57 protein-coding genes (2 of these 57 cut by a window edge) are annotated in these 57,671 nt (G+C 29.1%); 20 read left to right on the top strand and 37 right to left on the bottom strand.

The window, feature by feature from the left end; all coding sequences use genetic code 11:
- On the top strand, positions 1–1,057 hold the 3' portion of the coding sequence (locus BTO07_RS07195) for a vWA domain-containing protein (RefSeq protein WP_087520588.1). Its footprint begins 68 nt before the window's first position; the window shows 1,057 of its 1,125 coding nt (coding positions 69–1,125); its start codon lies off the left edge, out of view; its stop codon occupies positions 1,055–1,057.
- Positions 1,058–1,188: 131 nt separating this feature from the next.
- Positions 1,189–2,646 carry a magnesium chelatase gene (locus BTO07_RS07190; protein ID WP_087520587.1) on the top strand — a complete coding sequence of 486 codons (1,458 nt, stop codon included), beginning with the start codon at positions 1,189–1,191 and terminating at the stop codon, positions 2,644–2,646.
- A 10-nt stretch (positions 2,647–2,656) separates the two neighbouring features.
- On the opposite strand, the gene BTO07_RS07185 is transcribed toward BTO07_RS07190, so the two are convergent.
- The 5 genes from BTO07_RS07185 to BTO07_RS07165 form a co-directional block, all read right to left on the bottom strand.
- The gene (locus tag BTO07_RS07185; RefSeq protein WP_087520586.1) at positions 2,657–3,232 is read right to left on the bottom strand and encodes a YdeI/OmpD-associated family protein; all 576 of its coding nucleotides are present in this window, start codon (positions 3,230–3,232) and stop codon (positions 2,657–2,659) included.
- On the bottom strand, positions 3,232–4,557 hold the full coding sequence (locus BTO07_RS07180) for a M28 family peptidase (RefSeq protein ID WP_087520585.1): 1,326 nt from the start codon (positions 4,555–4,557) through the stop codon (positions 3,232–3,234). The genes BTO07_RS07185 and BTO07_RS07180 overlap by 1 nt, the downstream gene beginning before the upstream one ends.
- Before the next feature lie 82 nt (positions 4,558–4,639).
- Positions 4,640–6,451, bottom strand: a complete 1,812-nt coding sequence (locus BTO07_RS07175) for a DUF885 domain-containing protein (RefSeq protein ID WP_087520584.1) — start codon at positions 6,449–6,451, stop codon at positions 4,640–4,642.
- 40 nt (positions 6,452–6,491) lie between these two features.
- A complete protein-coding gene (locus tag BTO07_RS07170) occupies positions 6,492–7,805 on the bottom strand; it encodes a hypothetical protein (RefSeq protein ID WP_087520583.1) in 1,314 nt (437 codons plus the stop codon).
- A 127-nt stretch (positions 7,806–7,932) separates the two neighbouring features.
- A complete protein-coding gene (locus BTO07_RS07165; RefSeq protein ID WP_087520582.1) occupies positions 7,933–8,316 on the bottom strand; it encodes a DUF6249 domain-containing protein in 384 nt (127 codons plus the stop codon).
- A gap of 147 nt (positions 8,317–8,463) precedes the next feature.
- On the opposite strand from BTO07_RS07165, the gene BTO07_RS07160 reads away from it, so the two are divergent.
- Positions 8,464–9,048, top strand: a complete 585-nt coding sequence (locus BTO07_RS07160) for an RNA polymerase sigma factor (protein WP_087520581.1) — start codon at positions 8,464–8,466, stop codon at positions 9,046–9,048.
- Positions 9,035–9,445 carry a hypothetical protein gene (locus BTO07_RS07155; RefSeq protein WP_087520580.1) on the top strand — a complete coding sequence of 137 codons (411 nt, stop codon included), beginning with the start codon at positions 9,035–9,037 and terminating at the stop codon, positions 9,443–9,445. The genes BTO07_RS07160 and BTO07_RS07155 overlap by 14 nt, the downstream gene beginning before the upstream one ends.
- Before the next feature lie 221 nt (positions 9,446–9,666).
- Here the strand turns inward: BTO07_RS07155 and BTO07_RS07150 are convergent, their stop codons facing one another.
- The 4 genes from BTO07_RS07150 to BTO07_RS07135 all read right to left on the bottom strand — a co-directional run bounded on the left by BTO07_RS07150 (position 9,667) and on the right by BTO07_RS07135 (position 12,203).
- Entirely contained in the window at positions 9,667–10,215 is a 549-nt protein-coding gene (locus tag BTO07_RS07150) for a hypothetical protein (RefSeq protein WP_198342522.1), read from the bottom strand.
- 120 nt (positions 10,216–10,335) lie between these two features.
- Positions 10,336–11,238 carry a DUF5777 family beta-barrel protein gene (locus BTO07_RS07145; RefSeq protein ID WP_087520579.1) on the bottom strand — a complete coding sequence of 301 codons (903 nt, stop codon included), beginning with the start codon at positions 11,236–11,238 and terminating at the stop codon, positions 10,336–10,338.
- The gene (locus tag BTO07_RS07140) at positions 11,228–11,773 is read right to left on the bottom strand and encodes a YceI family protein (RefSeq protein WP_087520578.1); all 546 of its coding nucleotides are present in this window, start codon (positions 11,771–11,773) and stop codon (positions 11,228–11,230) included. Before BTO07_RS07140 ends, BTO07_RS07145 begins: the two co-directional genes overlap by 11 nt.
- The gene (locus BTO07_RS07135) at positions 11,766–12,203 is read right to left on the bottom strand and encodes an OB-fold protein (protein ID WP_087520577.1); all 438 of its coding nucleotides are present in this window, start codon (positions 12,201–12,203) and stop codon (positions 11,766–11,768) included. The genes BTO07_RS07140 and BTO07_RS07135 overlap by 8 nt, the downstream gene beginning before the upstream one ends.
- 151 nt (positions 12,204–12,354) lie before the next feature.
- Here BTO07_RS07135 and BTO07_RS07130 point away from each other — a divergent pair, with 151 nt between their 5' ends.
- The 6 genes from BTO07_RS07130 to BTO07_RS07105 all read left to right on the top strand — a co-directional run bounded on the left by BTO07_RS07130 (position 12,355) and on the right by BTO07_RS07105 (position 16,414).
- Positions 12,355–13,455: a LytR/AlgR family response regulator transcription factor gene (locus tag BTO07_RS07130; RefSeq protein ID WP_087520576.1), complete on the top strand. Its 1,101-nt coding sequence runs from the start codon at positions 12,355–12,357 to the stop codon at positions 13,453–13,455.
- A gap of 141 nt (positions 13,456–13,596) precedes the next feature.
- On the top strand, positions 13,597–13,959 hold the full coding sequence (locus BTO07_RS07125; RefSeq protein ID WP_087520575.1) for a c-type cytochrome: 363 nt from the start codon (positions 13,597–13,599) through the stop codon (positions 13,957–13,959).
- Between the two features lie 10 nt (positions 13,960–13,969).
- Positions 13,970–14,386 carry an OB-fold protein gene (locus BTO07_RS07120; protein WP_087520574.1) on the top strand — a complete coding sequence of 139 codons (417 nt, stop codon included), beginning with the start codon at positions 13,970–13,972 and terminating at the stop codon, positions 14,384–14,386.
- A gap of 12 nt (positions 14,387–14,398) precedes the next feature.
- Positions 14,399–14,944 (top strand): YceI family protein, encoded by a 546-nt coding sequence (locus BTO07_RS07115; protein ID WP_087520573.1) that lies wholly within the window; start codon positions 14,399–14,401, stop codon positions 14,942–14,944.
- Positions 14,945–14,947: 3 nt separating this feature from the next.
- A complete protein-coding gene (locus BTO07_RS07110) occupies positions 14,948–15,808 on the top strand; it encodes a DUF5777 family beta-barrel protein (RefSeq protein ID WP_087520572.1) in 861 nt (286 codons plus the stop codon).
- A 159-nt stretch (positions 15,809–15,967) separates the two neighbouring features.
- Positions 15,968–16,414, top strand: coding sequence for a thioesterase family protein (locus tag BTO07_RS07105; RefSeq protein ID WP_087520571.1), 447 nt, complete (start codon positions 15,968–15,970; stop codon positions 16,412–16,414).
- Between the two features lie 335 nt (positions 16,415–16,749).
- Here the strand turns inward: BTO07_RS07105 and BTO07_RS07100 are convergent, their stop codons facing one another.
- From BTO07_RS07100 to BTO07_RS07065, 8 genes are all read right to left on the bottom strand, one after another.
- Positions 16,750–17,019 (bottom strand): hypothetical protein, encoded by a 270-nt coding sequence (locus tag BTO07_RS07100; RefSeq protein WP_087520570.1) that lies wholly within the window; start codon positions 17,017–17,019, stop codon positions 16,750–16,752.
- Positions 17,016–17,288 carry a hypothetical protein gene (locus tag BTO07_RS07095; protein ID WP_157663303.1) on the bottom strand — a complete coding sequence of 91 codons (273 nt, stop codon included), beginning with the start codon at positions 17,286–17,288 and terminating at the stop codon, positions 17,016–17,018. Before BTO07_RS07095 ends, BTO07_RS07100 begins: the two co-directional genes overlap by 4 nt.
- Positions 17,289–17,526: 238 nt before the next feature.
- Complete coding sequence (locus tag BTO07_RS07090; RefSeq protein ID WP_087520568.1) at positions 17,527–17,970, bottom strand: hypothetical protein; 444 nt, start codon at positions 17,968–17,970, stop codon at positions 17,527–17,529.
- Positions 17,971–17,996: 26 nt separating this feature from the next.
- A complete protein-coding gene (locus tag BTO07_RS07085; protein WP_087520567.1) occupies positions 17,997–19,451 on the bottom strand; it encodes an energy transducer TonB in 1,455 nt (484 codons plus the stop codon).
- A 17-nt stretch (positions 19,452–19,468) separates the two neighbouring features.
- Entirely contained in the window at positions 19,469–20,419 is a 951-nt protein-coding gene (locus BTO07_RS07080) for a succinylglutamate desuccinylase/aspartoacylase family protein (protein ID WP_087520566.1), read from the bottom strand.
- Positions 20,409–21,284, bottom strand: coding sequence for a 30S ribosomal protein S6--L-glutamate ligase (gene rimK, locus BTO07_RS07075; protein ID WP_087520565.1), 876 nt, complete (start codon positions 21,282–21,284; stop codon positions 20,409–20,411). The genes BTO07_RS07080 and rimK overlap by 11 nt, the downstream gene beginning before the upstream one ends.
- Complete coding sequence (locus tag BTO07_RS07070) at positions 21,284–21,721, bottom strand: ATP-dependent zinc protease family protein (protein WP_087520564.1); 438 nt, start codon at positions 21,719–21,721, stop codon at positions 21,284–21,286. The genes rimK and BTO07_RS07070 overlap by 1 nt, the downstream gene beginning before the upstream one ends.
- A gap of 58 nt (positions 21,722–21,779) precedes the next feature.
- Positions 21,780–23,336 (bottom strand): NAD(P)/FAD-dependent oxidoreductase, encoded by a 1,557-nt coding sequence (locus BTO07_RS07065; protein WP_087520563.1) that lies wholly within the window; start codon positions 23,334–23,336, stop codon positions 21,780–21,782.
- 187 nt (positions 23,337–23,523) lie between these two features.
- Between BTO07_RS07065 and BTO07_RS07060 the strand changes: the two genes are divergently transcribed.
- The 4 genes from BTO07_RS07060 (at position 23,524) to BTO07_RS07045 (ending at position 29,000) form a co-directional block, all read left to right on the top strand.
- Positions 23,524–24,378: a PPK2 family polyphosphate kinase gene (locus BTO07_RS07060; RefSeq protein WP_087520562.1), complete on the top strand. Its 855-nt coding sequence runs from the start codon at positions 23,524–23,526 to the stop codon at positions 24,376–24,378.
- Positions 24,379–24,476: 98 nt separating this feature from the next.
- Entirely contained in the window at positions 24,477–25,304 is an 828-nt protein-coding gene (locus tag BTO07_RS07055) for a 3'-5' exonuclease (RefSeq protein WP_087520561.1), read from the top strand.
- A 103-nt stretch (positions 25,305–25,407) separates the two neighbouring features.
- The gene (locus tag BTO07_RS07050; RefSeq protein ID WP_087520560.1) at positions 25,408–25,893 is read left to right on the top strand and encodes an ABC transporter ATPase; all 486 of its coding nucleotides are present in this window, start codon (positions 25,408–25,410) and stop codon (positions 25,891–25,893) included.
- Positions 25,894–26,081: 188 nt separating this feature from the next.
- Positions 26,082–29,000 carry a glycoside hydrolase family 3 N-terminal domain-containing protein gene (locus BTO07_RS07045; protein WP_087520559.1) on the top strand — a complete coding sequence of 973 codons (2,919 nt, stop codon included), beginning with the start codon at positions 26,082–26,084 and terminating at the stop codon, positions 28,998–29,000.
- Positions 29,001–29,162: 162 nt separating this feature from the next.
- Here BTO07_RS07045 and BTO07_RS07040 read toward each other — a convergent pair whose 3' ends face one another.
- From BTO07_RS07040 to BTO07_RS07005, 8 genes are all read right to left on the bottom strand, one after another.
- Entirely contained in the window at positions 29,163–30,230 is a 1,068-nt protein-coding gene (locus BTO07_RS07040) for a lysophospholipid acyltransferase family protein (protein ID WP_087520558.1), read from the bottom strand.
- 9 nt (positions 30,231–30,239) lie between these two features.
- Entirely contained in the window at positions 30,240–31,193 is a 954-nt protein-coding gene (locus BTO07_RS07035) for a bile acid:sodium symporter family protein (protein WP_087520557.1), read from the bottom strand.
- The gene (locus tag BTO07_RS07030; RefSeq protein WP_087520556.1) at positions 31,177–31,818 is read right to left on the bottom strand and encodes a DUF4159 domain-containing protein; all 642 of its coding nucleotides are present in this window, start codon (positions 31,816–31,818) and stop codon (positions 31,177–31,179) included. Before BTO07_RS07030 ends, BTO07_RS07035 begins: the two co-directional genes overlap by 17 nt.
- A 122-nt stretch (positions 31,819–31,940) precedes the next feature.
- Positions 31,941–32,555: a hypothetical protein gene (locus BTO07_RS07025; protein ID WP_087520555.1), complete on the bottom strand. Its 615-nt coding sequence runs from the start codon at positions 32,553–32,555 to the stop codon at positions 31,941–31,943.
- 182 nt (positions 32,556–32,737) lie between these two features.
- Positions 32,738–33,874 carry a helix-turn-helix domain-containing protein gene (locus BTO07_RS07020; protein WP_087520554.1) on the bottom strand — a complete coding sequence of 379 codons (1,137 nt, stop codon included), beginning with the start codon at positions 33,872–33,874 and terminating at the stop codon, positions 32,738–32,740.
- Positions 33,875–34,086: 212 nt separating this feature from the next.
- Positions 34,087–34,794 carry a 16S rRNA (uracil(1498)-N(3))-methyltransferase gene (locus tag BTO07_RS07015; protein ID WP_087520553.1) on the bottom strand — a complete coding sequence of 236 codons (708 nt, stop codon included), beginning with the start codon at positions 34,792–34,794 and terminating at the stop codon, positions 34,087–34,089.
- A gap of 129 nt (positions 34,795–34,923) precedes the next feature.
- Positions 34,924–36,045, bottom strand: coding sequence for a GTP cyclohydrolase (locus tag BTO07_RS07010; protein ID WP_087520552.1), 1,122 nt, complete (start codon positions 36,043–36,045; stop codon positions 34,924–34,926).
- Positions 36,046–36,063: 18 nt separating this feature from the next.
- Positions 36,064–37,215 carry a transporter gene (locus BTO07_RS07005; protein WP_087520551.1) on the bottom strand — a complete coding sequence of 384 codons (1,152 nt, stop codon included), beginning with the start codon at positions 37,213–37,215 and terminating at the stop codon, positions 36,064–36,066.
- A 179-nt stretch (positions 37,216–37,394) separates the two neighbouring features.
- Between BTO07_RS07005 and BTO07_RS07000 the strand changes: the two genes are divergently transcribed.
- From BTO07_RS07000 to BTO07_RS06980, 5 genes are read left to right on the top strand one after another with little or no spacing between them, the layout of a single operon-like run.
- Positions 37,395–37,658 (top strand): DUF4834 family protein, encoded by a 264-nt coding sequence (locus BTO07_RS07000; protein WP_087520550.1) that lies wholly within the window; start codon positions 37,395–37,397, stop codon positions 37,656–37,658.
- Between the two features lie 55 nt (positions 37,659–37,713).
- Complete coding sequence (locus BTO07_RS06995; protein WP_442956807.1) at positions 37,714–40,131, top strand: YfhO family protein; 2,418 nt, start codon at positions 37,714–37,716, stop codon at positions 40,129–40,131.
- Positions 40,128–41,318 carry a glycosyltransferase family 4 protein gene (locus BTO07_RS06990; protein WP_087520548.1) on the top strand — a complete coding sequence of 397 codons (1,191 nt, stop codon included), beginning with the start codon at positions 40,128–40,130 and terminating at the stop codon, positions 41,316–41,318. Before BTO07_RS06995 ends, BTO07_RS06990 begins: the two co-directional genes overlap by 4 nt.
- Positions 41,315–42,580 carry a glycosyltransferase family 4 protein gene (locus tag BTO07_RS06985; protein ID WP_087520547.1) on the top strand — a complete coding sequence of 422 codons (1,266 nt, stop codon included), beginning with the start codon at positions 41,315–41,317 and terminating at the stop codon, positions 42,578–42,580. Before BTO07_RS06990 ends, BTO07_RS06985 begins: the two co-directional genes overlap by 4 nt.
- 1 nt (position 42,581) lies before the next feature.
- Positions 42,582–44,078 (top strand): lipopolysaccharide biosynthesis protein, encoded by a 1,497-nt coding sequence (locus BTO07_RS06980; protein ID WP_087520546.1) that lies wholly within the window; start codon positions 42,582–42,584, stop codon positions 44,076–44,078.
- Here BTO07_RS06980 and BTO07_RS17515 read toward each other — a convergent pair.
- The 10 genes from BTO07_RS17515 to BTO07_RS06930 form a co-directional block, all read right to left on the bottom strand.
- On the bottom strand, positions 44,069–44,377 hold the full coding sequence (locus BTO07_RS17515; RefSeq protein WP_087520545.1) for a DUF6122 family protein: 309 nt from the start codon (positions 44,375–44,377) through the stop codon (positions 44,069–44,071). The two genes, BTO07_RS06980 and BTO07_RS17515, sit on opposite strands and share 10 nt — an antisense overlap.
- Before the next feature lie 134 nt (positions 44,378–44,511).
- Positions 44,512–45,087, bottom strand: a complete 576-nt coding sequence (locus BTO07_RS06970; protein ID WP_087520544.1) for a Crp/Fnr family transcriptional regulator — start codon at positions 45,085–45,087, stop codon at positions 44,512–44,514.
- Positions 45,088–45,159: 72 nt separating this feature from the next.
- Complete coding sequence (locus BTO07_RS06965) at positions 45,160–45,762, bottom strand: WbqC family protein (RefSeq protein WP_087520543.1); 603 nt, start codon at positions 45,760–45,762, stop codon at positions 45,160–45,162.
- A gap of 84 nt (positions 45,763–45,846) precedes the next feature.
- Positions 45,847–47,544 carry a signal peptidase I gene (gene lepB / locus BTO07_RS06960; protein ID WP_087522574.1) on the bottom strand — a complete coding sequence of 566 codons (1,698 nt, stop codon included), beginning with the start codon at positions 47,542–47,544 and terminating at the stop codon, positions 45,847–45,849.
- A gap of 125 nt (positions 47,545–47,669) precedes the next feature.
- On the bottom strand, positions 47,670–48,371 hold the full coding sequence (gene dapB / locus BTO07_RS06955) for a 4-hydroxy-tetrahydrodipicolinate reductase (protein WP_087520542.1): 702 nt from the start codon (positions 48,369–48,371) through the stop codon (positions 47,670–47,672).
- Between the two features lies 1 nt (position 48,372).
- On the bottom strand, positions 48,373–48,963 hold the full coding sequence (locus BTO07_RS06950) for a DUF5683 domain-containing protein (RefSeq protein ID WP_157663302.1): 591 nt from the start codon (positions 48,961–48,963) through the stop codon (positions 48,373–48,375).
- A complete protein-coding gene (locus BTO07_RS06945; RefSeq protein WP_087520541.1) occupies positions 48,964–49,848 on the bottom strand; it encodes a ParB/RepB/Spo0J family partition protein in 885 nt (294 codons plus the stop codon).
- Position 49,849: 1 nt separating this feature from the next.
- Positions 49,850–50,614, bottom strand: coding sequence for a ParA family protein (locus tag BTO07_RS06940; RefSeq protein ID WP_087520540.1), 765 nt, complete (start codon positions 50,612–50,614; stop codon positions 49,850–49,852).
- Positions 50,615–50,808: 194 nt separating this feature from the next.
- Complete coding sequence (locus BTO07_RS06935) at positions 50,809–52,269, bottom strand: aminoacyl-histidine dipeptidase (RefSeq protein ID WP_087520539.1); 1,461 nt, start codon at positions 52,267–52,269, stop codon at positions 50,809–50,811.
- A 27-nt stretch (positions 52,270–52,296) separates the two neighbouring features.
- On the bottom strand, positions 52,297–52,929 hold the full coding sequence (locus BTO07_RS06930) for an NAD(P)H-dependent oxidoreductase (RefSeq protein ID WP_087520538.1): 633 nt from the start codon (positions 52,927–52,929) through the stop codon (positions 52,297–52,299).
- A 112-nt stretch (positions 52,930–53,041) separates the two neighbouring features.
- Here BTO07_RS06930 and BTO07_RS06925 point away from each other — a divergent pair, with 112 nt between their 5' ends.
- Complete coding sequence (locus BTO07_RS06925) at positions 53,042–54,316, top strand: DUF2851 family protein (RefSeq protein WP_087520537.1); 1,275 nt, start codon at positions 53,042–53,044, stop codon at positions 54,314–54,316.
- An 85-nt stretch (positions 54,317–54,401) separates the two neighbouring features.
- On the opposite strand, the gene BTO07_RS06920 is transcribed toward BTO07_RS06925, so the two are convergent.
- Both BTO07_RS06920 and BTO07_RS06915 read right to left on the bottom strand, forming a co-directional pair.
- Positions 54,402–56,855, bottom strand: a complete 2,454-nt coding sequence (locus BTO07_RS06920) for an alpha-ketoacid dehydrogenase subunit alpha/beta (RefSeq protein ID WP_087520536.1) — start codon at positions 56,853–56,855, stop codon at positions 54,402–54,404.
- A gap of 157 nt (positions 56,856–57,012) precedes the next feature.
- A protein-coding gene (locus BTO07_RS06915) for an aminopeptidase (protein ID WP_232457101.1) crosses the window boundary here: on the bottom strand, positions 57,013–57,671 show its final stretch. It continues 2,101 nt past the right edge of the window; 659 of the gene's 2,760 nt are visible here — the last part of the coding sequence; its start codon lies off the right edge, out of view; it ends in the stop codon at positions 57,013–57,015.

Raw genomic sequence — 57,671 nt, 5'->3', positions numbered from 1 at the left:
TGAGATGCTTTTCGATATTTTTAAAGAACTGATTACACATACTTCTGGCGATTTTGATGAAGCCATAGATTGGTTACGCTCTTTAGATAAAGAATATAAGTTAACAAAAGAGGATTATACCATTGATGATTTTATAGAAGATCTAAAGAAGAAAGGCTACATAAAAGAAGAAATAAAAGGTGATGGAACTGGAGGTACAAAAATTACTCCCAAAACAGAACGTGCTATTCGTCAGCAAGCTTTAAATAATATCTTCGGAAAAATAAAAAGAAGTGGTGCTGGTAATCATAAAAGTAAATCTCCAGGAATTGGAGATGAACATACTGGGGATTTTAGAGCTTATCAATTTGGAGATGCATTAGACAAAGTTTCTATGACAGAAAGCATAAGAAATGCTCAAGTTAATAACGGAATTGATAACTTTCATCTTACAGAAAATGATTTGGTTGTTGAAGAAACGCTGCATAAAAGCCAAATGAGTACTGTGTTAATGATTGATATTAGTCATTCTATGATTTTATATGGAGAGGATAGAATTACTCCTGCCAAAAAAGTGGCGATGGCTTTGGTGGAATTAATTACGACTCGTTATCCAAAAGATACTTTAGATATTATTGTTTTTGGAAACGATGCTTGGTCTATCAAAATTAAAGATTTACCTTATTTACAAGTAGGACCTTATCATACAAATACGGTTGCTGGTTTACAGTTAGCAATGGATTTATTGAGAAGAAAAAGAAATACTAATAAACAGATTTTTATGATTACTGATGGAAAACCAAGTTGTTTGCGTTTGCCAGATGGTCAATATTATAAAAATAGTAATGGATTAGATAAGTACATTGTAGATAAATGTTACGGAATGGCTCAGCAAGCAAGAAAATTGCACATTCCTATCACAACCTTTATGATTGCTCAAGATCCTTATTTAATGCAATTTGTAAGAGCATTTACAAAAGCAAACCAAGGAAAAGCATTTTATACAGGATTAAAAGGTTTGGGTGAGATGATTTTTGAAGATTACGAAACCAATAGAAAAAAACGAATTAAGGGGTAAAGCCCATCTAAATCTTCCCAAAGGGAAGACTTTTAGCAAGTTTGAGGGAAATAGAAAAAAGAAAATATTAGTAACACACAGATAAACACAACAGTGTTTCCTTTCCTTTGGAAAGGATTAAGGATAGGCTTATGAATATAAAAACAATAGGAGAATTAAAAAAATCAGGATATCAATCGAAATCTATTAAAGACGAGTTACGAGAAAATTTAATCAGTAAAATGATGAGTAAAGAAACTGTTTTTAAAGGAATTCATGGTTATGAAAACACAGTAATACCTGAGTTAGAAAGAGCCATTTTAAGTAAACATAATATCAATTTATTAGGATTAAGAGGGCAAGCAAAAACACGTTTAGCAAGATTAATGGTGAATTTGTTAGACGAATATATACCAGTTGTAGAAGGTTCTGAAATTAATGATGATCCATTAAATCCGATTTCAAGATTTGCAATTGAAATGATTAAAGAAAAAGGTGATGAGACTCCGATTTTCTGGTTGCATAGAAGTGAACGTTTTGCAGAGAAATTAGCAACACCAGATGTTACTGTTGCAGATATTATAGGAGATGTAGATCCCATAAAAGCGGCAAACTTAAAATTATCTTATGCTGATGATAGAGTAATTCATTATGGAATGATTCCAAGAGCAAACAGATGTATTTTTGTAATCAATGAATTGCCAGATTTACAAGCAAGAATTCAGGTGGCTTTATTTAATATTCTACAAGAAGGTGATATTCAAATTAGAGGTTTTAAATTAAGACTTCCTTTAGATATGCAATTTGTATTTACGGCAAACCCTGAAGATTATACAAATAGAGGAAGTATTGTTACGCCTTTAAAAGACAGAATTGGTTCTCAGATTTTAACACATTATCCAGAAGATATAGAAACGGCAAAAACCATAACGCAACAAGAAGCAAATAAAGCAAGCTCTCAAAAAGACTTTATCCAAATTCCAGAATTGGCAAAAGACTTGTTAGAACAAATTGTTTTTGAAGCGAGAGAAAGCGAATATATTGATGCTAAAAGTGGAGTTAGTGCACGTTTAAGTATCACAGCTTTCGAAAACTTATTAAGTACAGCAGAAAGAAGAGCTTTGCTTTCTGGAGAAGGAAAAACAATGATTCGTTTGAGTGATTTCGACGGAATTATTCCTGCAATTACAGGTAAAGTAGAATTGGTGTATGAAGGTGAGCAAGAAGGAGCACAAGTAGTTGCAGAAAACTTAATTAAAAATGCAATTAAAACATTGTTTCCAACCTATTTTCCTGAAATTAAAAAGTTAGAAAGGCAAGAAGCAGAAACTCCTTATGATGCTATTATTTCTTGGTTTTTTAATACGGATGAAGATTTTGAATTGTTAGATGATTATACAGAAGAAAAATACAAAGCCGAATTAGATAAGGTAAAACCTTTGACTGATTTTGTAAAACAATACCAACCAAACATCAATGAATCTGATGTTTATTTTATGAAAGAATTTGTATTGTGGGCACTTGTAGAGTTTAAAAAATTAAGCAAATATCGCTTTGCAGAAGGAACTCAATTTAAAGATCCTTATGGTAACTTTATAAGTGGATTGTAATATTTTATAATTACCAGTTTCCACGAGTTTTAATATTTTCATTACAAAGCCGAATTATTTCTATAATTCGGTTTTGTCTTGTAGTTTCTCTTTTTGCTTGTTGTAACCAATACAAATAACTCTTTTTATAACTAGGAGCAAAGTTTTTAAAGTTTGTAAATGCTGCTGTATTAGCATTAAATTCTATTTGTAAATCTTCTGGAATTATTCCTTTTTCAACAGCATCTAGAGCAGACCAAGAACCGTTTTTCTTTCCAATTTCAATAATTTCTAAACCTTTTTGATGCATTAAGTTTTGAGAAATTAATTCTTGAATATATTTTTTATTTAAAGCACTCCAAATACTTTTAGTATTTCGTTTACAGAAGTATTGCCTTCGTTTACCGTTTCCTAAACTTTTAACGGTAGAATCTATCCAACCAAAACATAAGGCAACCTTTACAGCTTCTTCCCAACGCATTGATTCCTCTTCATTTGCTACCTTATAAAAGATAAGATAAATTCCAATGGAAATATTATGATTTTCAGACAACCAAGTTCGCCATTCAACATCATTTTTAAAATACAATTCTGGTTTTTTAGACATTATCTCCAAATTTTATTTGGAAAAACAACAACACTTTCATGACCATTTTTTCCAACGGCAGCAACTCCAAAAAAGAAATTATCAATTACAATTCCTTCTAAAGTAAATTCGGTAGTTTCTACATATCTAGAATGATCCCAAGTTGGGGAAGTAGTATCTCTCCAATAAATTTTATACCCTTTTGCACCTTCAACTTTATTCCATTTTAATTTTACAGAAGCTTCCACAATTCCTCCAATAGAAACTTCAGTAGGACTTGGTGGCGCAAAAGCTAAACCTGCCATTGATATTGCATTTACAGCAGTTAATTTCTTAGCATATTCAAAATTTACATTCTCAAAAGTATCACCATATTTTATACCATTTTCTATTCTAATATCTTGATGCTGTTGTGTGTAATTTTCATGCGCTTCCATAATTCTAATTCCAGGAAAACCTAAATCGTTAAACGGTCTGTGATGTCCTCCACGTCCAAATCTATCTAGTCGATAAATCATCATTGGGTTCATTTCTGGCATATACGTTTTGGTTGTTTTGTGAATATATCTTGCCAATTGACGCGAAATTCCATCTACTTCACCACCATAAAAACGACGCATTTTTCTTTGTTTCTCGGTTTCATTTGCAGGAACCGGTTCAGAGAAAATTCTAAAAGTTCTGTTATCTATAACACCATCAACTCCTTTAATATTACCTATCATATCATTATTTAAAACACCGATAATTTCCCAACCTTTTTCTTTTGCATATTTAGCCAAACCTGCGCCACCAAATAAACCTTGTTCTTCTCCAGAAAGCCCAACGTAAATAATACTGCTTTCAAATTTATATTTGCTTAAAACTCTAGCAGCTTCTATAGTTCCTGCCATTCCTGAAGCATTATCATTTGCACCTGGAGCATCTGTGGTAAAATCCATTGTATCACTTGCACGAGAATCAATATCTCCGCTCATAATAACATATTTATTTGGGTATTTTGTTCCTTTTTGAACTGCAACAACATTTACAACCCATGCATCATGAGGTACTCTTCTGTTACCTTTTTTGGAAACAAAATCCTTTTGATAAAACGTGTTTATACAATTATTGCAATTTTTAGAAATGTTATCAAATTCAGATTTTATCCAACGTCTTGCAGCACCAATTCCGCGAGTGTTAGAAATGGTATCAGAAAATGTATTTCTTGTGCCAAATTCAGTCAACGTTTTTACATCAGCCTTAATTCTATCCGCAGAAACAGCATTTATAATGTCGTATATTTTTGAATCTGTTTGTGCAGAAATTGATATTGAAATAAATAAGAATAGGAGTGTGAATTTTTTCATTTGTAAAAATTAGAATTTAAAAGTACAAAAAACCTCTTTATAAATTTATAAAGAGGTTTTAAAAAATGGTAAATAAAATAAATTACTTTATTGAAGCAATCCAATTATCAATTTTGTTTTCTAATAAGGCTAAAGGAATGCAACCTGTTTCTAAAACTTGATTATGAAATTCTCTAATATCAAATTTTTTACCTAGTTGTTTTTTAGCCTTTGCACGTAGTTCTCTAATTTTTAACTGACCAATTTTATAAGATAATGCTTGTCCTGGATTTGCCATATAACGTTCAATTTCAGAAATAATACTTGCCTCTCCTTCAGCTTCATTCTCTAAAGAATACTGAATCGCTTTTTCTCTGCTCCAACCTTTTGCATGTAAACCTGTGTCTACAACTAATCTAATTGCTCGGTGCATTTCCATTCCTAACATTCCAAAATATTGATAAGGATCTGTATACAAACCTAACTCTTTACCCAAGTTTTCTGTGTATAAAGCCCAACCTTCACCATAAGCACTATACCATAATGTTTTTCTAAAATCTGGTAAATCTTTATTTTCTTGTGTTAATGAAATTTGATAATGGTGTCCTGGAATCGCTTCATGTAAAAACAAAGCTTCATCAGAAAATACATTGTATTTTGTAGCATCAGGAATTGGCGTATAAAAAACTCCAGGTCTTGTACCATCTAAAGAACCAGGGTTGTATTCTGCACTTGCAGAAGCTTCTCTAAATTTTTCTGTTTGTTTAACTACAAAAGCTGTTTTGGGTTTATTACCAAATAATTTTTCTAATTGCGGTTTCATTTTTTCATGAATAGCATTAAAATTAGCTAAAATTTCTTCCGGAGTTTTATAAGGCATTAAGGCTTTGTTTTCTCTAACAAAATTGAAGAAATCTTTTAAACTCCCTTTAAAACCAACTGTTGTTTTTACTTTTTCCATTTCAGATAAAATTCTTGCAACTTCGCTTAAGCCAAGTGTATAAATTTCATCTGCTGTCATATTGGTAGTTGTGTAGTTTTTAATGGCGTGTTGGTAATATGCTCTTCCTTGAGGAATTGCAGAAATTCCGCTTTCTAATAAACCAGCATTTAAATAATCAGAAGCTAAAAATAAATGTAAAGCTTTAAAAGACGGAACTAACTTATCATTTAAAATGGCTGTATAATTAGCTGTTAATTTATTTTTTTCTTCGGATGAAAAACTGTCTGGAAAATTATTAATTGGTGAATAAAATAAATGCGTAGAAAAATCTAAGATTCCTTCAGTAGATTTAGAAACTGTTGCCAATGTTTTAAATTGCGGAATTATTTTTTTAGTTAACGATTTTGGTAATACATAACCTTCCTTAATACCTTGTTGCATTCGTTTTTTTGCAAATTGTAACCAAACATTGTATTTGTCTAATCGACTTAACCAATTTTCGTAATCTTTCACCGTTTTAAAAGGTTGTGCACTACTACCACTTGCCAATTGTCCTATTGTTAAATTGATAGTCCACATTTGATTTATAGGTAATAATACATCATTTTTAAAACTATTTTGAGCCAATGCCATTTCGCAATCCCAATCTAAAACAGCTTTACTCATTTGCTGACTTTCGGTTAAATCATCATCTTTAAAACTTGTTAATTTGGCTTTATAATCTGTGTAAAATTCTTTTGTTTTAAGTTGATATTCATCAGACAGTGTATTTGGAAATTGATCGTTAAATCGATTATCTCCTGCATACGTTGCGTTAACCGGGTTTAACTTAAACTTACCTTCATTGTAATCTTTTAACAACTGATTAAACGCTGAGTTTTCTGAAGTTATTTTTGTTTCTTTTGGTGTTTCTTGTTTACAAGAAGTAAGTAGTAACAAAAATGCAAAAATAGATAGGATTCCTTTTTTCATTGTGAGTTGTAGTTCTAATGTGTCAAATTTATTTATTTTTTTACTGTTTATAATACCAAAACGGAATTTCAATAACTTCTTCGTTTTCTAATTCTTTTGATTTTTTAGTAAGTACAAATCGGCTAATTTTTAGAGTATGTTTTCCTTCAACAATAGTATGTATGGGAAAAATAGCTTCAAAACCCAATTGATTATTTATTTCTGTAACGATATAATCAGACTGAATTTGTAAACTATCAATTTTTAAGAGATACATTTTTTTAAATGCATTCAGATACACTGCTTGAAGGCTATCCTTTGTTTTATCTCTTTTTTGCGACCTAAAAAAGCTGCTAACATAACCTCTTTCGTCTTTTATTGGTTTTAAATTTAGGTTTTGATCTATAAGAATATCTTCTGTTTTTGTTCTAAAAGGAATAAAAACTTTTAAAAACGAGTTTGTAATAATTTTAGATTGTATTGCTCCATATCTAATATTTTTACTATTCTCTATAGCATTTAAATAATTACTGTTGCTTGCGTAGTTTACAGAAGAATAAGATTGCTTTTCTACAAAATTAGATCTTACATGATTTACTGTAGAAATGTAAAAAGTAAATAAATAAACAGGGAATAATACAAACAATAATCGTCTCCCAAATTTATTGTCTAAAAAATTATAAACCAAAGGCCTGTATAAAAAAGACAAGGTAAGTACACTAAAAATTTTATACAACGGAAGGTATAAAAAAGAAGTCCATTCTTTTTTCTTTAAATAACCTTGTGTAACAAAATCTATAAAAACAATGAAAGATAAAGACATAAAAAAGAGTGCAAAAATGCCTAGTAAAAACATTCCCAAATATTCTGGAAAGATTCCGGATTCTATAAAAAAAGAACCTGCTAAAAAAAGGACCACGAATATGATAAAGAAAGAAATAATATAAAAGAGATATAGAAAAGTAACTGCAAATAGAATACTACAATAGTTTTCTAGTGTACCAATATATTTATCAAAAGAACCAACCTTGTTTTTAAGATGATTTGTAAAACGTTTTCTATAGTTAAGAGCATCATAATCAATTTCACCAGAAACGTAGCGTAACCCAATTGCTCCAATCCATAAACCTCTTAAAATAACATGTATTACTAAGTTTACAATTAAAACCATACAAGCAATACTTGCAATGAAAAAAAATGCTTTTGTGTAGCTTTCTACAGCCGCTGCTTCTTGCCCCATTTTTTTTAATGGAGCTAAAGAAGAAATCAATCCAAAAATAGCAAAACCAGAAATTAGTAATTCTAGTTGCCAACTTTCTTGCTGTAATTTGTTTAATAATTTTTGAAACTTAGTGTCTTTATAGTCATTCTTCATTTACTAAAAATTTTGCTCTAATATACAGACTTTTTAAAAACAAGAAACCACTTCAATAAAATTGAAATGGTTTTTAGAACAGTAAAGTAATAAAGATTTATTCTTTGTCTAATTACTCTTTGTCTAATTACTCTTTGTCTAATTTTTTTGTTTGATTAAAACCAATCAATAAAGCGCCACCAGCACATAGAAAAATTGAAGCAGCATAAAATACTCCAGAATCTATTGCATTTTGAGGTCTGTTTTGCCAAGAACCTTCATAACCAAAATGGTAACTTAATAAAGTTCCTAATAAGATTCCAACTCCAACTCCCATTGCTAATAAACCAAGGTTTAAAATTAATACTTTCCAAAACGGAGCTGCTTTTTTATTTTGTTGTCCTTTCATAAAAATAGTGGCATCAACACCTTTTTCTATTAAAGCTAAACGTTCTTTGTTTCTTGTAGAAAAATATAAATAGAATACGCCAAAGATGCTTCCAAATATTACTGCTAAAACTGCTACTTCCATAATTTATTATTTTAAAAATTTAAATGATTAATTTTATTGTGTTGTAGCTTTGACGATCACATCAGAATAAAGGTTACAATAAAATCAAAAAAAAATATTTTTAACAAAATCTGTAACCTATTTATATAATGTATCGTCAAAGATAAAATGACCAACAACAACGACCAACTATATATTACTAAAGTCATCAATGGAGATGCAAATGCTTTTACGTATCTTGTTGATACGTATAAGAACATGGTTTTTAGTTTGGCGTTTAAAATGACTAAGAATAGGGAAGAAGCAGAAGAAATTAGTCAGGATAGTTTTATAAAAGCATATAAAAATTTAAAGAATTTTAAAGGAGATTCAAAATTTTCTACTTGGATGTATCGCATTGTGTATCATGCAAGTTTAGATGCTATCAAAAAGAATAAAAATAATAATAACACGTTAGAGATTAACGAAATTACATTCAATCAGATAAAATCTGTTGATAATATTCTGGAGGGAATAGAAAGAAAGGAACGTTCTAAAATTATGAACGATTGTTTGTTAAAGTTGCCAGAAGATGAACGTTCTATTATTTGGATGTTTTATTATGATGAATTAAGTTTGAAAGAAATTATAGAAGTAACTCAATTTTCTGAAGCCAATATAAAAGTGAAGTTACACAGAGCTAGAAAGAAATTATTAGCAATTGTTGAAGAAAATGTAGAACCAGAAATAATAAGTCATTATGGAAGAAAATAAACACATCGAAGAATTAGATGCTTTTGCAAAAAAGTATGTAAAAGAAATTCCGCAAGAAAAACCATCTATAGATTTTACAGCATCTATAATGCAAAATATTTTGGCAGAAAATAAATCTAGTTTTTTTACTCCAAAAGCTTTAATTACTAAAAAAGGGTGGATCTTAATTATAGGATTATTATTAGTGGCAATATTTGTGCCTTTTAAACAGATGAAAGAAACTACGATAAAACTTCCTGAGCTCAATTTTTCTTTTTTTGATAAAATTCAAATACCTAATTTGTTTGAATCATTTGCGGTTTCAAACACTGTTTTATATTCAATATTTTTTTTCGGATTGATGATTATGGCGCAAGTAGTTTTCTTAAAAGGATATTTTGATAAAAGGATTCATTAATTCTAAATTTTTAAGAAATATTTTTTTTTGAGGATTCGCTAACGTGTTTGTACATGATTTGTTTGCGTGAATTTAGCTAATAAATAGTTAATAATTACAAGCCTTTGAAGTCCACGAGGTTTTTCCGAAGGAAAAACTTATTAAGCAATTAATTTTGAACGGTGTTGTATGCCGTTATTTTATTTCTATTTAATTTAAAATAAAAAACAAAAGGTTCTATTTTAGTCAGAAAGGTCTCTTCCATATTTTGCTCCAAATTCATCTTCTAATGCTGTTAAAACATCTAATAACTCTTCTCTATTTCCTCGTCCTAATGCAACCCATTTTTCTATCCAATCAAGTATTGTTTCTTTTTCTCCATCGACAATTTGATATGCATTAAAGTCTACTTCTCCGTTTTCGAAATTAAAAAAATACTCTTCATAAGTTTCATTCATACCTGCTGCCAATATTCTTTTGAAGAGGTGTTGAGGAGGAAAAATATTTGTAGTAACTTGATATTTTGGGCAAATAATTTTATTTTTATATGTATTAAGAAAATTGTTAAAATACTCTGGAAACTCACTTTTTGTTCCTATGTAACCCATTAGATTTCTCATTGTCTCTTCCCATTTAGGAATATCATAAGCTTCTCGACTTGCAGCCATGACATTTGAGCATAATTCGTGAGAAATTTCTTGAATTTTTTTGTCAGATAATTTTTGTACAGTTCCTTGACTGTATGTGTAAATAGAAAAACAAATAAATATCAATGTTAAATTAATTCTCATTTTCGTTCATTTTAATGGCTTACAACTTAAGACGATTATGATTCGTTTTAATGACTTATAATCGGCGTTATCGAAGTTAGGCTTTTTGAGTAGAAATATCAAGAGTGAAAACACCTGTTTTTACTTCAATTTTTTCTTTTTTGTGTGTAGTAGAAAAGTCGCATTAAAACCAAAATGTAAGTTAGGGTCTTTAAAATTAAAATTATGTGTAGTTTGAGTTATAAAAGTATCTTCAGCAAAGTTACGTGCATTTGTAACATGGAATTGTAATAATAAATGACTTAATTCCCAATTTACACCTAACATAAAAGCATTATAAGTGTCCATCGATTTTAAAGGGTTTGCAACATAATAATACTCAGAAACAATAGATGCATGACCACCAATTTTGTGTCTACCACCAAAACCAATTGCAAACTGACTACTTGGGTCATCATTTGTAATAGTTGCTGTTTTATGAATAAAAGTTGGTGTAATTTGAATAGAAAGATCTGGGTTAAATTTTCTCGCAATTAAAACCTGACTTGTAAAAGCATAATTTCTATCAGAAGATTCTTTACCATAAAGATCTGTACTTGTTGTTTTTCTATTTGATATTGCTTGTAACAGCGTAATTGTAATAGGTGTTTTTTTAGCACCTCTTTGTTGTTTTAATAATCTGTATTTTAAATAACCATCAGAAATTTCATCAAAATTTGTATACCCAAAACCTACTGTAAAATTATCTGAAAAGGCATATTCTAAACCATAACGTGTACTTACTTTATCAGCTAAAAAACGTTCTCCTCCAAAATCAGGAATGTTCCAATATCTGTTGTAAAGAGAAATTTGTAAAGCGCCTTTTTTACGCGTTTCAATAGAATGACCTAAACCAATTCTTGTGGTTTTAAAAGTAGCTATTTCATAAACAGGTTTATCAGGAAACTCATTGTCTAACTTATCTAATAAACTTTGTGCGTTTAATGAAGAACTTACAACAAAAAACAACAGTGTACATAGTTGATATATTTTTTTATTCATCATAAGATTGGTATTGAAAGCTGAATTTTATAGTAATCATTTTTGCAATATTGCTAGACAAAATAGGTGGAATTTTAATATCAAAATCTTTAACAAACACATTGTATTCACCAGAAAGAGCATAAGTGCCATTCACCTTTTCTATAGTTGTTTTAATATCTATTTCTTTTGCAATTCCATGAATGGTTAAATTACCTCTTATAATTTTAGTTTGCTTATCTAAAGAAGGCTCAAAATTGATGATATCTCCTTCAAAAGTTGCTTTCGGATAAATATCTGATTCAATATAACTCTCATTAAAATGTTCGTACATTAAATCCTTTTTAAAGACAAAAGCACGCATTAACATACTTACTGCAATTTTTTCGTTTTTAAGATCTAAAATACTTAATACTTGGTTGTTTTGTGCTTCAATGTTTTCCATAGAAGCATAAGAAAAGAAAGAGATGTGTCCTTGTCTTGCTATAAACTGATTGTCATCAGAATTAAAACCAGAAAATAAGGTAATTAATAAAAATAAAGGGAATATTTTATTCATTCAGTTTTAAATCTATATAACAGTTTAACAGTATTACATCTTTTAAAAAACCTTTGCAAATGCCTTTTACAACTATTTTTTGATGCTCTTTTAAATTTTTTACTTTTTCAATTTGACTTGGATGTATGTCACAAATAACTCCAGATGTTTTATGCTGACTGTACAATATTACTGTATTTCTGTTATTTAAAAAAGTAACTTCCTTTACAAAACCAGATACTTCTATTATTTTTCCAGAATACAGCTCATTGGTTTTTGCTTCACTTATTAAAAAAGAATCTATTAAATCGTTAGAATTAATAGAAGCTTCATGTGCTACTAATTCTAAGTTTTTGTTAGAATTTGTAAAATAAGGAACTACATAATAATAGCCATTTACTAAAAGTAAAAGGGCAATAAAAATGTAAAGAATGTTATTTTTTTTCTTCATAACGATTGTTAAAAACTGTACTCAAAGTAACTAAAAGTAATCATTATAGTGCTTTAAAATGTGTACAAAGCCGAAAAATAAGACTTAAAGAGGAAAAATCAACCGGAAAAAGAAAAAGATTAATAGTATATTTCGACTTTTAAATTCAGGCATGAAAAAAGACAAACTATACTTTTTAACTTTCTTATCTATTGCAGTTATTTTTTTATTGATAGCATCAATTGCATCTCAATATTTTATAAGAGTAAGTGCAAATCAGTTAATAGAAGTTCAGGTAGAATCTAGTAAAAGAGAAGCAAATGAAGTTGCTCGTTTTATAGATTTTCAACTTTCATCAGGAATTAAAAAAGAAGATGTTGTCAAAAATATTCAAAAAATAATTTCAGATTCAAACAGAGATACTTGGTTTATTAGTGTTTTTAATTGGGGAGGAAAAGAAGTTTGTCATCCAGATATTACCAAGGTTGGCCAAAAAGTAACTTCTAATCAAACGTTATTAGAATCTTTAAAAGAGAAGAACAATTCAGAAGATTTGTACGATTTATTAGTAAAAAGAAAATCGACTTCAAAAGAAAAAAACGCCTTCGAAATAATTCATATTTCACCTATAAATAATTCAGATTTAATAGTTGCAGCCAATGTAAACATCAATAGTATTCATGCCCAAATGGGTACTTTAAAAAGAAATTTCTATCTCATCTTTTTAATAATGGGCGTTTTGGTTATTATTTTATCTTTTGTAGCAGTAAGAATTATTGGTAGTGCTTATGAAAAACAATTAGAATTAAAGAATTCTAATTTAGCAACGGAAGTTATTAATTTATCAAAACTGAATACAGACTTAGTTTCTTATAGGGAAAAAGTAGTTGAGGTTGCAGAAGAAACTACAGTAGAAGAATCATCAACAGAAATAGCAAGAAAAAGAATTCTTACCTATGTTAGAAACGAGTTAGTACCAATTCCAATAAAAGATATTGCCTACGTTTATACAGAAAACACCATTACGTATGTTGTTTGTTTTGATGGTAAAAGATCTACCACAAATACAAGTTTAGATGATATGCATAATAACTTAGATGCAACCTTGTTTTTTAGAGCAAACAGACAATTTATAATTAGCATTGCTGCCATAGATAAAATTATTAAATATGGTAAAAGTCAACTTAAAATCTTGTTGCAATCTAAAACTTCCGAAGAAATTATTATCAGTAAAAACAAAGCAGCAGAATTTAAACAGTGGTTAAATATTTAATTGATTTTTGTAGAAATTATGTTTTAATTCAAGTCTTTTTTTTCCCTTTTAACCATTTTTATTTCCTCCTCGTGCAAGTTAATAGAAGTTAAAGTCCTTTTTATTAGTTACTTTACGGTATAGAAACTAAAACTAACTATTATGAAAAACCACTTTAAAATTAGAAAAGAATTTCTCATTATTCTATTATCTGTCTTTTTTGCATCTTGTTTAACTAATGTAGAAGAGGAAGATTTAGTAGACGATGAAGTTGTTGTTGTAGATCCTTGTGAAGACATCACTTTTGCTAAAAACGTAAAACCAGTTATTGATGCAAACTGTATTCAATGTCATGGAAGTGGAGGTACTTCGCCAAATTTAACTTCTTACAGTTTAATTAGTGCAAGTGCAAATAGTGTAAAATCTGAAGTTGCAAGCAGAAGAATGCCACAAGGAGGTTCTTTAACGCAAGCAGAAATTGATGCAATTGTTTGTTGGGTAGAAAGTGGCGCTTTAGATAATTAAAATATAAACGATGGATAAAAAGAAAATTATTATCGCAATTTTAATTATCGGAATTATAGGCGTTTTTGTTGCCTATAAAATGTACAACAAACCTCATATAAACGTAGCCGATTCAAAATCTGATATTACACTAACTGCAGACAAAATTATAAATGATTTTTCTTCGGATGAAAGTAAAGCCAATACTATTTATTTAGATAAAATTGTTAGTGTATCTGGCGAAGTTTCTGAATTGAATCTAGAAAAAGGGAAAGGAATTATTACCTTAAAAACAAATGATGATTTTGGAAGTGTATTATGCCATTTATCTGAAGAAAGCACAAAAAAAATGAGTTCATTAAGAAAAGGACAAACCATTTCTGTAAAAGGAATTTGTACAGGTTATTTACTAGATGTTATTCTTGTAAAGTGTGAAGTAATTAACTAAAACTAAAAAAACATGAAAACTATTTATACAATTATTATTTGCTTTCTATTGGTAAATGTAACCAGTGCCCAAGAAAGATATTTAACAAAAAATGGTTCAGTAACTTTTTTCTCTTCTGCAATAGTAGAAGATATAAAGGCAGACAATAACCAAGTATTAAGTATTATTGATGCGACTTCTGGTAAAATGGCAATTTCTATTTTAATGAAATCATTTATGTTCGAAAAAGCATTAATGCAAGAACATTTTAATGAGAATTATGTAGAATCAGATAAGTTTCCGAAAGCAACTTTTAAAGGAGTTATTGTCGGTTTTGAAAACATAAAAGATGCAGAAACAAAAGTAGAAGTGAAGGGAATAATTACAATTCATGGTAAAAGTAAAGAAATTGTAATACCTGCAAATATTAAAAGAACCGAAGGTAGTATTCTTGTAAATGGCGAATTTAATTTATTAGTAGCAGATTATGATATTGAAATACCTGGTGTAGTTGCTAAAAATATTGCCAAAAAAATTAAAGTTACTTTCGAGTTTAACCACAAACCTTACAAGAAATAAAAGATGAAAAAAATTATAGCCACCATTTTTGTACTTCTAATAAGTGTACAACTTCCTGCACAAGATTTATTAGATATTTTAGATAATGAAACTCCAAAAACAGATAATATTGTTACAGCAACTTTTAAAGGAACAAGAATCTTAAACGGACATTCTATAGAAAATAGAAAAGACAAAGAGTTGGAGTTTATCATATCTCATAGATTTGGACGCGTAAATTTAGGTTTTGATGAACTTTTTGGCTTAGATCAGTCTAATATTCGTTTTGCACTAGAATATGGTTTAAATGATGATTTAACGGTTGGTCTTGGTAGAAGTAGTTTCGAAAAAACCTACGATGGATTTCTAAAGTACAGTGTCGTAAAACAAAAAACAGGTGCAAATTCTTTTCCATTTGCAATTTCACTTTTTGGAAGTGTCGCTGTAAAAACATTAAAAGATTACGATCCTGCAGATAAAAGAACTTTTGCAGAAAGCTTGTTTTATGTTGGTCAGGTTTTAATAGCTAAAAAAGTAAGTCCATCTTTTTCATTTCAAGTAACACCAACGTATGTGCATAGAAATACGGTACAAATAACAGCAGATCCTCATGATATTTTTGCAGTAGGTTTAGGAACAAGAATAAAATTAAGTAAAAGAGTTTCTTTTAATAGCGAGTATTATTTGGCTTTTGACGAATCTAAATCAATAAATGCAAGAAACTCATTAGCATTTGGTGTAGATATAGAAACTGGGGGACATGTATTTCAACTTATTTTATCGAACGCAATTACGATGATAGAAAAAAGTTTTATCACAGAAACAACTGGAAACTTTTTCGGTGGAGATATTCATTTTGGTTTTAATATCTCAAGAACTTTTTAGAGTACTATCATTCCGAATAAAAAAGGATTGCACGATACTTAAAATGGAATACCAAAAGTAGATTGTTTTGAACTACACTTATTCTTAATAAAAAAGACAAAACAATCTACTTTTAACTATTACCGTCATTCTATTAAAGAATGTAGCGGAATCGTATTTATGAATCATTCAAATTCTAAACCAATGTTTAAAAGAAAATATACTGTTAAAGGTGAAGATGTAAACGATTTTATGGTGATGCAAAATGCAGCGTATCTAAAATATGCTTCTAAAATAGTAGAAACTTTTTTGTTTGTAAATGGATTTACAAGTTTAAAAATGAACAAATCAAAAGTAGGTTTGCAAAAAAGTAATGATCAAATTAAACACCTTAAAAACTTAATGTTTACAAAACCTTTTTCTGTTGAATTAGTTTGCAAAGAAATTGGTTTATGTCAACAAAAAATGAGCGTTGAAGTCTATTTTTATAACGAAAAAGAAGAATTAAGTACTAAAGTAATAAGAGAATTATTTTGGTTTGACTATACTACTTGGCAAGCACTAACACCTCCAAAAGTGATTGCTAAACATTTTTTACAGCAAGAAAGGTTCAAAAGAGTTGGTTGATTTTTTTTAGATTTGAGAACTGGTTTTTATATGATTTGTGCGACTGGAAAAATTGGAGATTTTTCTGTCGTAGCAAATCGTTTGTTTAATGTTTGTCGTTTGTGTTAGTTCCGATGTAAGCATAAATTATATGAGGTGTAGTGTGCAGTGTTATTTGAATTTTTGATTTTTAGTCTTTACCATATCGTAAACTTTAATTCCATTAGCCGTTGCATAATCTGAAAGAGCTGAATCTGATGTAATTAAGAATTTACATTCTTTTGCGTGTTCTAAAATCAGAGTATCTGTTAATCCTAAATTATAAAAACATTGATTTTCAGTTGCATTTAAAGATTTTATATATTTCTCGGAACTCTTTTAATCGCCTCAGTTATTTTGTTTACATATTGAGATTTATAAGTTCCTGTGAAATTATTCAGAAGATTATCCACCTCAGTCCATACATTCTGAAGTATAACAAGATTCTCAAGGTTTTCTATAACTCCAATAAGATTATAAAAATCTTCTTCTTCGTAAATAGAAGTCCTCTTATGATTTGAAATCAGATTAGGATTAATAAGTCCAAGAATTAATACAATTAAAGAATTTGCGCCAATAAGTATCATTCATTGTCGTAAATATAAAAACCTAAAACTTCTCCAGAGTCTTTGATTTTCATAGTTTTATACATTCGTTTGTGTTTAAATTGTACAGCAAAAGATGCTAACGAATTTATCGGCTCATTTGTGTTTTCAATAAGGTATGAAACTACAATTTCCCAATATTTCCCCTTTTTATTATACTCTGCTTGCTCTAATCTAAAATCAGAATTTTCAAGTTGAACTAAATCAGACAACTCATTTCTTGCTGTAATGTATAAATCTTTAAATTTCATTTTCATTTTTTTTAGTGCATTGCCCACAGCTTAAGACGATTATGATGTCGTTTTAATACTGAATCAAGTTCAGCACAAGTGACTTATAATCGACGTTAGCGAAGTTAGGCTTTTGGGCCAAGAAAATCAACAAGTAGTAACACCTGTTTTGTTAACTAAAGAAGTAAGTGATTTAGAATAAAATTAAGGAAGAAAAAGAGTTTTTTAAACTCAGTTTTTTGTTTGTAACTGACTTTTTTTATTCAGTCGAAGTATCACCTTCGCCTGTTTTTACAATAACAAATCCATATTGAATATCATCTGGAACATTATATTTTTTCCAGTATTCACCTCCAATTCCGGCTAATTTAGCTTTTTTATCTTCCACTTCAAGTCCTGTATCTCCGAAATAAATTTTAGGTTCAATGTCAAATAAAATTGAGTCTGTATCTACAAAATTGAATGTTTTATTTTCGTTCGGTTTCAAGGTGAATTTGTTTTTAATGTTCACCGGTTTGTCAGTTTCATTCCTTAAGAAGATTTTATATGATGCTCCAGTTTTTTTATATTTAGCTGGGATTATATATGATTTATCTCCTTTTTCAATTATTTCGTTTCCAAATTTGTCTTTATATCGATTCTCTTTTTTACAGGAGAAAATTGAGATTAACAGAATACTTAATATTGAAATTGTTTTTCTCATATTAAATTTGAATCTAAAAAGACTTTTTATTTTACATTAAGAGTAAAAGGTATGGAATACTTAATGTTAACAGGTTTTCCATTATTAACAGGCGCAAATGTCATTTTTGGTATCAAATTCATCACTCTTTTTACTTCATTAGAAAGAGCAGTACTTGATCTACTTAATTTGGTGTAGACATTACTAACTTTACCTTCTAAATTTACTTTAAAACTGATAAATACTTTTATTTTTCCAGAAGCTAAACCAAGTCTATTTGGTAATTCTGTATCAAAACTTTGAGAAAATGTTTTTTGCACTCCTTTACTAAAACATTTTTTTGCGTTTTTTATATCTTTAGATCTTTCGCAACCAGGATATATTGGTATTCTTATATAACTTATTAAAGAGCTTGCATTTACAATGGTTTCATTATTTGTAAAAGATAAAACCTGTATAGAATATCGATTAAAAGGAGTAGTATCTGCAAAATTTAATTTCTCAAAAGGAAAGTTTTTAAAAATAGCAATCATTTTTCTGTCAATTTCTTCAGACCTTGCATTTGTATTGATATTAAAAAGCTTTTTATTTTTATCTAATTCAAAAGAAATAACAAAACGGTTATAGATTCTGTTTAGATCGATTTTTTTTAAATCATTTTCTGATAACTTTTCAGTAAAAAAAAGTGAGAGATCATTGTCTAATGTAGGTTTAGAGAAATTTGCATTTTCTTGATGCCTGTTTTTATAAACGGGTGTTTCTCCTTTTTTAAATTCGATGTAAGAACTGTAAAGTGGTTGTTGTATTATATCGTTTAGAATTCCTCCTTTTTGTATTTTAGGAAAAGTACTTAATGCTCGTAAAACTTCATCTTTAAAAAATAATGGTACTGTAGTTTTCTTATTAATTATTAATCCATTTGAGGTAACAGCATATTTGATGTAAAGATTTATTGAGTCTTCATTAACATAATTTAATAAAGAAAAATCGATTGTTTTGTATAAGTGATTTCTTACTTCACTAGCTAAACAGTTTTTTATATCTTCAAAGTATTCTAAATCTTCACAATTATTACAAATAGGAGGCTGTTCTACAATTATTTTAGAACTACAATTAAAAATATTTTTATTACCGCTTTTAGATATTACCTGAAGGTGATACCTGTTTTTTTTGTTTAAATTTTCAAGATTTAATTTTTCTAAAGGATAACTTTCAAACGCTTTTAAGACTTCTTCTTTTAACAACTTATTTCCAAAAGCATTTATATGTATTGCATAGGGTTTATTCTGACTGTTTATTAAAAAGGAAAGTGCAATATTGTTTTTTCTAGGTGCAAAAGCTGCTTTTCTTAAGAGCTTCTTAGAAACCTGTTTTTTAAAGTAAAGCGACAACTCGTTTTTAGGATTTGGGTTGTGACCTTCTGCGTTTTTTGTCCAATTAATGTCTTGCGCATTTATAGCATTGTAAATGAAGAATATTGCAAGTAAAATAATTTTTTTCATAGCTTTTTATTACTCAATTACTCTTCTATACTTATGTGAAATAAAGCTTCACCTTTATTTACAATAGGTGTTTTATTAATACAAAAAATATGTCCATCAAAAGGAGCGTAAATTTTCTTTTTAAAATCGCCAAAAGGATCTTGAATAATTCCTAAAACTTCTTTCTTTTTAACAAAAGACCCATTTGTAGTTGTCACTTTAAACATACCAGAATGAGAAGCTCTTAACCATTTTGCTTTGTGTACAAAAATGGGTGTTTCTTTAACGGTTAATTCGCCCTCTATTAAACCTAAACGTATTAAAACATTTTTAGTTCCGTTTACACCTTCGTTTATAATTGTAGGATTTAGTTCAATTGATTTTCCACCTTCGAATAATAAAATAGTTTTACCCATTTTATGTAAAGTTTCTCTTAAAGATTTTGTAATATTTTCTGAGAAAACAATCATTGGTGGGTTAAATACTTTCGCTAATTCTAGCGCTTTTTCATCATCCTTATTACATCTAATTTGAGCAATATTATCACGTTTTCCTCCACCAGTATGAAAATCAATTACATAATCTACATGTGGCGCAATTTCTTTTGTAAATTGATTTGCAAACTGACTCGCTAACGACCCATTTGCAGAACCAGGAAACATTCTATTTAAATCTCTCCCGTCAGGAAACTCTCTAGTTTGTATTAAATATCCGAAAATATTAAAAACAGGAATACAAATGATTGTTCCAGTAATTGGTATATTTATTTTCTGACTTATAATTTCTCTTATAATTCCAACTCCGTTTGTTTCATCTCCATGAATACCTGCTAATAACAAAACAACGGGCCCAGGTTTTTTAGAACGCTCTATAATAACAGGAACTTTTACGGTTGTTCTTGTGTGTAATTTTGCAACTTCTAAATCTAAAACGGTACGTTTTCCTTCAGGAATTTCTTTTCCTAAAATGATAAAAGGTTTACTCGACATGAATTTCTAAATAACGAATGATTTCTTTGGCAATATCTTTTCCTGTAGCAGTTTCAATTCCTTCTAAACCTGGAGAAGAATTTACTTCTAACACCAAAGGTCCTTTAGAGGATTGTAACATATCTACACCAGCAACTCCTAAACCTAAAGCTTTAGTGGCTTTTAATGCAGTTTTTTCTTCTTCGTCTGTTAATTCTATAATAGTTGCATTACCGCCTCTGTGTAAATTAGAACGAAATTCTCCTTCTTTACCTTGACGTTTCATTGCTCCAATTACTTTTCCATCAACAACAAAAGCTCTAATATCTGCTCCACCAGCTTCTTTAATAAATTCTTGTGCAATTACTCTTGCTCCTAAACCATTAAAAGCTTCTAAAACAGAAGTAGCCGCGTTTTTAGTTTCTGCTAAAACAACACCTAAACCTTGTGTTCCTTCTAATAACTTTAAAATTAAAGGTGCGCCACCAACAGATTCTACAACATGTTCTACGTCTTTTGTGTAGTTTGTAAAAACCGTTTTAGGTAAACCAACTCCAGCTCTTGCTAAAATTTGTAGACTGCTTAATTTATCTCTAGATTTTACCAATGCTTGAGAAGAAACCGCAGAAAATACTTTCATCATTTCAAATTGACGAATTACAGCTGTACCATAAAAAGTTACAGAAGCACCAATTCTTGGAATGATAGCATCAATATTTGTTAAGTATTCTCCTTTATAAAATATTTTTGGAGATCTTTTTTCTATTTCGATGTTGCATTTTAAATGGTCTACAACCATAACTTCATGCCCTCTTTTTTCAGCAGCTTCTACTAATCTACTTGTAGAGTAAAGTTTTGGGTTTCTAGATAGAATTACAATTTTCATTATATTTTATTTTTTAATTTGTGGGATATATTTTTCTTAGCAGTATCAATAATAAATTTTTTATTCAAAAATTTTCTTCCTAATAAAATAGGGAACTTCATATCTTTTCTTTCTGTTAAAGTTAAATGAATTGGAAAAATTTGATTGAATATAAAAATCTCTGTTTCTATTAAAAATCGTTCTTCGCTAATTCCATTCGAACTTTTTACAGCTTTTGATGTATATTTTTTTGTTAAAAATTCTTTATTATTATATAAAGGATGTTCTGGGTCTAACAATGTAAACTTAATTGATTTTTCTCCATTTACACTAATTTCTTCAATATTAGCACAGTGAATAGAGGATGTGTAAGCTCCAGAGTCAATTTTAAGATCGATGTCTAAAAGAGATAATTCTGGAAAATCAGCTTTATCAACACGACCAATAGTTATTTTCATTTATAGTGTTTTATACAAGTAAAATTAGTTATACTAATTGAATTATTTCAAAAAAGTTTTAAAATTTTGCAATTGCAGCTTCAGCACAACGCTCTCCATCCATTGCTGCAGAAACAATTCCTCCTGCATAACCACCACCTTCACCACAAGGAAATAAGCCTTCTATTTCTGTGTGTTCTAAACTTTCTTTTCTTGGTATGTTTACAGGTGATGAAGTTCTAGATTCTACACCAATAATATTTGCTTCATTGGTATAATAACCATGCATTTTCTTACCAAAAGCAGCAAAACCCTTGCGTAATCTTCCACCAATAATTTTTGGTAAGAGAGAATGCAATGGCGCAGAATTTAATCCTGGTTGATAAGAACAATCATTTAATTCTGGAGATAATTTTCCATCAACAAAATCTACCAATCTTTGTGCAGGTGCAGCTTGTGTTCTTCCACCAGCAAAAAAGGCAATTTTCTCTAAATCTTTCTGAAACTCTAAACCTTTTAAAGGTCCGAATTCTTCGTATTTTTTAAAATCTTTATCAATGTCTAATTCAACAACAATTCCTGAATTTGCAAAACGATTATTTCTTCTACTTGGCGACATTCCGTTTACAACAACTTCACCATTTGCAGTAGCAGCAGGTACAATAAAACCTCCAGGGCACATACAAAAAGAATACACACCTCTGTTATTTACTTGATGCACCAAACTGTATGCTGCTGCAGGTAAAAGTTCGTCTCTTTCGCCTTTACAATGATATTGAATTTGATCTATTATTTCTTGCGGATGTTCTACACGAACTCCCATTGCAAAAGATTTTGCTTTTAAAGCAATTTCTTTTTTATGCAACAAGTCATAAATATCTCTTGCAGAATGACCCGTTGCTAAAATCACTGAATTAACAGCCATTTCTGTTCCGTTCTGCAACTGAATTACTTGTAATTTATTGTTCTTTATTTTAAAATCGGTAACTCTAGTTTCAAAATGAATTTCACCACCATATTTTAAAATATTCTCACGAATATTTTCGATGATTTTAGGTAATTTATTTGTTCCTATATGTGGATGCGCGTCTACTAAAATTTGTTCTGTAGCGCCATGAAAAACAAGGTTTTCAAAAATACGTCTCACATCTCCACGTTTTAAACTTCTGGTATATAGTTTTCCGTCAGAATAGGTACCTGCACCACCTTCACCAAAACAATAATTAGAATCTTCGTTTACAAAATGATCTTGATTTATGGCTTTTAAATCACGTCTTCTATCTTGTACGTTTTTTCCGCGTTCTAAAACAATAGGCTTGTAACCTAACTCTATGCAACGCAAAGCAGCATACATTCCTGCAGGACCAAAACCAATAATATGAACTTCTTTGGCATTAGAAACATCTTTATATTCAAAAATATAATCAGATTTCTCGGGTACTTCTTCATTAATATAAACAGCCACTTTATAATTAAAGATGATGTCTTTTTTACGAGCATCAATCGATTTACGCAATACTTTAACTGCAGAAATTTCACTTTTATCAATTCCTAATTGCTTAGAAGCCTTGTACAAAAGCGTATTTTCTTTACGTTCTTCAATTAAGTTTACTCGAAGTTGAATTTCTTTTACCATAGGGCAAAAATAATGAAATTAAAAGGTTAAAAAATAAATAAGTTTATACTAAAATTAAGATTTAGATAAAATAATTCCGCTATTTTTAGAAGATAAGCATATTGTGAATATAATTATTAGAAAATGCGATGAAAATCAAATAGAAAATCACTATTTTTTCTATCTTTAAAAAATATTTAAAATGAAGATGAATAAAGATAAATATAAAGTTAAAAGCAGTATTCAGCTTGCTGATTTTAACACCAAAGAAGTTTTTGATGATGCTGAAAAGAAGCTCAAGAAAATAAGAAAAAAGTTAAGTAAAATTCAAGATACTATGTATGCAGAAGGCAAATATAGCATGTTAATTTGCTTACAAGGAATGGATACTTCTGGTAAGGACAGCTTAATTAGAGAGGTTTTTAAAGATGTAAATGCTCGTGGAGTTGAGGTGCATAGTTTTAAAGTACCCACAGAATTAGAGTTAAAACACGATTTTTTATGGCGCCATTATATTGCACTTCCTGCAAAAGGAAAGATTGGTGTTTTTAATAGAACGCATTATGAAAACGTGTTGGTAACAAGAGTGCATCCTGGTTATGTATTTGGAGAAAATTTACCAACAATAAATAGTTTAGAAGATATAAATGACGAATTCTACCATAACAGAATGGAGAGAATTAACAATTTTGAAGAGCATATTGTTGATAGTGGAACAATTGTTTTAAAATTCTTTTTAAATTTATCTAAAGACGAACAAAAAAATAGATTATTACGTAGATTGAATTTACCTGCTAAGAATTGGAAATTTTCTGCAGGCGATTTAAAAGAACGTAAATTATGGGATAAATACCAGTTTTGTTACGAAGACTTATTAAACAGAACGTCAAAAGAAAATGCACCTTGGTATATTATTCCTGCGGATGATAAACCATCAGCAAGATTACTTTTAGCAGATATCGTATTAGAAGAATTAGAAAAATATAATTTTAAAGAACCTAGTTTGTCGTCTAAAAATTTAGCACAATTAGACCATTTTAAAACAGAATTAAATAACGAATAAATAAGAGTTGTAAAGTTGAAAGTTTTTAAAACAGAACTTCAACTTTAAAAATAACTAAAAATAGATTCCTGCCTTCGCAGGAATGACAAAAAAATAAAATGGAATTAAACCTAACAAAACCAATCGTATTTTTCGATTTAGAAACAACAGGAATTAATATTGCAACGGATAAAATTGTAGAAATAGCAATTTTAAAAGTGTTTCCAAACGGAAATAAAGAAAGTAAAACGTGGTTGGTAAATCCAGAAATGGAAATTCCACAAGGATCTATAGATGTACATGGAATTACCAACGAAAAAGTAGCTGCAGAACCTACTTTTAAAGAATTAGCAGCACAAGTAAATGAAATGATTGCAGATTCTGATTTAGCTGGTTTTAACTCAAATCGTTTTGATATTCCGTTATTAGCAGAAGAATTAATGCGTGCTGGTATTGACTTTGATATGAAAAATAGAAAAGCAATTGATGTACAAGTTATTTTTCACAAGAAAGAGCAAAGAACGTTAAGTGCTGGTTATCAGTTTTATTGTGGTAGAGAATTAGAAGGAGCTCACGGAGCAGCAGCAGATACAAATGCGACTTACGAAATTTTATTAGCGCAATTAGATAAATATGAAGATATAGAAAACTCTGTAGACGCTTTAAGTGAATTTTCTACACACGGAGAAAGAGCAGATTTTGCTGGTTTTATTCTAATGAATGATGAAAAACAAGAAATATTTTCTTTCGGAAAATACAAAGGAAGAACAGTAGAAGAGGTTTTTAAAGAAAACCCAGGTTATAATAATTGGATGCAAAATGCAGATTTTCCTTTATACACTAAAAAGGTGTTAAACGAGATTAAACAAAGAATGACTGCTCCAAAAAAGAAAATGTCAGATAAAGAAAAGTTACAAGCTTTACAACAGAAGTTTAATTTAAGGTAGGTTTTTGTTTTTTTTTTGTCATTTCGAAATGAGTCTTTTTAGACGATTGAGAAATCTAAGATTCTAACAATCTAAAAATCTAGTGATCAAATAATATAAAAATATGTTTACAGAATATAAAAATTTACCCAACAATTCTCGCGTTTGGATTTACCAATCTGATAGAGAGTTTACAGCAAATGAAGTTGAATTAATTTCAGCAAAAGCAAAAGAGTTTATCAATCAATGGACGCGTCATGGAGATGATTTAAAAGGTTCTTTTACTATAAAATACAATCAGTTTTTGGTATTGGCAGTAGATGAAAGTTTTAATGATGTTTCTGGTTGTTCTATTGATAGTTCAGTTCGTTTTATTCAAGGTTTAGAGAATGAATTGAAATTAGACTTAATGGATAAAATGAACATTACTTTTAAAGATAACGATACTATTAATTTAGTAAAATTATCTGATTTTCAAAAGTTTGCGAAAGAACAAAAAGTAACTTCAGAAACAATTGTGTTTAATAATATGGTTAGCACAAAAGAAGATTTTGAAAATAATTGGGAAATTCCTGCAAAAGAAAGCTGGCACAAACGCTTTTTGGTATAACTATTGATTTATTATTGTAGTAAGTTATTAGATAAGTTGCGTTAAGGATTGAGCGGTTTGTTTGAGCTCTTTTTTAGGTGTCAGTTCGAGTAATTCTGCTATTTTGCAGAATTGTATCGAGAACAAACCTAAAAAAAGCGAGTAGCGAAAGCCTGTTAAAACGCCCAAAAAAATTGTTGAAGAAAAATATGAAGAAAGAGTTACTTATTATCCTTTTTATAGGTTTTGTTTTTAATTTATCTGCTCAAAGTGTAGATCCTTTAAGAACGAAAGATGCAGAGGCGCAAACTATTTGGGTAGATAGTATTATGAAAAATATGACCTTAGATGAAAAAATCGGTCAGTTATTTATGATACAAGCCTATTCTAATAAAGATGAAAAACATGCGTATTTTATTACGAAGATGATTAAAGAATATCATGTTGGTAGTTTGATTTTTATGCAAGGAACTCCAGAAAAACAGGCAGAATTAAATAATAGATATCAAGATTCTGCAAAAGTGCCTTTAATGATTGGTTTTGATGGGGAATGGGGTTTAGATATGCGTTTAAAAAACACGTATCGTTTTCCTTGGAATATGACTTTAGGAGCTATTAGAAATGATTCTTTAATTAAAGAATTTGGTGCCCATTTAGGGAAACATTGCAAGCGTTTAGGAATTCATATAAATTTTGCACCTGTTGTTGATATCAATACAAATCCTGAAAATCCTATTATTGGAAACCGTTCTTTTGGTGAAAATAAAGAAAACGTAACTCAGAAAGCAATTGCATTTACAGAAGGAATGCAAAGTATTGGAGTTTTGGCAAATGCTAAACATTTTCCTGGTCATGGAGATACAGCATCCGATTCTCATCATACATTGCCAGTTTTAAATTTTGATATGGCACGTTTAGATTCTGTAGAATTGTATCCGTATAAAAAAGTTTTTGATGCAGGTATTGCTAGTGTAATGACAGCGCATTTAAGTATACCAAGTTTAGAGTCTGATAGCAGATTGCCAACTTCTTTGTCTAAAAATGTGGTGACTAATTTATTGCAACAAAAATTAGGCTTTTTAGGTTTGGTAATTACAGATGGTTTAAATATGAAAGGTGCTGCAAATTATGCAACATCATCAGAAATTGATTTGGCAGCAATTCAGGCAGGAAACGATTTATTATTAATTCCGCAAGATGTACCAGCAACTGTAAACTTAATTAAAAAAGCAATTGAGTTAAAAACACTAACAGAAGAACGTGTAGATATTTCTGTTAGAAAAATATTGAAAGCAAAATATTGGGCAGGTTTACATACTTATAAACCTATTGTATTAGAAGATATTGAAAAGGATTTAAATACGATTGAAGACGAATTATTACACAGAGAATTGGTAAAAAACTCATTGACAGTTGTTAAAGATATTAATGGAGATTTGCCTATTCGAAATTTAGAAAAAAGAAAAATTGCTTACGTAAAATTAGGTGATGCTTCTGGTGACGATTTTGTAAAAATGTTACAAAATTATGGAAAGGTCGATGTTGTTTCTGATAAAAACTTAGACGGAATTATAAAAAAGTTAAAACCTTATAATTTGGTGATTGTTGGTTTTCATAGATCAAATTTAAATCCTTGGAAAAGTTATAAGTTTATAGACAAAGAGCTTGTTTGGTTGCAAGAAATTTCAAGAGAAAAAAATGTGATTTTAGATGTTTTTACAAGTCCATATAGTTTATTACAGGTAAAAACATTTACAAATATAGAAGGCATTGTTGTTTCTTATCAGAACAGTAAATTGGCGCAAGAACTTTCTGCTCAATTAATATTTGGTGCTTTTGGTGCAAAAGGAAAGTTACCCGTTTCTATTAAAAATGAGTTTTTAGAAGGTCATGGTTTTATTACGTCAAATCTTAATCGGTTTGAGTACACAATTCCTGAAGCTGTAAAAATGTCTTCCCTAAAATTAGAAAAGATAGATTCTTTAGCCAAGATTATTTTAGATAAAAAAATGACTCCAGGTTTTCAGGTTTTTGTAGCAAGAAAAGGGAAAGTTATTTTAAATAAAAGTTATGGTTATCACACAGACAAAAAGGCGCTAAAAGTAAAAAATTCTGATGTTTATGATTTAGCATCACTTACAAAAATATTAGCTTCTTTGCCATTAATAATGAAAGCAGAAGAAGAGCATAAAATTTCTTTAAACGAAAAGTTACAAGAACTTTTACCAAGTTTTAAAGGATCTAATAAAGCAAGTGTTTCAGTGAGAGAGATACTGTCTCATTATGGTAAATTAAAAGCGTGGATTCCTTTTTATGTAGCAACTCAAGATAGTGTAACACATAAAAATTCACCTGTTTTTTATCGCGAAAAAAAATCAAAAAAGTTTAATATTAAAGTTGCTAATAATTTGTATTTAAACAAGAATTATAAAGACAGTATTTATAAATATATTAGAGATGCAGATCAAAGAGAAAAAGCTGGTTATAAATACAGCGATTTAGGTTATTATATCTTTAAAGAAGCTATTGAGAGAGAATATGATAAACCTTTAAATAACTTGGTAGACGAAGAGTTTTATCAATCTTTAGGAGCCAATAGGACAAGTTATTTGCCGCTTTTAAAGTTTTCAAAAAATGAAATTATTCCAACTGAAAAAGACGATTACTATCGCAACCAATTAATACAAGGTTATGTGCATGATATGGGTGCAGCAATGTTAGGCGGAGTAGGAGGTCATGCGGGTTTATTTGCCAATGCAAACGATGTTGCCAAGATTATGCAAATGTATTTGCAAAAAGGAACTTATGGAGGTAAACGTTATTTAAAAACGGCTACTTTAGATAAATTTAATCACCGATATTTTTCTGATAAAAAAGTACGTAGAGGTTTAGGTTTCGATAAGCCACAATTAAACCCAAAAGTAAAAGCGACTTGTGGTTGTGTTTCCGATGAAAGTTTTGGGCATTCTGGTTTTACAGGTACTTACACTTGGGCAGATCCAAAAAGCGGATTGGTGTATGTGTTTCTATCTAATAGAGTGTATCCTACAGCGAGAAATAGAAGTTTGGTAAGCAGTAATATTCGTACAGAAATTCAGCAAATTATTCAAGATGCTATTTTAGATTAGAAGCTATTTCCTGCTTTCACTACTCGCTTTTTTTTTATGCTGAATTTATTTTTCGGCATCTCTCACTTTTAAAAAGTAATTTCATTATTGTAACAGATACTGAATCGAGTTCAGCATAAAAAAAAGAGCTCAAACAAACCGTTCAATCAGGGCTAAACTTGTTTAAGAAAGTTCGTGATGTATTTTAGTTTCTGTATTTGTTACAGAAAATTTACTGTAAATCAGAATCAAAAAGATTGATATTAGAAAATAGATTCCTGCAATATTCCAACCAAAGAATAAACTAATAACCCAGGTTTGAAGTCCATAAAACAAGGGGAAAGTAACTTTATTAAAAGCAAATCTAAAAGTATCTATAAATTCAATTTCATCCACTTTTTTAGAAACAGTTTTCCAAATTAAAACAGGAATAATACTGTTTAAAACGATGAGGTAAAACAATGGTTTTAATAAATTTAATTTGGCAGATTTCTTCTCAGGTATATTTCCAGATTCAATCATCTTATTTACCAAATCTACATTCGTAAAATCTACTTGAGCATCATTTAACTTCGTTAAGGTGTTTTCGTAATTTTCATCATCGTCAATATGAACACTCAGTTTTTTTAATTGATTGCTTACTTCATCCTTAAGTTGAACTACAGAAATATTTGGTTTTTCGGGGTTATAAAACTCATTTACAGAAATAGGTGTTCCAAAATTCACAGATACTTTTGTTGGGTAATAAGAAGCGTTCTGATAGGTTAATCCAACAGGAACTACACTTATTTCTAAATCAGGATATTTGTCTAAAGCGCCAAATACAATCCTTGTAAAACCTTTACTTAAAGGCCTTATTGTTCGTTTTCTATTATGACTTCCTTCGGGGAAAATCATTAAAGTTTCTCCTTTCTTAAAAATATCGAAACAACTTTCAAAAATTTCTTGGTTTTTTCCTAACTGACTAGCGCCATCTCTAATTCTGTAAATAGGCATTAAGTTTAAAGAAGCTAAAATTTTCTTTATAAGAGGTTTTTTAAAAGATGCAGCTCTCACTAAATAATGACTGTCTCTTCTAATATTTGTTGTTGCAATTAAAGGATCGATCAATCCATTCGGGTGATTTATCGCAAATAAAACTGCTCCTTTTTTAGGGATATTTTTTTCACCAACAACTTTTATCCTATTGGAATAAAAGAATAAACCAGTTTTAACAATTAGCCTAATAAGATTGTACCAAAGTGCTTTCAATAGTAATAATTATTTAATTGTGTTGTTAAGTACAGTAGCCAGTTTTTGTTTGGTTTTTCTTCCCCAATAAGTTGCTAAAGCCATACCAGAAAACACATCCCAAATACCCCAAAAAGCAGCCAATAAAGCCATTCCGCCTAAACCTTCAAAGAAACCAAAAATGAGTAATAAACCTAAACCACCATTCTGTATACCTGTTTCCATAGCTATTGTTTTACAATCTCTATGATTTAATTTAAAACTTTTTGCAGTATAGAAACCTAAAAAGTAAGCAAAAATATTATGAAAAACAACCAAGAATAATACATGGTGAATGTGATTTACAAAAACATCTAAATTTTGAGAAAATGCAATAAAAATTAATGCAATAAAAACCAACATTGATAAAGGTTTTAAAACTTTTTCAATCTTACCTGCCATTTCAGCATGGTAATGTTTTATGAGCATTCCAAGAATTAAAGGGACTCCTAAAATTAAGGAAACTAATTTAAACAAATCAAAAGGATTTAAATAAACTGTTTTTAAAATTTCATTAGTTGGTTCATATAAACTTCCCCAGAACTGTAAGTTAAGAGGCGTCATTACAATACATATTAATGTTGCAAAAGCAGTTAAACTAACAGATAAAGCGGCGTTTCCACCAGCCATTTTACTAAAAAAGTTAGAAACATTTCCACCAGGGCAAGCAGCAATCATCATCATTCCTAAAGCAAAACTAGGATGAGGTTCTATAATTAGAATTGCTAAAAAAGTGAATGCAGGTAATAAAATGAATTGTGATAAAACTCCAACAAAAACTATTTTAGGATTCTTAAAGAGTCGTTTAAAATCGTCTATAGTAATTCCTAAAGCAACACCAAACATAATAATAGCAATGGCAATATTTAATACCCATAAACCACTTTCGTCAAAGTTGATTCTAATATCGTCTATGTCTAAATAAGGACTAATTTTTAAAAGCATATTCTATAATGTTTGCACCCATTTTTAATGCTTTTTCTCTCACACTTTTAGGATTATTATGTATAATTTCATCTTCCCAACCATCACTTAAATCAGTTTCATGATCGTAAAAAATAACCAATCTTCCTTCATAAAATAAGCCAAAACCTTGTGCAGCTTTTTTATCATGTTCATGGATTTTCGGAATTCCGTTTGGAAATTTAAAAGTCTGATTATAAATAGGATGATTTGTAGGTATCTCTTTAAACTCTAATTTTGGAAATACCTTTTTTAACTCTCTTCTTATAAATTTATCCAAACCATAATTGTCTGAAACATGTAAAAATCCGCCAGAAATTAAATAATTTCTAAGGTTATTAGCATCATCGTCAGAAAAATGGATGTTTCCATGACCTGTCATAAATAACATTGGGTAGTTAAAAAGATCTTCGCTACCAATTGTTACAGCTTGTGGGTTTTTAGAAATGTTGGTTTTAATGTTTTTATTAGCAAATGCTACTAAATTCGGAATTGCAGTTGGGTTTGCATACCAATCTCCACCACCATTATATTTTAAAATAGCAACATCTTGCGCATAACTAATTAACGATAAGTATGTTAAAAAAATAAAGAATATTTGTTTCATTAATTGTTTTGAACAAGAATTGAAAGCAATATAGTAAATTCAATTTTGAAGAATTAAAAAACGTCATTAAAATTTTTTTTAATGACGTTTTCTAAAGTTAAATTCTCTTTTTAAAATATTGTTTAATTTTCTATTCTCCAGATTTTTCCATCTAAACTATCAAAACCTAATATTCCAAATTTTAAATCGTAATAAACAATGTTAGATTTATTATTTGGAGAAAATGTTACTAGAGAATCGTTATTGAATTCAAAAATCTTTACATTTTCATATTTTATACTATTAATAGTGTATTCTTGGTAACTTTCTTCATAATTTAAACTTAAAGATATACTTCTACATTCGTTTTGCTCTGTAGAAAACTGAATGTAACTATCTAATCCACCATTCTCATTTTTAAAAAAATGAAACCTTGGCTCATAACAATTTTGAGGAGAATAACTTCCATCATCTTTAATTATGTCTAATATTATAGACAATTTATCTAATTCTACTGAATCATTTAAATAATCAAAAGAGCATTTCTCTAAATGATAAAAACCTACTTTATATTTAATTGTTTCATTAAACTGATTTTTAAAAATAAGGGTGTCTTTATTTTTATATTCTGTAGGTAGAAAATTGTAGTCTTTTTTAGAAAATTTGACACAATCCCTATTATCTGGCTTTTCCCAAGGGATATCTAATTCACAAGAATAAAAAGATACTAAAACTAAAATTAGAATTATTTTTTTCATAATCGTATTATATTATAAATTTTAAACTAAACTAGTAATTAATTAAAAAAGAAGAGTCCAGGATTTCTCTATTTTAAAGAATTCTGGACACATTCGTAGAATTCTGGACATATTTTTAGTTGTAAATGAGATTTCTCAATCGTGAAAAACTCATTTAGAAATGACAGAAAGTTCTTAGTTTATTATATCAAAGACTTTTGATATTCTGTAGGCGTTAAACCTGTATGTTTTTTAAAAGTAGCATAAAAGCTAGATTTAGAATTAAAACCAGATTCTAAACCAATAGAAGTAATGGTATAGTTTATGTAATCTTTATGAATTAATAACTCTTTTGCAAGTTCAATTCTAAACTCATTAATGTAATCGTTAAAGTTTTTATCAGAAAATAATTTAATAATGCTAGATAATTTAGAGGAACTAATATCAAGTTCATTTGCCAAATAATCTGCATTTAACTTTGGTTCTATAAAGAGTTTTTTTTCTTCAATTAGAGAATGTATTTTATCGAATAATAGTTTTTTATCAGCATCCTTTTCTTCTTCATTTTTAGAAGTAGTTTCTTTAATTACATGTTGAAAGTTTAACTGTTTCCTTAAATCTTTTCTTTCTTTTAATAAACGTAATTGTAAGATTGCTTGGTAACCAATCCAATAAATTAATACAGTAGTTAAAACACGAAGCGGGTAATAAGAGTATATAAATTCTTTAAAGTCTAAAGCGACTGTTATTGCGAGGGCAATTATCCAAAAGATATAGGTTAATAAACCTAATTTAAAGAAAGTATAAATCCATTTTAAATTATCAAAAGACAATATTTTTGTAAATAGCTGTTCCTTTTTTGATAGTATTTGAAAAGAATATACAAAGATAATTAAGGAAACTATTAAGCTGAAAATTTCTTCAATAGAAGTATATTTTTCAAATAGATAGGCAATGTCAGAAGTGTTTTTGTCACTGAGAAATGAAACAAAACCAATTCTTATAGAAATGATTATTATAAAAACTGGAAGTATTATTTTTAATAAGTTTTTACTTCGTTTTTCAATCTCTAAATAGTAGATGAGAAACATATAAAAGAATGGAGCAATTAAAAAATGCCAAGGAATGTGAACATAATCTAAAAAGAAATATTCTATAAAAAAGTCTTTGGCAAGAATCCAAGATTGAATGTTGTTTAATGAAATTGTTAACACCAATAAATTGATGAACAACATACTTTTTTCTTTTCTGTTTTTTGAAAATAAAATAACAGCACAAAATAAAAAACCATGCAATGCACTAATTAATAAGAATAAGTTGAAAATTTCTTTAACTGACAATTTTTCTTTTTTGTTAAAGATACATTATTTGTCGTTTCTAACGAAAGGAAGATTTTTACAGCTTGCATTCCTATGAAAAAATGAGCCCAAAATACATATATAACCTTTCTTTTATTATAAAGTGAATAATAGTTTTAAAAAGTTACTTTTTAACTTTTCTGAAAAACAAGTTTAGATTCCTGCCTTCGCAGGAAAGACAAATAGTTTAGTAACTACTGATTGATAAATGAAACTGTATTAACTGCAACTAAAGCAGCAGTTTCTGTTCTTAATCTACTTTCTCCTAAAGAAATTGGAGTCATATTTTTTGCTAAACAGTTTTTTATTTCTTCTGATGAAAAATCTCCTTCAGGACCAATTAAAATCGTTGTTTTTTCTGATGGCTTTACAACAGATTGCAATAATGTCTTTTCTTGCTCCTCACAATGTGCAATACAAACTTGTCCATCAATATCTTGTTTTAAAAAGTCATTCAGTTTTATAGGTTCATTCAATTTAGGCAACGTAAACTTTAAAGATTGCTTCATTGCAGATTGAATAATTTTCTCAAAACGTTCTAGTTTTACAATCCTACGCTCAGAATTAGAGCAAATAATTGGCGTAATTTCATCAATACCAATTTCTGTTGCTTTCTCTAAAAACCATTCTATTCTGTCATTGTTTTTAGTTGGCGCAATTGCAATGTGTAAATAATAATTCCAAGGTTTTGGCTTTTCTTCAGCATTAATAACCTCTGCAAGGCATTTTTTATCACTAGCAATAATTATTTTTACATCAAACAAAAAACCTTTTCCGTTTGTGATTTTTAGAACATCATTTACTTGTTTACGTAAAACACGTACAATATGTTTACTCTCTATTTTATCGAAAGTAATTTGTTTGGTTTCTACAGTAATTTCTGAATTATAAAATAGTTGCATGCTGTGGGTTCAAAGTTTAATGATTAAAGATCAAAATTTAGATTTCTCAATCGCTAAAAAAGCTCATTTCGAAATGACATTCGTTAGTTTTTTCATTTGTGAAAACTGCGACTGCCACTGAAGACTAAATTACTGAATACTCTTTTTATAAGTTCTACGTCTTTTATGAGTTACAGGTTTAAAGTTTTCCCACAATTTATTAATGGCTTCATTGTCTTCTAACTCAGGAGTTCTAATACAATTATCAATACCTAAAGGTTTAAATGTTTTTGTGTATTGATCAAAAATAATAGCATGTACACCTTTATTTTGATAATCTGGATGTACGCCAATCAAGTAAAAAGTAACGTCTTTAGCGTGCTTTCTCGCTTTTAATAAATGAAACAATCCAAATGGAAATAATTTTCCTTTTGCTTTCTGTAAAGCTTCAGAAAAAGAAGGCATTACAATTGCAAAAGCAACTAATTTATTATTTTCATCAACCACAAATTTTATATATTCTGGATTGATAAATGAAATGTATTTCTTTTTAAAGAATGCTATTTGAGAATCAGAAATAGGTACAAAAGTTGATAATTTAGAATACGCTGCATCAAAAACTTCAAACATTTCATCAACATAAGGCATAATGTCTTTTGTCTTTGTAAAATCTAATGCTTTTAATTTGAAACGTCTTTTTAAAATGTTACTTATTCTATCAAAATAAACACCATCAACATTTTTAAATTTGAATTTATTTTCTAAATATTCTTTCTCTTTTACAAAACCTAATTGCTCTAAATGATCTTTATAATAAGGATGATTATACCAAGTAATCATAGTTCCTAAATGATCGAACCCTTCAGTTAAAACACCCGTTTTATCTAAATTATTAAACCCAACAGGACCTTCAATATATTCTAGGTTATTTTCAAGTCCGATTTCTCTTACTTTATCTAAAAGTACTTTTGAAACTTCGATATCATCAATAATATCAAACCAACCAAAACGCATTTTTTTAATTTGTTGTTTTTCAACTTCAAACCAATTTATAATTGCAATTACTCTACCAACAATTTTATTATCTCGCATTGCTACAAAAAACTGAGCATCTGCATTTTCGAAAACAGGATTTTTTGTTGGATCAAAATTATCAATTTCATCCTTTATAATAGGAGGAACCCAATATTTATTGTCTTTATATAATGAAAAAGGAAAAAGCACAAAGGCTTTCATATCTTTTTTTGAAGTAACTTTTTTTAGCGTAATCATAGTACAAAAATAAGAATTCTATTTGTTATCTTTTTCTACTTCCTTTTCGAGTTCTTTAATTTCTCTTTCTAATTTTTCGATCTCTGTTTCTTCTTTTTTCTTTTTCTTACTGAACAAACCTAAGAAACCACTTTTCTTCTTTTTAGTCGTTGACTTTCTAGTTCTTGTGGCTCTTTTTCGAGTAGTTGTGTTTTTATCTTTTTTCTTAAAAATATTTAGAATTCTAGAGAAAAAACCACGTCTTTGTTCGGCGTTGTATCTGGTAATTGGTGTGTCTTTTAGCTGTTTGCTTACTTCATCTAAATCCGTATAAGCATCTTGGTGTTTGTTAATTCTATAAGAGATTCCTAAACTACCATAAAAACCAGAAGCTTTTCCTTCTAAAAGATATCTTGCAGAAGTATTAATTTGAAAATCTTTACTAAATAAGTATGCTAATCCAGTTCCGAAATTTACATTATTTTGGTATTTCTGAAAAATTCCTTGATGCTCTAAAAAACCAGACCATCTTGAACCAAAATTCTGTGTAGCTGTTATTATATATGAAATTTCAGAAAAGTCAGTTCCTATTTTATCATAATATACATTTGAAATAACATTAAATTCGTTGGTAAGATTATGTTGTAATAAAACACCAACTTTAGGAGTAATACTTTCCGTTTTATAAATGTCGTTTACCAAATCGGTATTCATCCCTAAATAAATAGCTACAGAAGGAATCAAACGTTTTTTATCAAAAGCATTTCTTCTTTTCCAACTTCTAACTTCTTTTGTTTTATCTGTATATTCTGGTTGAAACAATAAATATTTTGCTCCAATTGTAAATTTACTTAATCCAGAAGTAAAATAATGAGAAGTAAATATGTTTTTAAAAGCAACTTTATCTCTCTGATATGTTAATTGAGCATTCAATTCTAATTTTTCAAGAAAAAAACTAGTTCTAAAAAGTAAATCTATTCCAAAAGATTGTGGCATAGAAAAAGTAGGTTCAATGCTTGTATCTCTTAAGAAAAAATTAGTTTCAAATTGATAAACTCCTGTGCCAACACTATAAGGACTTTCAGAAAAACCAGGTTTATTTGAGTTTATTACATCTGTATATTGTGCTTGTATAGAGTTTGTTACAATAAATAAAAAGACTAAAAAGAGTTTTGTAAAAAGGTGCTTCATAAATTAGAATACAATTTTATAAGTAGTATCTATCAACTAACACAAACATAGGTTAAAAATGCTATTTTTTAAAAGCAAACGATACTTTTTTGAGTTTGTGAAACTTTTATAGTTTGTTAACGCTTCAATTGTCTTCAAATTGTTATTTTTGAATGATTTTTTTATAAATATTAATTTAAATGGGTTTACTAAGAACTATATTTATTATCATTTTTTGTTACTATGCTTTTAAGTTTCTAGCACGATTATTTGCGCCTTATTTGATGAAGAAAGCTACAGAAACAATTAAAAAGAAAGCTGAACAGCAATTTGGAGGACAACAACAACAGCAACAAAAAAGTACTGTTGAAGAAGGGAAAACAGTAATCGACAAAAAACCAGGTAGTCAACAACAAAGTAAAAATTCTGTTGGTGAATATGTAGATTTTGAAGAAGTTGACTAATTAAGAGTTTTCTTAGCTAGTTAGATTGTTAAAACATTAATTAAAAAGTATTCACTTGAAGATTTCTAATAAAGTTATACCTTATATAATAGCTATTGCGGTTTTTGCTTTGGCTTCTATCATTTATTTTCATCCAGTTTTAAAAGGACAAAAATTAAATCAATCTGATATCACTCAATTTAGAGGAATGGTAAAAGATATTAATGATTTTAGAGCGGATAAAAATACAGAGCCTTATTGGACTGGCGCTTCTTTTAGTGGAATGCCAGCGTATCAAGTAAGTGCTTATTATCCGAATGATTTTGTAAGAGTTTTAGACAGAGCTTTGCGTTTTTTACCAAGACCAGCAGATTATACTTTCTTATATTTTTTAAGTTTTTTTGTGTTGATGATGGCTTTAAAAGTCAATTGGAGATTGGCAATTTTAGGTTCGCTCGCCTTTGGGTTTTCAACCTATTTAATTATCATATTCGGAGCAGGACATAATGCAAAAGCACACGCAATTGCATATATGCCATTGGTTTTAGCAGGAGTTTTGTGGGTTTTTCAAAAACGATATATTCTCGGTTTTTTTGTGACAGGTGTTGCAATGGCTTTAGAAATTTATACAAACCATCCACAGATGACTTATTATTTAGGTTTCTGTTTATTGATTTTAGGAATTGTTGAACTGATAAATGCAATCAAAGAAAAGATACTTCCAGTTTTTATCAAACAAAGTATTGTTATTATTGCAGCAGTTTTATTAGGTATTGGAGCAAATTCTTCTCGTTTAATGGCGATGAAAGAATATGGAGATCATAGTACAAGAGGTAAATCTGAATTAACAATAAATCCTGATGGAACTAAAAAAGAAGCTTCAAAAGGATTAGATAAAGCATATATTACTGAATATAGTTATGCAAAATTAGAGACTTTTAATTTGTTTGTTCCACGTTTTATGGGTGGAGGAACGGTTGAAAAATTAGGAGAAGATTCTAACTTTTATCAAACTATAGAAAAAAAAGCAGGTCGAAAAGTTGCAGATGATTATTCATCACAAGTTTTAACCTATTGGGGAGACCAAACAATTGTAGAAGCTCCGGCTTATATTGGTGCTGTAATTTTCTTTCTATTTTTCTTAGGAATGTTTTTAGTAAAAGGAAGATTAAAACAATGGCTAGTTGCTGCAACTGTTTTTTCAATTTTAATGAGTTGGGGAAGAAATTTTGATGTGTTAACCAATTTTTTTATTGATTATTTTCCACTCTATAATAAGTTTAGAGCAGTTTCTTCGATACAAGTAATTGCAGAATTATGTGTTCCTATTTTAGCTATTTTAGGTTTAAAAGAATTCTTTTCGTCAACTATTTCTTCGGATGAAAAACAAGAAGGATTAAAGAAAGCAGTGTATGTTTTCGGAGGATTAATTATTGTAGGTTTTTTATTAGCACACGGTTTTTCTACGTTTGAAGGCTTAAGAGATGCACAATATGAGCAATTACCAGGTTTAACAGACGCTATAATTGCAGATAGAAAATCGATGTTATTAATGGATTCTCTACGTTCTTTAGCTTTAATGTTACTTTCTGGAGGTGTTTTATGGATGTTATTAAAAGATAAATTAAAACAAGGTATTGCAATTATTGCGTTGGTAGTTTTTGTTTTGTTTGATTTAATATCTGTAGATAAAAAATATGTAAATGAAGATGATTTTAAATCAGCAAGAAAAATAGAGAAGCCATTTACAGCTTCATCTGCTGATAAATTAATATTACAAGATAAAACGCATTTTAGAGTTGGTAATTTTACGGTTAATCCAATGAATGATGGAAGTACTTCTTATTTTCATAATTCTATTGGAGGTTATCACGCTGCAAAATTAGGACGTTATCAAGAATTATTTGATTTTCAAATCGCTAAAAATAACATGCAAGTTCTAAACATGTTAAATACCAAATATTTTATTGTAGGTAATGACAAAGGAGAAAAACAAGCACAATTAAATCCTGATGTAAATGGAAATGCTTGGTTTGTTGATAAAGTGAAAGTTGTGAATTCTGCAAATGAAGAAATACAAGCTTTAGATTCTTTGAATACTAAAAGAGTTGCCGTTTACAATAAAGATAATTCTCCGAAAAGTGATATTACTTTTCCTCAAGAAAAAGATTCAACTGCTACAATTGAGCTTTTAAATTATGATGTTACAACATTAACGTATCAATCAAATACTGCAAAAGAACAGTTTGCTGTATTTTCTGAAATCTATTATAAAGATGGTTGGAATGCTTATGTTGATGGGAAATTAACACCACATTTAAGAGTGAATTATGTTTTAAGGGGAATGATAGTTCCTGCCGGAAAACATACCATAGAATTCAAGTTTGAGCCAAAAGTAATTCAGCAAGGAAAAATAATTTCTTTATCATCTTATGGTTTGTTATTCTTGATAACTATTGGTTGGTTCTTTTATGAAAAGAAGAAGAAGCAATGAAAATAGGAATGATACTTGATGCTCCGTTTCCACCTGATCCTAGAGTAGAAAATGAAGCAGTTTCTTTGGTAAACGCAGGACATGAAGTTTTTCTTTTTTGTTTAAAATATGCTGATGAAAAAGCATCCGAAATAATTAATGGAATTCAGGTAAAAAGATATTATTCAAATAAATTAGAGTATAAATTATCCGCTTTAGCGTATACAATACCTTTGTATAGTTTCTTGATGAAACAGAAAATTCATCGTTTTATAAAAGAAACAGAAATTGATGCATTACATATTCATGATATAAGAATTGCCGAAGCTGTTTTTAACGCAAATCAAAAGTTTGAATTACCAGTAGTTTTAGATTTACATGATAATATGCCAGAAGTGATGAAGTTGTATCCGCATCTTCAGAAATTCCCAGGAAAATATATTATATCTCCATCAAAATGGAAAAAGAAAGAAAGAGAATTTATAGAAAAAGCAAATAAAGTCATTTCTGTTTCTCCTGAATTTCTTGAGAATTTAGAAAAAAGAATTCCTGCTTCAAAAGACAAGTTAGTTTTAGTGCCAAATACGATTAGACAGTCTTTTTACAAGGATTATCAGGTAGATGAAACAATCACCAATAGATATAAAGATGATTTTGTAATCTTGTATTTAGGTGATACACATTTAAGAAGAGGATTGCAAACAGCTATTGAATCTCTTTGTTATTTAAAGGAAATAATTCCTAATATTAGGTTAGTAATTGTTGGTAGAAATACGACAGATGTAATTCTGAAACAGAAGGTTGTCAACTTAAAATTAGAAGATTTTGTCGATTTTGAAGGTTGGAAAAATGTTTCATTATTTCAATCTTATATTTTAGCAAGTGATATTTGTATTTCTCCTTTGCATAGAAACTTGCAACACGATGTTGCATATGCGAATAAGATTTTTCAATATATGAGTTTTGCAAAACCACTTTTAGTAAGTGATGCAACTGCACAGAAAAGATTGGTAGAAAATAATAATACAGGATTGATTCATAAAGAAAAAGATGTAAGTGATTTTTCTGATAAAATTCTAAAGCTTTATAAAGATGAAGCGTTAAGAAATGAATTAGGTCAAAATGGAAAAGAGTTTATAGAAAACGAGTTTTCTTGGGAGCAAACATCAAAAAAACTGCTACATTTATACGATAATTTAGAATCTTGAAAGTATTAATAATTACATATTATTGGCCACCTGCAGGAGGTTCTGGAGTTCAACGTTGGTTGAAGTTTGTAAAGTATTTAAAAGAATTCGGAATAGAACCTGTTGTTTATACAGTTGATAATGCTAATTATCCAAAAGAAGATGCTACTTTACTTAATGAAATTCCAAAAAACATAGAAATTTTAAAACAACCTATTTGGGAACCAACAGACATCCTTTTTTTGAAGAAAAATAAACCACAGAAAAGTGGAATTTCTAATGTTAGTAATAGTGGTTTGTTATCTTTTATTAGAGGGAATTTCTTTATTCCTGATCCTAAAATATTTTGGATAAAACCATCTGTAAAATACTTGCAAGAATATTTAGATTCAAATAAAATTGATACTATTATTTCTACAGGTCCGCCTCACAGTATGCATTTAATTGCTCATAAATTACATCAGAAAAATAATATAAAATGGATTGCAGATTTTAGAGACCCTTGGTCGGATTTGTATTATAATAAAGATTTTAATCAACTTTCATTTGCTAAGAATAAGAATAAAAGATTAGAAGAATCAGTTTTAAAAAATGCAGATTGTGTTTTAACCGTTAGCAATTCGTTAAAAGAAGAATTCGCTAAAACGGGAAGTAGAGTAGAAGTGATAACCAATGGTTTTGACGATGAGGTTCTTACCGGAAATAGTATCAAATTAGATAATAAGTTCACGATTTCTTATATTGGTTTATTGCCAAAACAAAGTAATCCGAAAGTTTTATTTAAAGTTTTAAATGAACTTTGTACTAAGAATGAAGATTTAAAAAATGATTTAAAATTAAATTTTATTGGTGATATTTCTGATGAAGTTAAAGCTGAAATCACTAATAATCAACTAAATGAGAATACCCGTTTTGTTGGTTATGTAAATCATAAAGAAGCAATAGAATATCAAAAAAAAGCCCAAGTATTGTTATTGTTAATTCCGAATATAGAAAAATCAAAAGGAATTTTAACAGGGAAATTATTTGAGTATTTAACTGCAAAAAGACCCATTTTAGCAATTGGTCCAGAAGAAGGCGATTTATCTGAAATCTTAAAAGAGACAAATGCTGGAGTTGTTGTAGATTTTGATAATGAAGAAAAATTAGCATCAGAAATTCTAAAATTGTATCATCAATATAAAGAAGGAAGTTTAAAAGTGAATTCTAATCATATCGAAAAATATCATAGAAAGCAATTAACTAAAAAATTGGCGTTCATTATTAAAAGTTTACATTCGTAATATGGGAATTATTTTAAAGCAATCGTTTAAGAATACAATTTTTATTTTTTTAGGTTTTGGTCTTGGAGGCATTAACACATTATTTCTATATCCCAATTTTCTTGATGATAAATATTATGGTTTAGTAATTTATTTGCTGTCTACATCAAATTTATTAATGCCACTAATTGCTTTTGGAACTCATCATGCAATTGTTAAGTTTTATTCAAGCTATAAAACTAAAGAAGAAAAAGACCGATTTTTGTCTTCTTTAGTTTTTCTGCCATTACTAATAGCGTTGCCATTTGCTTTTTTCTTTAACTTTTTTTATGAAGAAATAGGTGATTACTTAGCATCAGAAGAAAACATAATTATAAAAGATTATACATATGTAATTTATTTAGCTGCTGTTACTTGTGCTTATTTTGAGGTCTTTTATGCATGGGCTAAGGTTCAATTTCAATCTGTGTTTGGAAATATTTTAAGAGAAATATGGAATAGAGCAATTATAATGATTTTATTATTTGCTGTATATTTTAAGTTTATTACAGAAACTGAATTTATTAGCTATTTAATCGCATCTTATTTTTTAAGAATGTTTGTTATGATGTTTTATGCATTAAAATTATATATACCAAAATTCACCTTTTCTAGACCTAATAATTTTAAAGAAATTATCCGTTTTTCTGGATATATTATTTTGGCAGGAAGTGCGGGAGCTATTCTTTTAGATATAGATAAATATATGATTCCAGGGAAGGAGTCTTTAGCTACAGCTGCATATTATACAGTAGCCGTTTTTATAGGTTCTTTTATTGAAGCACCAAGTAGAGCAATGTTAAATATTTTACAACCTTTAACTTCTAAAACCTTAAATGAAGAAAATCATAAAGAAGTAGCTTCTTTGTATAAAAAGAGTTCTATTAATTTATTATTAATAAGTGGTTTGTTTTTTTTATTAGTAAATACAAATGTAGCTCAGTTATTTGAATTGTTGCCTCCAAAATACTCGGGAGGAGGAGCAGTAATTGTTGTGTTAATGATATCTTTATTAAAACTTTATAGTGGTTTCTTAGGGAACAATGGAGCGATAATTAATAATTCTAAGTTTTATAAAATAACGTTGCCTATTAGTATTTCTATGGCATTATCTGTGTATTTTTTAAATAAACTTTTCTATTATGAGTTAGATATGGGAACTGAAGGTTTAGCGTTAGCAACTATGATTGTAATATTTGCTGCGAATACTTTTAAGTTGTTTTTTGTGAATAGAAAGTTTTCTATAACTCCTTTTACAGAGAAATCTTTGATGATGATTTTAATTATTGCTGTTTTATATCTTGGTTTTAATTTTTGGGATTTTCCTATAAGTGATATTTATATCTGGAAATTTCCAATTCATCCAATAATTAATATCGCTTTAAAAAGTATCTTAATTTTGGTTATTTATATCTTCTTAGTACTGAAATTGAAGATTTCTAATGAGTTTGATTCACTTTTAAAGAAGTATTATAGATAACAATCTACGTAGTCTGTTACCATATGAAATAACAGTGCAAAACATAAAATTCTTGTTTTCTTAAAAAATAAGCCAACTGTATAAAAACCGATTGCAACATAAGAATGCAAAGGATGAAAGTTGATGCTGCACCTATTTTTGTCAAAAATTGGGGTCGCTAATAAATGATCTAAATCTACTAACATAGAACAGATGAAAATCAAGTAAACAATTTTCCAATTTTTCTTAAAGAAAAAGTAAGCTATAAAAAGCGGTGCTACAAAATGTAGCCCATAATGTATAATAAAGTCAACAGTCATAAATAAAAAAAAGGCTTATTTAAAAAATAAGCCTTCATATATATTGCTAATGTAACAATAAATTGGGGGAAATATTATGTGCAAAGTTAGTGTATTATCAGCGTCTATAGCTTAACATATGTTAATTGAATTATTTATTTTGAATAAAGTTCCTTTCTAATTCTACTTAGCTGAACAGGAGTTATGTTTAAGTAGGATGCTATATGATATTGTGGAATTAAATTTTCTATATTAGGGTTCTGTTTTTTTAGCTTTAAATATCTTTCAGTTGCATTTAAAACAGATAAATCATAAATTTTAGATTCTAATGTTAAAAAGATAACCTCTAATACAGATGTATATAGACGACATATTGCTGGGTCTTGTTCTATTAAACATTTAAACTCTTTAAAATTAATAGCATATACTTCGCTATCTAATAAACAATCATAAGATAATCTTGATGGTTTATCAAGTACAAGCGCTCCTAAAGCACCTGTAACTTTAGAAGTTGTAAAAAGGTGTCTTATGTATTCTTTTCCTTTTTCATCTGTATAAAATGATCTAATAACTCCATGTTTTAAGATGTAAAAATCATTCGGAACTTCTCCTAACTTAGCAATGCTGTCACCTTTTTTTAATTTTTTTAATCTAAATAAAGACAACAATTTATCGCTAGACTTTTTAGGGATAGGATTTATTTTGTTAATAAAGTCGATAATAAGTTTCATGAATTGTTTAATATTCTATTAAGAGAATATTAAAAACGGTTTAATTGCTGCTTAAAGTTAGTGTTTTTTTTGCTATAAATAGCTAATAGTGTTAGGACCTTCCATAAAAAGTAGGTCTAAAATAGATAAATTAGGAATAAAGCCATGTTTGTCATCAAACATTTGAATGTAATTATCGACTAATTTTGTAGGCTTATTTTTTATGTCAGAAAGTAACCTGAAGTCTTTTTCATTGGTCTCTACAATATATTCTTCAGTTTTAGAAAACTGTTGAGATATTTGTAAAGCATCTGTTAAAAATAAATAGGTGTCAATATTTACATCTTGTAAAAAAGTATATTTCTTTTTAAAGATTGAAAGTAAATCATCTTCGTAAAACTCATAAAAAGGTGAAGTTCTATATGCTGTTTGTAACGATTTTAAATGCTGATCTTGCCAATTAGCATCATTATCGACCAATAAGTCTTTTGTTTTTTTACGTTGAGTAGTTCCTTTGTTTTTATCCTTTACAGGAATGTTTAATAACTGTTTTCCGTTAGAATTATAAATGTAGCATCTATTTCTATAACTTTGTTTCTGAAAATTATCTTCCATTTCAAAAACGACTGTTTCAGATTTTAAAATTTCAGAATATTCAGAAATAGGTCCAAAATAACTAGGAATAAATAATGACATTATATTTTAGTTTTCAGTCTCAGTATTGAGTCGCAGTAGTTTGCAGTCAATTGATAACTGAGAACTACTACTGAATACTGTGTACTATTTCTTATTTTTTTTTCCTTTATAAAAACTATAACCAATATATAAACCGATTAAAGCTAAGACGAAGTATCTATAAGAAACAGGTTTTCCTTCACCATGTACCGTTGTAAACATTCTGTCCCAACGAATAGATTTTATTTTTTCCACAAAAGAAGCTGCATCAGCATCCCAACTAAACCAAATCATCACTGGTTTTCCTAAAACATGATCGAAAGGCACATATCCCCAATAACGACCATCTAAAGAGTTGTGTCTATTATCTCCAATTAAGTAAAAGTAATCTTGCTTAAAAGTGTAAGAATCTGCTTTTTCACCATTAATATAGATGTTTTCTCCAACAACTTGTAAATCATTATTTTCATAATTTTTAATGATTTGCTCATAAAATGGTAAAGATTCTGAGTCTAATTTTACAGTAACTCCCGCTTCAGGAATATAAATTGGACCAAAGTTATCTTGACTCCAACCTAACTTTTCTACATGAGGAAAAATAGCATTATCTGCTCCGTGATTTACTTTTATAACAGAAGCAGTTAAAGGTAGTTTTTGTAAACGTGCAGCTTCTTCTTCTGTTAAGTTGATGTTTATTTTAGTATCAACATTAATCATTTTAAATTTCCTTGCAAAATCAGGATTTATTCCTCCTGCAACTTCAGTATATAAAGAATCTGAACCAATTTTAGATAAGCGACCGTTTTCTGTAATTGATTTTTGAACTCTACTATCGTTCCAATATTTCGTTAAAATTTTATAAACTCCAGTTCTTCCTTTTTTAAGTAAAAATTTTGGATATGTACTTTGACTGATAGGTTTTTTAGCTTCATACGTATAATAAAATTGCAGCTTTGCTCTATCTGGTAAAACATTCTTTTTTCCATTTATGTAGAAATACCCATCTTTCATTTCTAAAGAATCTCCAGCAATACCAACAGAACGTTTTACATAGTTGGTTTTTTTATCAACAGGTTTGTAGGTGAATTTACCAGAAGTATCTCCCCACATTGTTGCTAAGGTATCAGCTGGCCAATTAAAACAAACAATATCATTGTTTTTAATTTTCTGTAAACCAGGTAAACGTGTATATGGAAGTTGTGGTTTTTTTAAATAAGAAGCTGTTCCTGTAAATGGTAAAGAATCATGAACCATTGGTGCAGCAATTACTGTTGATGGAACTCTTGCTCCGTAATGAAATTTACTTACGAATAAATAATCCCCAATCAATAAAGATTTTTCTAAAGAAGAAGAAGGTATCGTAAAAGGCTGCATAAAGTAAGTATGCACCAAAGTTGCTGCAACAATTGCAAAAGCAATAGAGCTTATCCATTCACCTAATTCAGAACGAGGTTTTAAACTTCTGTCAGCATTGTAATCTGTATCTGTAGCGTAATTAATATAATATATATAGAAACCTAAAGTTACAATTACTAAAAAAGAATCTAACTTTTTATAAAAACCAAAAGTTCTAATAGTTTCAATCCAAAGTATAGGGAACATTAATAGGTTTACAACTGGAATAAATAATAGGAAAATCCACCATTTAGGGCGATTTATTATTTTCATTAAAACAATTCCGTTATAAACAGGAATTGCAGCTTCCCAAGCTTTTCTACCTGCTTTTACATATAGTTTCCAAGTTCCTAAAAAATGAATTACTTGTACTGCTAAAAAAAAGATAAACCATTGTGTAAATGTCATAATATCGTATTTCATGTCTGGTCGAGCGCAGTCGAGACCTCAAAAGGAATAAAGCCTCTCGACTGCGCTCGAGGAGACAAACTTATTTTATATTAGAGAGCATTTGCTCTCATTTGTTACACTTTTTAACGGATGTTTAACACGTCTTTCATTGTAAAAACGCCTTTTTTTCCAATAATCCATTCTGCAGCAACAACCGCACCTAAAGCAAATCCTTTTCTGCTGTGTGCTGTATGTTTAATTTCTATAGAATCAACTTCAGAATCATACCAAACAGTATGTGTACCAGGAACTTCAGGAATCCTTTTTGCAACAATAGGTATATTTTCTTCAGATGCTTTATCTCCTAATTCCCAATCGTTTTTAGCAGAATTTTCAATAATTCCTTCCGCTAATGTAATTGCTGTTCCACTTGGAGCATCTAATTTTTTTGTGTGATGAATTTCTTCCATAGAAATATTATAATCTTCTAAAGAACTCATCATTTTTGCTAATTGTTTGTTTAGCTCAAAGAAAATATTGACACCCAAACTGTAGTTTGAAGCATAAATAAAAGCGCTATTTTTTTCTTTACAAAGTGCAACTGCATCGTCATATTTGTCTAACCAACCTGTAGTTCCAGAAATAATAGGAACATTATTGTTTATACAGTTTGTAATATTATTAAAAGCTGAAGATGGTACACTAAAATCTATAGCAACATCTGCTAAAGTAATATCTATTACATCATCTACGTCTTTTCTAATTACTATTTCATGTCCACGTGATAAAGCAATTTTTTCAATTTCTTTACCCATTCTTCCATATCCTAATAGTGCAATCTTCATTTTAAAAATTATATTTAATTGTTAGACCTACTTTAGGAGCCTCAACATAAATTGGGTCGTTAATAAAAGTAGGTTTAAATGATAAATTATCATCTGTGTTAAACTGTAGTAAATGTGCATTAACACTTGCTTCTACAATTTGTAGAACGTATAAAATTACAGTTGTCAATAAAGACATGTCTCTATTTTCTTGTAATTGTTTTTGAGCTCTTTCTAAAGTTTCTATTGATATTATTTCTACACCATCAACAGTAAACTCGTCTATTAAATTGTTTTTTCTTAGTTTGTATGCAGTTCTGTACCTTTTGTATTCTTTATTATTGTCTAAATAATAGTAAATACTAGTACCCATTGCTCCCCAAACAATAGGAGCTTTCCAATATTTTTTATTGTAAACTTGTCCCATTCCAGGGAAAATAGCAGAATAAAATGCAGCTCTAGATGGAGCTAAAGGATCGTAAACGCCACCTTTTTCAATTTTAATATCTCCTTTAATTTGGATATCTTTTACGTTTACAGAATCTTTCTGAGCAACAATGGTAGCAGAGAAAAATGTAAAGAATAAAATAAATATGATATTTTTTAAAAACACTTATTTTAATAAGTTTTTTATTCGGTTAAAATCTTCTTCAGAATGAAAAGGAATTGAAATTTTTCCTTTACCATTTGTACTAACACTAACGTCTATTTTATGACCAAAGTATTCGCTTATGTCTTTGATACTACTTTTTATAAAAGCAGGAACTTGTTTTTTCTTTGGTTTAACAACTGTAGCAGATTTTAAGCTCTTTACTAAATCTTCTGTTTGTCTTACAGATAATTTTTCTCGTAAAATTTTCTCGTAAATAGCTAATTGATCTTCTGTGTTTTCAACATTAATCATTGCACGACCATGTCCCATAGAAATAAAACCATCTCTCATACCAGTTTGTAAAATTGGATCTAATTTTAACAAACGTAAATAATTAGTTACAGTAGAACGTTTTTTACCAACTCTGGTACTTAATTCTTCTTGAGTTAGCTGAATTTCATCAATTAAACGTTGATAAGATAATGCAACCTCAATAGGATCTAAGTTTTTACGCTGAATGTTTTCAACCAAGGCCATTTCTAGCATTTCTTGGTCGTTGGCAAGCCTAATATAAGCAGGTACAGTTTTGTTTCCTATTAATTTTGATGCTCTAAAACGACGTTCACCAGAAACTAATTGAAACTTATCTTTGTCTATTTTTCTAACTGTAATTGGTTGAATTACACCTAATTCTCTAATTGAGCTTGCTAATTCTCTTAAAGATTCTTCATCAAAATAAGTTCTTGGTTGATAAGGATTTACATCAATTAAGTCTAACTCTATTTCTATAATACTTCCAACAACTTTATCTGCATTTTTATCAGATGCAGAAATAACGCTAGATGATTCTTGCAATAAAGCAGATAATCCTCTTCCTAAAGCTTGTTTCTTGGTTGCTTTTGCCATTTTACGAATTCTTTTTTAATAATTCTTGGGCCAAATTTAAGTAATTTACAGCACCTTTACTCGTTGCATCGTATGCAATAATACTTTCACCATAACTTGGTGCTTCACCTAAACGTGTATTTCTTCTAATTATCGTATCAAAAACCATACTAGAAAAGTGTTTTCTAACTTCGTCAACTACTTGATTAGAAAGGCGTAAGCGGGAATCAAACATCGTTAGTAATAAACCTTCTATATCTAATTCAGCGTTATGAATGTTTTGTATACTTTTAACAGTATTTAGTAGTTTTCCTAAACCTTCTAAAGCAAAATATTCGCATTGAATAGGTATAATTACAGAATCTGCAGCAACTAAAGAGTTTAAAGTAATTAAACCTAAAGAAGGTGCGCAGTCAATTATAATATAGTCGTAATCATCTTTAATTTCTTCTAAAGATTTTTTTAACATATATTCTCTATCCTGTTTGTCTACCAATTCTATTTCAATTGCTACTAAGTCTATGTGTGCAGGAATAATATCTACATTAGGAGATTCAGTTTTTACAATTGCTTCTCTTGCAGAGATGGAATGTTCTAAAACTTGGTAAGTACCAAATTCTACAGACTCAACATCAATGCCTAAACCAGAAGATGCGTTAGCTTGTGGATCTGCATCAATTAATAAAACTTTTTTCTCTAGAACACCTAATGAAGCAGCTAAATTAATGCTTGTTGTTGTTTTGCCAACACCACCTTTTTGATTTGCAATTGCAATTATTTTACCCATTATTTAAGTTTTCTTTATAGGTAGTAAAATTACATTTTTTTATGTTTTTAGAAAGTGAAAGATGTTAACAAAACGGTAAAAAACGCAATTAACTGACTATCAGTTGTTAAAGTTAATTATATTAAAGCTTTTAAACAAATTTTATCAAAAAAAAACCGAAGGATAAACTTCGGTTTTAAATAGGTATTAATGTTCTATTTCTTTGGAATGTTCTTTAAAATTTCTACTAAAAACTTCCAGAATTTTTGTGTTGATGAGATACAAGCTCTTTCATCTGGAGAGTGTGCTCCTAAAATAGTTGGTCCAAAAGAAACCATATCCATTTCTGGGTAATTTTGTCCTAAAATTCCACATTCTAAACCAGCATGACAAGCGGCAACATGTGCTTTTTCGCCATGTAATTCTTTATATAAATTAGCAACTACATCTAAAATTGCTGAATTTACATTGGGTTGCCAACCAGGATATTCTCCTGATAAATCAACATCAAAACCAGATAATTCAAAAGCTGATTTTAAAGAATTTGCTAAATCAGATTTGTTGCTTTCAGATGAAGAACGCGTTAAACATCCAATTTTTATATGTCCGTCTTTTACAATTACTCTAGCAATATTGTTAGATGTTTCTACCAAATCAGTAATATCAGGACTCATTCTATACACGCCATTGTGAGCAGCATAAATAGATTTAATTAAGCCTTCTTGTACACCTAATTCCATCACTTTTTCTGGTGATGCTATTTCTATAATTTCAACAGTTAAGTTAGGTTCTTTTGTTGAGAACTCTTCTTTTAAATTGTTGATAAGTAAACCTGTTTCAAAAAGAAAAGCTTCCTTAGAAATTGTGTCAATAGTTACAGTAGCAAAACTTTCACGAGGAATTGCGTTACGTAAACTACCTCCATTTATTTCAGAAATTCTTAAACCAAAATTAGTAAAACCATCGAATAATACACGGTTCATAATTTTGTTTGCATTTCCTAATTCTTTAATAATGTCCATTCCAGAATGTCCACCATTTAATCCTTTAACATTAATAGAAAATGCTGTAGAATTTTCAGGAACTTCTTCTTCGTTATAATTTCTAGTAGCTGTAACATCTACGCCACCAGCACAACCCATTCCTATTTCGTCATCTTCTTCAGTATCTAAATTTAAAAGAATATCACCTTTTAAAATTCCGCCTTCTAAACCCATTGCACCAGTCATACCAGTTTCTTCATCAATAGTAAAAAGTGCTTCAATATTTGGGTGTTGTAAATCATCAGAAGATAAAATTGCCATAATTGCAGCAACTCCTAAACCATTATCAGCACCTAAAGTGGTTCCATCAGCAGTAACCCAATCACCTTCAATAACCATTTTGATTCCTTCTTTATCAAAATCGAAAACGGTATCAGAATTTTTTTGATGAACCATATCTAAATGACTCTGTAAAACAACTGTTTGTCTGTCTTCTAGACCTTTTGTTGCTGGTTTTGTGATAATTACATTACCAACTTTATCTACTAAAGTATCTAGGTTTAGACTTTTACCAAAATCTACCATAAATTGAATTACACGTTCTTCTTTTTTTGAAGGACGAGGAACTGCATTTAAATCTGCAAAGTGTTTCCAAACAATTTTAGGCTCTAAATTTCTTACTGCTTCACTCATTTTATCAAATAATTTTATGGCATAAATTTAGTTAATTTCTATCACAATATCTTGAGTTTCTTTTCTAACTTTTGGTAAATCTTTCATGTAGCAATCATGAGCTCTAAAACCAACAGGTAAAACTAAAATCGATTTTAAATTATGTGATTTTAACCCTAGAATCTCATCATATTTTTCAGGAATAAAACCTTCCATTGGGCAAGCATCAATTTTTTCTACTGCACAAACAGTCATTAAGTTACCTAATGCAATATATGCTTGGTTTTTATTCCAAAGAAGTAATTCTTCTTGTGTTTTTTTCTCAATATCCGCAGTTAAAAAATCTCTAAAAGGTTTTGTAATTTCTTCAGGAGTATTTCTAATTTTCTGAACTAAATTAAAATAGTTTTCTACTTCTTCTGTCGTGTAATTATAAGGAACACAGATTACCAGAAGGTGAGAAGCTTCGAAAACTTGATTTTGATTAAAAGAATGTGGTACTAATTCTTTCTGAATTTCTTTATTTTTAACAACTACTAGCTTTATAGGTTGCAAGCCATATGAAGTTGCTGTAAGGTTAAAAGCTTCTTTTAATGTATTAATTTGTGCTTCTGAAAGATGTTTTTCTGAATCAAATTTTTTAACAGCATAACGCCATTTTAGACTATCTATAATATTCATTTGTCTTAATTATGTTGCGAAAATAGTTCATTCCTTTTGATGATTTCTGCATGTATGATTATTAAAACTTATGAAGGTATAGATGATTTTTTGTACCTTGAAAACAAAAACTATGAATGAAGATTTTCTTCATTATGTATGGAAATACCAGTTATTCTCTGTTCATAATCTAAAAACAACGACCAAAGAAAATTTAACGATTTTAAAAATAGGTAGTCATAATCATAATTCTGGGCCAGATTTTTTAAATTCTCAATTAAAAATTGATGATCAGCTTTGGGTTGGTAATGTTGAAATTCATTTAAAATCTTCAGATTGGTATGCACATCATCATGAAATTGATAAAAACTACGATGCTGTTATTTTACATGTTGTTTGGGAAGATGACGCAACAATTTTTATGAAAGATAATAAACCATTACCTGTATTGGTTTTAAAGGATTTTGTATTTAATTCTGCTTTAAATAATTATCGAAACTTATTTTCAGCAAAACAAAGATGGATTCCTTGTGAAAAGGAAATTAATTCTGTTGATGATTTTACTCTAGCGAATTGGAAAGAGCGTTTGTTTTTTGAACGATTAGAACGAAAATCTGATGAAATGAATCAGCTTTTAGAAACGAATCAAAATGATTTTGAAGCGGTATTATTTCAATTGTTAGCAAAGAATTTTGGGTTAAAAGTAAATGGAGACTCTTTTCTGAATTTAGCAAAGTCTTTTGATTTTTCGATTTTAAGAAAAGTAAGGTTTGATGAACAACAATTATCAGCTTTATTATTTGGACAAGCAGGTTTTTTAGAAGAAGTAATTGAAGATGAATTTTATCAACAATTAAAAAAGGAATATAAGTATTTACAGCATAAATACAATTTGCAACCGATTGTAAATATGCAGTTTTCTTTTTTTAGAATGCGACCTCCTAATTTTCCAACAATTCGAATTTCTCAATTGGTTTCTTTATACCATCTTCATCAGAATTTATTTTCAAAAATGATGCAAATAGAAACATTAAAAGGTTTTTATGAATTGTTTGAAGTGACTGTAAATCCATTTTGGAAAACACATTATACTTTTGATAAGGTTTCAAAATCATCACCCAAAAAACTCACAAAATCGTTTGTAGATTTATTATTGATAAACACAATTATTCCTTTAAAGTTTTTATATCAAAAGAATAGAGGAGAGGTAAATGAAAATGATTTCTTAGCCATTCTTCAGAAAATAAAATCAGAAAAAAATAGTATTATTTCTAAGTTTGATGAAATTGGAATAAAAGCGAAAAACGCTTATGAAACGCAATCTTTATTAGAGCTTAAAAACAATTATTGCTCAAAGAAATTGTGTTTACAATGTGTAATAGGAATTAAGTTATTGAGTAGTAAATAATATCAATCAGTAGTTTTTTTGTAAAAAAAAAAGCTCAAAAATTAATCAATTTTTGAGCTTTAGAATATGTTATTTAAAACGAAGTTTAGTATAAACTTTTAAATTTATTAGGATTCTCTTCGTTCATTATTTCGTAAATTTTTTCAAAAATATCTTCTGCAGAAGGTTTAGAAAAATAATCTCCATCTGTACCATAAGCAGTTCTATGAGATTTTGCCGTTAAAGTAGCTGGTTTGCTATCTAAATGCATGTAACCATTTTGGTTTTCTAAAATTTCTTGTAGAATATATGCAGAAGCTCCGCCAGGAACATCTTCATCAATAATTAATAATTTATTTGTTTTAGCTAAACTTTTTACACAATCGTGATTTAAATCAAAAGGAAGTAAACTTTGAATGTCTATAATTTCTATGCTAATAGCTACTTGCTGTAGTTCTTTTGCTACTTCTTCTACAATTCTCAAAGTAGATCCGTAAGAAATAACGGTTAAATCTGTACCTTCTTTAACGGTTTCTACAACGCCAATAGGAGTTTTATATTCCCCTAAATTTAAAGGTAATTCTTCTTTTAATCGATATCCATTTAAACATTCAATAACTATTGCAGGTTCATCTCCTTCTAATAAAGTATTATAGAATCCTGCTGCTTTTGTCATGTTTCTAGGGACTAAAACATGAATTCCTCTAACGTTATTTATAATTCCTGCCATTGGTGAACCGGCATGCCAGATTCCTTCTAATCTATGTCCACGTGTTCTTATAATTAATGGCGCTTTTTGTCTTCCAAAAGTTCTGTATTGAAGAGTAGCAAGGTCATCACTCATAATTTGCAAAGCATATAGCAAATAATCTAAATACTGTATTTCTGCAATTGGTCTTAAACCACGCATTGCTAAACCAATACCTTGCCCAATAATAGTTGCTTCTCTAATACCAGTATCGGCTACTCTTATTTCTCCGTATTTTTCTTGAAGACCTTCTAATCCTTGATTTACATCACCTATAAAACCTGCATCTTCACCAAAGATTACTACCTCTGGATATTTCTTTAAAATTGCATCAAAATTATCTCTCATGATAACTCTTGCATCTACTAAAGTTTGATTTTTAGCGTAAACAGGTTTTTTCTCTGATACATCTACAGTATTAAAATCTGATTCACTATGTAAATGTGATGAGAATTTTATGGTTGCTATCTTTATTATTTTTTTTATGAAATTTTGAAGTAATATTTTTTCGGCAAAACTTTCATCTGTTAAATAACGTAGCGTTTTTCTTGTTGCAGATAAAATGTCTTTTCTACTAGGTTCTACGATTGCTATTAAATCTTCTTTATGTTTGATGATAAAAGAACCATTTTTACTTTTTTCAGCAACGTTATCTAATAACTGACACGCAGTAGTAACTTCAGATTTTATTTCATTAATAAAAGCGTTCCATGCATTTCTTTTTGCACTTAAAACTTCTTTCTTTGCTTGCTTTTCTAGTATGATAATCTCTTCCTCTGATTCTACAAAACGTAAAATTTCACCACCTTCAGTTTCTAACTCAAAGTCTAAAATCCATTTTCGCATTTTTGTAATACAATCATGATCTTTTTCCCAAGCTAATCTTTCTGTTCCTTTATATCTTTCGTGAGAACCAGATGTAGAATGACCTTGAGGTTGAGTTAATTCCTTAACGTGAATTAAAATAGGAACATGTTCTTCTCTCGCAATTTTTGCTGCTTTATTATAAGTATCCGTTAGTTGAACATAATCCCAACCATTAACAACAAAAATTTCATAACCATTTGTGTTATCTTCTCTTTGGAAACCTTTTAATATTTCAGAAATACTTTCTTTAGTTGTTTGGTGTTTAGCGTGAACCGAAATTCCGTATTCATCATCCCAAACACTCATTAACATTGGTACTTGTAAAACTCCTGCAGCATTTATCGTTTCAAAAAATAAACCTTCACTTGTACTTGCGTTTCCAATAGTTCCCCAAGCAACTTCATTTCCTTTATTAGAAAATTTAGATTTATGCTGAACACTTTTTTCGTTTCTGTAAATTTTTGATGCTTGAGCTAATCCTAATAAACGTGGCATTTGACCAGCAGTAGGTGAGATGTCTGAACTTGAATTATATTGCTTTGTTAAGTCTTTCCAGGTTCCGTCTTCATTTAAACTATGAGTAGCAAAATGACCTCCCATTTGTCTACCTGCAGACATTGGATCTGCTTCTATATCTGTATGTGCATATAAACCAGCAAAGAATTGTTGTGGAGTTAATTCTCCAATAGCCATCATAAAAGTTTGATCTCTATAATAACCAGACCTAAAGTCTCCAATTTTAAAAGCTTTAGCCATAGCTAATTGCGGTACTTCTTTACCGTCTCCGAAAATTCCAAATTTTGCTTTTCCAGTTAAAACCTCCCTACGTCCTAATAAACTGCACTCTCTACTAATCTTAGCAATTCTGTAATCATTTAAAACTTCTGTTTTAAAATCCTCAAAAGAAAGTTTTTGTTTATTTTCAATTTGTGTTTCCTGCAGCATTTTATTGGGTGTTTTAGAGTAGTGCAAAGATAGTTTTTTTAGTTGATATTTAAAAATTTAAATATTCTTTAAGAAATTCGTAACATTTATTTGGTTTTACAGGTTTTTATTGAGGATAGTTTAAAAAACAACAAAACTGTTAAAGATTGTTTTTAAATTATAAAAATCCACGTCTAAAAAAGTTGTAAATAGATTTTATATCAGTAGATAATGAAAACCTTATTTTTTGTGGATATGCTGCCTGAGATACTTCCCAACCATTATTGGAGTAGAATGGAAAATAAACTTCAAATATTTCATGAACAAAGTTAAAACGTATTCCGTTTTCGTAAGCAAAATACAGAGGTTGCTCTCTATTTTTTAAGAAAGCAACATCGTTATAAACTTCTAGCCAGCGCCATAAACCAATGCTTGAGTTGTTTGAAATCATAAATTGATTTGCAAACCTTGTAGGAAGTACAGATTTAAAACCTCCTTCAGTAATAATGTACTGTTGACTAAAAAAACCAGTACTTTCTGATCTTCCTAAGTAATTTAATTGAAATAAATAATCATTACTTCTGTCTAAACCAAAGCTAAAATAATCTCCAGATGTTTTGTTGCTAAGAAACATACCTGCAAAAAATCTAAAATCTAATTGTGTGTCTGTAGATGTCAATGTTCTAAACCTAAGGTCTAAAGAAATTTTAGAAAATTTTTGAGCAAATTCAGTATTAAAACTATATCTAAATTCTTTTATAATATCTGGATTTGAATAATTATAACTTAAACTAAGAATACTGTAATTGTCTTGTGGGTTTCTTATTGCATTAGGGG

Source organism: Polaribacter sp. SA4-12, assembly GCF_002163675.1.
Lineage (GTDB): Bacteria > Bacteroidota > Bacteroidia > Flavobacteriales > Flavobacteriaceae > Polaribacter.
This window is presented reverse-complemented; position numbering and strand designations above follow the sequence as displayed.

Coding starts and splice junctions, on each gene's coding strand:
- BTO07_RS07190 (WP_087520587.1), top strand. CDS start 1,189: ATGAATATAAAAACAATAGGAGAATTAAAAAAATCAGGATATCAATCG.
- BTO07_RS07185 (WP_087520586.1), bottom strand. CDS start 3,232: ATGTCTAAAAAACCAGAATTGTATTTTAAAAATGATGTTGAATGGCGA.
- BTO07_RS07180 (WP_087520585.1), bottom strand. CDS start 4,557: ATGAAAAAATTCACACTCCTATTCTTATTTATTTCAATATCAATTTCT.
- BTO07_RS07175 (WP_087520584.1), bottom strand. CDS start 6,451: ATGAAAAAAGGAATCCTATCTATTTTTGCATTTTTGTTACTACTTACT.
- BTO07_RS07170 (WP_087520583.1), bottom strand. CDS start 7,805: ATGAAGAATGACTATAAAGACACTAAGTTTCAAAAATTATTAAACAAA.
- BTO07_RS07165 (WP_087520582.1), bottom strand. CDS start 8,316: ATGGAAGTAGCAGTTTTAGCAGTAATATTTGGAAGCATCTTTGGCGTA.
- BTO07_RS07160 (WP_087520581.1), top strand. CDS start 8,464: ATGACCAACAACAACGACCAACTATATATTACTAAAGTCATCAATGGA.
- BTO07_RS07155 (WP_087520580.1), top strand. CDS start 9,035: ATGGAAGAAAATAAACACATCGAAGAATTAGATGCTTTTGCAAAAAAG.
- BTO07_RS07150 (WP_198342522.1), bottom strand. CDS start 10,215: ATGAGAATTAATTTAACATTGATATTTATTTGTTTTTCTATTTACACA.
- BTO07_RS07145 (WP_087520579.1), bottom strand. CDS start 11,238: ATGATGAATAAAAAAATATATCAACTATGTACACTGTTGTTTTTTGTT.
- BTO07_RS07140 (WP_087520578.1), bottom strand. CDS start 11,773: ATGAATAAAATATTCCCTTTATTTTTATTAATTACCTTATTTTCTGGT.
- BTO07_RS07135 (WP_087520577.1), bottom strand. CDS start 12,203: ATGAAGAAAAAAAATAACATTCTTTACATTTTTATTGCCCTTTTACTT.
- BTO07_RS07130 (WP_087520576.1), top strand. CDS start 12,355: ATGAAAAAAGACAAACTATACTTTTTAACTTTCTTATCTATTGCAGTT.
- BTO07_RS07125 (WP_087520575.1), top strand. CDS start 13,597: ATGAAAAACCACTTTAAAATTAGAAAAGAATTTCTCATTATTCTATTA.
- BTO07_RS07120 (WP_087520574.1), top strand. CDS start 13,970: ATGGATAAAAAGAAAATTATTATCGCAATTTTAATTATCGGAATTATA.
- BTO07_RS07115 (WP_087520573.1), top strand. CDS start 14,399: ATGAAAACTATTTATACAATTATTATTTGCTTTCTATTGGTAAATGTA.
- BTO07_RS07110 (WP_087520572.1), top strand. CDS start 14,948: ATGAAAAAAATTATAGCCACCATTTTTGTACTTCTAATAAGTGTACAA.
- BTO07_RS07105 (WP_087520571.1), top strand. CDS start 15,968: ATGAATCATTCAAATTCTAAACCAATGTTTAAAAGAAAATATACTGTT.
- BTO07_RS07100 (WP_087520570.1), bottom strand. CDS start 17,019: ATGATACTTATTGGCGCAAATTCTTTAATTGTATTAATTCTTGGACTT.
- BTO07_RS07095 (WP_157663303.1), bottom strand. CDS start 17,288: ATGAAATTTAAAGATTTATACATTACAGCAAGAAATGAGTTGTCTGAT.
- BTO07_RS07090 (WP_087520568.1), bottom strand. CDS start 17,970: ATGAGAAAAACAATTTCAATATTAAGTATTCTGTTAATCTCAATTTTC.
- BTO07_RS07085 (WP_087520567.1), bottom strand. CDS start 19,451: ATGAAAAAAATTATTTTACTTGCAATATTCTTCATTTACAATGCTATA.
- BTO07_RS07080 (WP_087520566.1), bottom strand. CDS start 20,419: ATGTCGAGTAAACCTTTTATCATTTTAGGAAAAGAAATTCCTGAAGGA.
- rimK (WP_087520565.1), bottom strand. CDS start 21,284: ATGAAAATTGTAATTCTATCTAGAAACCCAAAACTTTACTCTACAAGT.
- BTO07_RS07070 (WP_087520564.1), bottom strand. CDS start 21,721: ATGAAAATAACTATTGGTCGTGTTGATAAAGCTGATTTTCCAGAATTA.
- BTO07_RS07065 (WP_087520563.1), bottom strand. CDS start 23,336: ATGGTAAAAGAAATTCAACTTCGAGTAAACTTAATTGAAGAACGTAAA.
- BTO07_RS07060 (WP_087520562.1), top strand. CDS start 23,524: ATGAATAAAGATAAATATAAAGTTAAAAGCAGTATTCAGCTTGCTGAT.
- BTO07_RS07055 (WP_087520561.1), top strand. CDS start 24,477: ATGGAATTAAACCTAACAAAACCAATCGTATTTTTCGATTTAGAAACA.
- BTO07_RS07050 (WP_087520560.1), top strand. CDS start 25,408: ATGTTTACAGAATATAAAAATTTACCCAACAATTCTCGCGTTTGGATT.
- BTO07_RS07045 (WP_087520559.1), top strand. CDS start 26,082: ATGAAGAAAGAGTTACTTATTATCCTTTTTATAGGTTTTGTTTTTAAT.
- BTO07_RS07035 (WP_087520557.1), bottom strand. CDS start 31,193: ATGCTTTTAAAAATTAGTCCTTATTTAGACATAGACGATATTAGAATC.
- BTO07_RS07030 (WP_087520556.1), bottom strand. CDS start 31,818: ATGAAACAAATATTCTTTATTTTTTTAACATACTTATCGTTAATTAGT.
- BTO07_RS07025 (WP_087520555.1), bottom strand. CDS start 32,555: ATGAAAAAAATAATTCTAATTTTAGTTTTAGTATCTTTTTATTCTTGT.
- BTO07_RS07015 (WP_087520553.1), bottom strand. CDS start 34,794: ATGCAACTATTTTATAATTCAGAAATTACTGTAGAAACCAAACAAATT.
- BTO07_RS07010 (WP_087520552.1), bottom strand. CDS start 36,045: ATGATTACGCTAAAAAAAGTTACTTCAAAAAAAGATATGAAAGCCTTT.
- BTO07_RS07005 (WP_087520551.1), bottom strand. CDS start 37,215: ATGAAGCACCTTTTTACAAAACTCTTTTTAGTCTTTTTATTTATTGTA.
- BTO07_RS07000 (WP_087520550.1), top strand. CDS start 37,395: ATGGGTTTACTAAGAACTATATTTATTATCATTTTTTGTTACTATGCT.
- BTO07_RS06990 (WP_087520548.1), top strand. CDS start 40,128: ATGAAAATAGGAATGATACTTGATGCTCCGTTTCCACCTGATCCTAGA.
- BTO07_RS06980 (WP_087520546.1), top strand. CDS start 42,582: ATGGGAATTATTTTAAAGCAATCGTTTAAGAATACAATTTTTATTTTT.
- BTO07_RS17515 (WP_087520545.1), bottom strand. CDS start 44,377: ATGACTGTTGACTTTATTATACATTATGGGCTACATTTTGTAGCACCG.
- BTO07_RS06970 (WP_087520544.1), bottom strand. CDS start 45,087: ATGAAACTTATTATCGACTTTATTAACAAAATAAATCCTATCCCTAAA.
- BTO07_RS06965 (WP_087520543.1), bottom strand. CDS start 45,762: ATGTCATTATTTATTCCTAGTTATTTTGGACCTATTTCTGAATATTCT.
- lepB (WP_087522574.1), bottom strand. CDS start 47,544: ATGACATTTACACAATGGTTTATCTTTTTTTTAGCAGTACAAGTAATT.
- dapB (WP_087520542.1), bottom strand. CDS start 48,371: ATGAAGATTGCACTATTAGGATATGGAAGAATGGGTAAAGAAATTGAA.
- BTO07_RS06945 (WP_087520541.1), bottom strand. CDS start 49,848: ATGGCAAAAGCAACCAAGAAACAAGCTTTAGGAAGAGGATTATCTGCT.
- BTO07_RS06940 (WP_087520540.1), bottom strand. CDS start 50,614: ATGGGTAAAATAATTGCAATTGCAAATCAAAAAGGTGGTGTTGGCAAA.
- BTO07_RS06935 (WP_087520539.1), bottom strand. CDS start 52,269: ATGAGTGAAGCAGTAAGAAATTTAGAGCCTAAAATTGTTTGGAAACAC.
- BTO07_RS06930 (WP_087520538.1), bottom strand. CDS start 52,929: ATGAATATTATAGATAGTCTAAAATGGCGTTATGCTGTTAAAAAATTT.
- BTO07_RS06925 (WP_087520537.1), top strand. CDS start 53,042: ATGAATGAAGATTTTCTTCATTATGTATGGAAATACCAGTTATTCTCT.
- BTO07_RS06920 (WP_087520536.1), bottom strand. CDS start 56,855: ATGCTGCAGGAAACACAAATTGAAAATAAACAAAAACTTTCTTTTGAG.